This is a genomic window from Rhizobium leguminosarum bv. viciae, from assembly GCF_012276115.1.
Lineage (GTDB): Bacteria > Pseudomonadota > Alphaproteobacteria > Rhizobiales > Rhizobiaceae > Rhizobium > Rhizobium leguminosarum_T.
In genome coordinates this window covers 57,672-114,763 of record NZ_WIEU01000009.1, presented here as the reverse complement: position 1 = coordinate 114,763, position 57,092 = coordinate 57,672, and the positions used below count along the sequence as shown (strand labels likewise).

Sequence of the window (57,092 nt, the reverse complement as noted above, 5' to 3'; positions counted from 1 at the left end):
ATCCTTGCCTGGGCGCTGCTCAACGAGGCGATCGGAACAATGCAGGCGCTCGGCGGCGCCGTCGTTCTTGCCGGCATTATGATTGCCCGGACTTCCCGCGTTCAGGTGTGAAGCCGCGGCTGATCAGCGGTTTTCCTGCAGCAGCCATTTCTGGATGATCGGCACGTCGGCATCGCCGAGATCGTGGCCGCCGGCGATGACGTCGGAATCGACGGTGGCGCCCGAACTTTTCAGCCTTTCTTCCAGTTCGCTCGCATATTTGCCGTAGGCATCCGTCTTGCCGCTGATGACGAGCAGGTCCGTGCCTTTCAGATCGGCATGCGGATAGTCGCTGAGCACGGGCATGGAGCGCAGCAGCACCGCCTTGTGAACCAGGTTCGGGTGCAGGTAGAGCAGCGAGTTCAGGAGGTTGGCGCCATTGGAGTAGCCGACATAGACGACTTTCTGAGGGTCGAGCCCGTAGGATTTGACGGCGCCCTCGATGAAGGCCGCGAAGGCTTCAGCCTCGGTCTTGATGTCGTTCTGGTCGAAGGAAAAGGGGGTAATGCGCTTGTACCAGCGCGGAAAACCTTCCTCCGTCGCCCGGCCGCGCACGCCGAGCAGCGTCGCCCGCGGCGCCACCTTGTTCAGGAGCGGCATCAGCGTTGTCTCATTGCCGCCGGAGCCGTGCAACAGCACGAAGACACTGCCATCGGGATCCGGGGGCGTATAGAAGCGGTGGACGAATGGCAGCTCGCGATAGTTGATGCGGGGCTGGCCAGGCATCGAAAACTGCGGCAGAATCACCTTCAGGTCGTCGAGATTGGTGATCGTTTCCGGCGGCGCGAAGAGCTTGGTGCCGAGGGATGCATGCTCTTCGTCAACAGTCATGCCGGGCTTGTCGGTTGCAAGCTCCACCAACGTGCCGCCAGGCTCGCGGGCGTACAGCGAGCGGAAATACTTGCGGTCATGCATGTTGGTCGGCGACGCATTGGTCTTCTCCAGCGCCGTGGATACCGAACGCAGCGCGTCCTCATCAGGGGCCCGGAAGGCGACGTGATCGACCGTCCCGGTGCCCGGCGCGCCGGACCAGAAGCCGCGCGCATCGCGCACGTCGATGACGTCGCCGGATTGCGACACCAGCCTGTCGATCGTGCCGCGGCTGGCCTGGAAGCGGTAACCGAAATGCGTCTCGAGGAAGCTGCGGCTTTCGGCGGGCTTCTCCGTCAGCATGGTCGCGCCGCGCACGCGCTGAACGGCATGCTCGACCGGGATCGAGGCGCCGTCCCAGGCGGACGGCGATGTCAGGTTCTTTGCGCCCGCGAGCTTGAGGATGATGTTGTCAGGATCCTTCAGCCGCAGGACAGGCTCGCCGAATTCGTCGGCCGGTCCCTCTGACCTCAGACCGAAGCTCATGGCGCGCGTCAGCCAATAGCCGATGCTGGTGGGATCGATCGACAGCGATATTTCGCTGATCTGGCCGTAACCGGCCCGGCCGGGCGCGCCGTCTTCCCAGGCGAGGAAGGTGAGAAGGGAACCCGGGGTTCCTGCGGCATCGCCGTAGAACAGATGAAGTTGCGTCGCGTCCTCGTAACCGGCCGTCTGCTTGACGAGCCGCATGCCGAGAAATCCGGCGTAGAAGTCCACGTTCGCCTGCACCTTTCGGGTGATGGCCGTAACGTGATGTATGCCTGATACCATCGAGAGCAGTCCTGATTGAAGCGGCGTCGTCAGGAGCGCGAGTATGAGAGCTGCGAAGGTCATACCGTTGCCAATGACCATCGCTTAATTTTGTTCCGCACAAAGCGCAAGCGAATCGCCGCGCTGCAATAACTCCAAATGTTCGACATCTTCGAGCGCCTCTTCCAATTGCTGCAGGGTCGGCGGCTTGACCATATAGGCGCGTGCGCCGAGATTTTTGGCCCGGCGCATGTCGGTCTCGTCGCTCGATGTGCTGAGGATGCAGACGGGAATTCGTTTGAGGCGGGCATCGACGGAAAGCGCATGCAGCACCTCGAAGCCGTCCATGATCGGCATGTTGATGTCGAGCAGCATCAGGTCGATCTGCGGCACATCGGCGATGCCGGCGCGTTCGTCGAGCAGCCGCATCGCCTCGCGTCCGTTGGTGGCGACATGCAGGTTGAAATTGACCTTGTCCCGCCGCATCAGCTTGATCTTCAGAAGCTGGATGTCGGCCGGGCTGTCTTCGACCAGCAGCACTTCGGCGAGCCTGCCCGAACCTTCGCCTGGCTGCTCCGCCGGCCTTGTGCTGTGCGGCACGGCCGATGCGGCTGATGGCGCGGGCCTCGCCTCGGCGAGCGGCACTTCGAGAATGAAGGTGGCGCCGGGTCCATTTTCCGCCTCGCACCAGATCGAGCCGCCATGCATCTGCGCGATGCGGCGGCAGATGGCAAGGCCGAGCCCGGTGCCTTCGATGCCACGCCCGACGAGACGCTTGAACGGCTGGAAGATCAGTTCGCGGTGCTCGGGGTCGATGCCGGGCCCGTTGTCACGCACGGTGAGGCGGCAGGTATCGCCCTGCGCTTCGCCTGTGATGCTGATCTCCGGAACCTTCTGCTCGCAATAGCGGATGGCATTCGACACCAGGTTCTGCAGGAGCTGGGTCAGCAGCGTCGCATCGCCCATGACCTCCGGCAGCGCCCCGCGGATGATGACGGCGCCGCGGCTTTCGGTCTGCTGGCGCAGATTGTCCTCCACCTGGTCGAGCACATTAGAGAGCGAGACCGGCTTGAGCTCCAGCCCGCCGGAGGCCTCGAGCTTGGTGAAGCCCGAGACTTTGACGATCAGATCTTCCATATGGTCGGCGGCGCTGAGCACGTAATCGAGCAATTCCCGGTCTTCGGCCGGAAGCGCTGCAGAACCGTGCAGGATGCGGCTGAAGGATTTGATCGTCCGGAGCGGCTCCTTCAAATCATGAGCCATGGCGCGGGTGAAGATCTCAAGCGATTGCCGCTTCTGCTCCAGCTTCGCTTCCAGCATGCCGTGCATGATGGCGTTCTGAATGCAGCGATGCAGTGTCTCGGGCGAAAGCGCATCCTTCGTCAGATAGTCGCGTGCCCCGCTCTTCATCACCTCGACGGCCACGGTTTCGTTGCCCTGGCCGGTCAGCATGATGACGTTGGCGGCGGGATCATCCTCCAGGATATCGGCAAGAACGCCGAGCCCGTCGCGCCCCGGCAGCGAATAGTCGAGCAGGATGCAGTCTGGCCGTTTCCGGCCGTTCAGCGCACGACCCTCTTCGCCCGTTTCCGCCTCCACGACGGTATAGGCAGTGCTGGAAACGCGGCCCAATATGCGGCGATAGACCTCGAGATCGTCGATGTTGTCGTCGATGATGAGAATGGAGCAGTGTTCCGCCAATCTGTCAGTCCTCGAGTGGCAGGATCGCGATTTCGAACCAGTATTCCTTCAGCCGCTGGATCGCCGCGAAGAGCCCGTCGAGATCCACCGGCTTCTGCACATAGGTATTGGCGCCGAGCGCATAGCAGCCTTCGATGTCACGTTCGTCGTCGGAGGTCGTGAGGATCACCACCGGGATCTTGCGCAAGCCGGCGTTCGACTTGATCGCCTCCAGCGTCTTGCGGCCGTCAAGGCCCGGCATGTTGAGGTCGAGCAGGATCAGCCCCGGTTTCGGTGACATTTCGGCGAGCATGTCGAGCGCTTCCTGACCGGAGGCTGCCCAGCGGATCGAGTTGCGCAGGTTGGTGCGCTTGAAGGCGCGCATCGTCGCTTCGAAATCGTCTTCGCTATCCTCGACGATCAGGATCGGTTGCGTATCACGCTGCTGCATTCTGCCCCTCGCGCTTTTTTCCCAGAGTGAAGTAGAATGTCGTGCCGGTGCCGACCTCGGATTCCAGCCAGATATCGCCATTGTGCCGCCCGATGATCTTGCGAACGAAGGTGAGGCCTGCTCCGGTCCCGTCGTCGGAATCCTGGGACTTTTCCAGCCGTTTGAAAATGCGGAAAATATCCTCGTGGAATTCCTGCGGAATGCCCTTGCCGTTATCCTTAACGAAAAACACGTTGCGGGCAACCGTGCCGTCCTTGCCGACGAACCGGTCAAGGTAGCCGATCGAGACGAGTGGCGCCGGTTTGTCGTTGTATTTGATCGCATTGGTGATGAGATTGCGGAACACCTCGGTCAGCCGTGGCGCGTCGCAAACCACCTCAGGCAGCCGGCCGTCGATGATGACCTTGGCGTGCCGTTCCTCCAGCAGCAACTCCATCGTCGCGACGACATCCTTGACGATCAGGCCGATATCGGTGCGTTTGACCGCCAGCTGCTGGCGCCCGAGCCGGGAGAAATAAAGAAGCTCGTTGACGAGCTTCTCCATGCGCTGGCTGAGACGCACGAGCCGGTTCAGCCGCCGTACGCCGTCCGCATCGAGCTTGTCTTCATAATCCTCCAACAGGAAGCGGGAGTGGTTGTGCAGGCCGCGCAGCGGTTCCTTGAGATCATGCGAGGCGATATAGGCGAATTCATCGAGGTCGTGGTTGCTGCGCTCGAGCTCGGCGGTATAGGCCTCCAGCTGGGAAAGCGTCGTTTTCATCCGTTCTTCCTGCCGGACGCGCTCGCTGATGTCGCGCACGATACCGACGAAGGTTTTCGTATGGCCGGTAACGACGGCGCTGATGGAAACATCGATCGGAAAGACGATGCCGTTCTTGCGTCGTCCGGAGACCGTGCGCGTCGTGCCGATGATGCGCTCCTCGCCGGTCTGCCGGTAATGGGCGAGATAGCCGTCGTGCTCGGAATGGTAGGGTTCGGGCATCAGCATCTTGATGTTCCGGCCGATCGTTTCCTGCTGGGCGTAGCCGAACATGCTTTCAGCCGCCGGATTGAAATTCTTGATTGTTCCACGCTCGTCGATGACGACGACGGCATCAGGCGTGCCGCGCACCAGCGCGCCGAAGCGGACGCGCTCGGTCTCGAGGTTATAGTTGTTGCGCATGAAATAGAAGACGAGGAGCGCGATCAGCCAAAGCGTCGCAGCCGTAATGGTGCGGTTGGCGATCTCCTGCCAGAAACCGGCCTCGTCGTGCTTGACGGCGAAGAAGCCGAGCATCAGGAGCACGGTACAGGCAAAGGCGAAGAAAAGCGGCGCATTTCTGTTGCCGAACCAGAGCGCCGTCAGCACCAGCGGTACATAGAGAATGCCGTTGGCGACACCCAGCGGTGTATAGAGATCGACGAGAAGGCCGGTGAAGCAGACCGCAGCCGGGATCCAGAGTGGGATCTGCGCCCGGTTTGCCGGCTGCATCCACCAGGAGCGGGCGAGAAGCCCGGAGCCGAAGATCACCATGCCGACCGCCGTATGCAGCGCCATCGCCGCATAGGGCCCCCAGCGGTAGCCCTGTTCGGCATCGGTGACATAGCCGGCCAGTGCGATCATGCCGAGCGTGATAGCGACATAGCTCGTCAATTCCTGCACCACCTGGCTTCTCGACCTCTCCACCTGGAGCGAGAGCAGCAGCGAGAGATTGGCGATCAGGAAAACCAGCGCCGTGTTCGGCCCCATGCCGCCGCCGATCTCGGCGATGAAATCCGGCGAAACCAGGAAGCGCGAGATCAACACGTCGACATTGTGAAAACTCCGCCCGATCATGACGATTTCCACGAGCCGGGCGGCGGCGATCGCCGCCGCAAGCCCTGCCGTGATCGCCGCCGTTGCTCGAAAACGGCGCGCGGCGAGTGTGGAAGCGGCAAGCCCCACGCCGGAAAGCACGAAGCAGAGCGCGGTATTGAAGGCCATTGACGGAAAGCCGGGAACCAGCGAAATGACAATCTTGACCTGCAGCAGCCAGCCGGTAAGCGCCGTCACGCCGAGAAGAAACATCAGGCAGCCGACGGCAATCGCAAAGGCTCGGTAGTGCCGCCTTGGCTGGTCCTGCAGGTCCACGTTGCCCTGATCCTGCACCCGTGTGTCCTCCTTCGTTTTGCGCGGCCATCTTTTCCGAAATCGAGGAATACTCAATAGGCAAGGCAGGGCGGCGCCGTGCTTTTTGCGAAGTGATCTGCGATGAGGTATATCGAATAGTGGAACCGCGGTATCGTGATGTCGAAGGACAGCGAGGTTCATTCGAACAATATCCAAATCACGGTGCTGGATGACCACCCTATTTTATGTCGACGACAGCAAGGATGACCTCTTCTATGTCGACTATATGAGCAAAAAGCAGCAGATAGACGTCGATCTATTCTGTTTTTCGACCGCCGAAATGGCACTGGCGGCACTGGAGACGCGCGCGGCGGAAGGCAAGACCTCGCCTGATCTGCTGGTCGCCGATCTCTACATGCCGCTCGATAGCGGCATCGGCCTGATCACTCGGTTGCGCCTGGATGATCGTTTCAAGGCGATGCGGCTTGCTATCTGCAGCGGATCGGATGCTGCCGAGGACCGCGCGCGCTCACTCGATGCCGGCGCCGATGTCTATCTGGAAAAGCCACTTGACCTTGCCACGGTCATTCTCAATCTTGAGATGTAGAAAACGGCGAAAGCCGCATGCCCTATTCCTCCTCACTCGTCCCAACCATTTGACAAACCGCAATTGACAAGGGCGAGGACGCATCACAAGATGCAACCGAAGCGAAGAATATAGAACGCAAAATAAGCGCTGAGAGAACCGATCAACCCGCGTTCGCCGCCACGAACATCAGCCAACCCCTTAGCTGAATGGGTCTATCGGCTCTCTCGCGCTTACGTCTGGCACTGCCTTCTCGCATTCATGGATGTTGAATGCAGGAAGAATACGATACCCAGGTAAGAGCTACTGCCCCTCAGTAAAATCTGCCCGTGCATCACCTGTCGTTTGAGATAATTGATGATTTCCGCCTTACATATCGAAAGTCCCCGTTTTCGATATCTCTCATCAACCGTCTCGCAATTTTTGTAGCTCTTCGCGTTTAAGACGTATATCCCAAGATTTCGGGATTGGAGGCATGGGCGGGAGGAGAGGAAGAGTGGGAATGAACAATGCCCCGGCAATTCCCTTTCATGCCGGACCGGAACTAAGCCGGGCGATCAACCGCACCGATTTTTTCCGTCTGCTGAAATCGGCGGCGCAGCATTACAACTTCGACAATTTCGCGCTGGCCCGCATTTCCGAGGCTTCGGCCCCTTTCGGTGAACGTGATATCGTCATCACCAATGTTGCCGAGCGGCGTGTCGGCCTTTTCATCACGACGTTGAAGGAAGCGCTAGGCACCGTCCGGGCGAAGACCGCCCAGTTCCTGGCAACGCCGGTCCATGGCCGGAACGCACAGCCTGAAGATTATCCGTCCGATCTTGTTTTCAACGAGTTCCTGAGCGGCGTCTTTCTCTTCATCCCGCTTTTCACGCCGGAAGGGCGGCGATATTGCCTCGTCCTCAGCGGCGAGCGCCAGGAGCCGGATCAGAGTGAGATCGCCGACATGCTTCTCGACGCCATGCGTATTTTCGACAAGCTCTACGAGGAAATCCTGACGCCGGAAATGTCCGGACGGCTGACCCAGCGCGAATCGGAAATCGTCAAATGGACGAGCGAAGGCAAGACATCGGCGGAAATCGCGATCATTCTCGGTCTTTCCGAACATACGGTCAATTCGCACATCACCGCGGCCGCGCGCAAACTTGACGCTGTGAACCGCGTTCATATGGTGGCGATCGCCTTGAGGAATGGTTTGGTTTCGTGAAGTTGGTTTCGGATTGGGGAAATGAGACGATGATCACCGAAACGAGCCGAAGGAATGCCGTAAAGGTCCTCTTTGTCGACGACGAATTCATTGAATTCCGCGCGCTCAAGAAGAAGATCGCCGATCTCTCCGAGCCGGCCGTCGAGGTTGAATATTCGCAATCGATCGGTGACGCGCTGGAAAAGATCCGCGCGGCGCGCTTCGATCTCATCCTGCTCGACAATCGCCTTTTGCCCAATGCCGATTTCCGCGACACGGTGCCGGAGCTGCGCGGCATCGGTTATACTGGTCCCATCGGCGTCGTCTCGACCGATATATCGGGCGGCTATTTCCAGGAATTCCCGGATTACGGCGTCGATTTCCGCATCGGCAAGGACGAAATCGATGCCCAGACGCTGCAGCACATCATCCGCGAATATGTGACCTATGACGTCCCGGATTTCTGGAAGGACGATTACAGCATCTAAAGCGCGTCGCGATCTTTCGGATTCGCTTGTCGCGCTTTAGTCTCTGTACTTTCGCAATTCCGGACGCAAAACCGCTGCACATTTTTGCTGGAATTGCTCTAATCTCAGGCAATGGGAAGGCGGATGATGAAGCGACTGCCGCTTTCATCCGAATGTTCGAGGCTGATATCGCCGCCGAGCGCCGTCAGAAACTCCCGCGCCGTGGTCAATCCGAGACCGGCGCCCTGGACCGTTCCCGGCTTCGGCAATTTCCAGAAAGGCTCGAATATCCGCTCCCGGTAGGCGGGATCGATGCCCGCCCCATTGTCGGAAATCCGGAAGAACCAGTCCGTTCCCTCGCGCTCCGCGGCAATGGCCACATGCGGCGCCGCTTCGCTGCGATAAATGAGGGCATTCGTCAGCAAGTGCCGCAGCACCAGACCGAAGAGGGCAGGGTCGGTCCGGATGGAGGGCAGGCCGTTGCTTTCGAGCGTCGCCCCGCCGACCGCCGTCTCGTCGGTCAGTTCGCCCCAGACACTTTCGGCGAGCGCCTGCAGGTCGACCTCTTCAGGCGTCACCTGGGGTGTGCCACCGGCAAGGCTCATCAATGCCTTGGTGAGGCGCTGCGCCGTCTGCGCCTTTTCCATGATCATCCGCAGGCTCTGAAGCTGTTCGCCGTCGAGCGTCTCCTCGAGATCGTCGAGCAGTAGCTCGGCATACATGGCGATATGGCGGAGCGGCGATTGCAGGTCGTGCGAAGCGGTCGCGAGAAAACGCTTGATGCGCTCCTCGCTGTCTCCGGCAAAAGTGGGTTTCGTCGGGTAAGATGACATCTGGCGGTTTCCCCGATCTTTTTACAGCGCCGCGCATCTTTTCGGACGCGCGAAGGACGCTGTAACTCCTTGAAATGGCAAATAATGCAGTAGCCGACAATAGAAAGAGGGCGCCGGCTCTGCAACCGGCGCCCTATCAAGGATGCGTTAACGGGATTTTAGCTCGCGGATTTGCGCGGGCGACCCTGTTCCGGCGGAATGATCTCGACTGCCTCATCGGTTGCCGGTGCCGCCTTGGCATGGCGGCGGCGCCAGTCGCCGAGGAAGAGCAGGATGGGTGCCGCGATGAAGATCGACGAGGCGCCGGCCACGAGAATGCCGAAGACCATCGGAATCGCGAAGCTCGAGACCGCGCTGCCGCCCCAGATCGCCATCGGCACCAGCGCGAGGAAGGCCGTCGCATTGGTGTAAAGGCTTCGCGCCAGCGTCTCGTTGATCGACTTGTCGATGATCTCGCGCAGCGGCATCGACTTGTAGAGCCGCATGTTTTCGCGCATGCGGTCATAGACGACGACCTTGTCGTTCACCGAGTAGCCGACAAGCGTCAGGATGGCGGCGATCGCTGTTAGGTTGAAGTCGAGGCCGGTGATCGCGAAGAAGCCGATCGCCTTGGTGACGTCGAGCACCAGCGTGACGATGGCGCCGACGGCGAACGGCCATTCGAACCGCACCCAGATATAGATGAGCATTGCAAAGCTTGCGATCACCACCGACAGGATGCCGGCCCAGGCAAGCTCGCCGCTGACCTTCGGGCCGATGACGTCGGTGCCTTCGACGGTGGCGGTTGGATCGATCTTGGCGACTTCGGCCTTCAGCTTGGTCACCGCCGCGGTCTGCGCTTCTTCGCCGCCTTCCTGCCGCTGGGCGCGAACGAGAATGCTATTGTTGTCGCCGAAGGACTGCAGCGTGATTTCGCCGAGGCCGAGACTATCAAGACCTTCGCGGAACTTCGCAAGATCGGCCGTGCCCTGGGTCTTGACGGCCATCTGGATGCCGCCGCGGAAATCGACGCCGTAGTTGAGACCGGGATGAATGAAGAGCACGACGGAGGCAATCGATAGCAGCGCCGAGACGGTGACGCCGAAGAAGCGGGCCTTCATGAACTCGATGTGCTTGTCATAGGGGCTGAACGGGATTAGCGGCCGGATATTCAGCACTTTGAGTTTCTGGCGGCGGGTGATCTCGATCATCGCGACACGCACGAAGGCGACCGAGGTGAACATCGAGATGATCAGGCCGAGCGCCATGGTCACGGCAAAGCCGCGAACCGGCCCGGAGCCGAACCAGAACAGGATGGCCGCGGCGATCAGCGCCGTCATGTTGCCGTCGATGATGGTCGAATAGGCGCGGCGGAAGCCGGTATCGATGGCGGCGAAGGCGCTCTTGCCCTTGCGCGTTTCCTCGCGGATGCGCTCGTTGATGAGAACGTTGGCGTCGACCGCAAGGCCGATGCCAAGAACGACACCGGCAATGCCCGGCAGCGTCAGTGTCGCACCAACCAGCGTCAGCGCCGAGAAGGTCAGGATCGTGTGGATCAACAGCGCGATATTCGCCAGGAAACCCCAGGTTCCGTAGAGCACGAAGATGAAGAGCGCGACGAGAGCAAAGCCGACGATGCCGGAATAAATGCCCATCTTGATGGCGTCGGCGCCAAGATCGGCTCCGACGGTGCGTTCTTCGATGACTGTCAGCTTGGCGGGCAGGGCGCCGGCGCGCAGCATGGCGGCCAGCGTCGTGGCGCTGTCGGCCGAGAAACTACCGGAGATCTGGCCCGAGCCGCCGGTGATCGGCTCGCGGATGACGGGCGCGCTCAGCACCTTGTTGTCGAGGACGATGGCGAAGGGATTGCCGACGTTCTGGCGGGTGATCTCGGCAAAGCGGGTGGCGCCGGCGCTGTCGAAGCGAAAGCTGACAATCGGCTCACGCGTATTCGGATCGAAGCTGACGCGGGCATCCGAAAGGCGGTCGCCGGAGATTTCGACGCGGTCGAGAACCGGATAGGACCTGCCCTCATCATCGTTCAGCATGGTCACACCGGGTCCGGGCGCATTGTTCGGCGACAGCATGTGGAACGACATCTTGGCGGTGGAGCCGAGAAGTTCGCGCAGGCGCGACGGATCCTGCGCGCCCGGAAGCTGGACGAGCACGCGGTTGGCGCCGATGCGCTGAATGGTCGGCTCGGAAACGCCGACCTGGTCGACACGCTGGCGGATGACTTCAAGGCTCTGCTGGACGGCGTTGTCGACATTGGCGGAGATGCCAGCCCGCGAGAAGCCGACGGTAATGGTCGCTCCGTTCGCCGTGACATCAAGATCCGCCTGGCCGGCGCTGAGGCCGGTGCTGATCGGGTTGGCAAGCGTCTTGAGTTCGGTGACGGCAGCATCGCTCTGCGCGGCATCGGCGAGCGTCACGACGATCTGGTTCTGGCTGCGGATCACGGCTTTCGGCTGGATGCCCTTCTCGCGCAGCACGCGGCGCGCGTCCTGAAGCAGCGATTGCAGCCGCTCCTTGGTGAGGTCGGCTTCGTCGACTTCCAGAACGAGGTGCGAACCGCCGCGAAGGTCGAGGCCGAGCGACACTTGCTCATGCGGCAGCCAGGCCGGCACGCGCTGGAGGACGGATTGCGGCAGGACGTTCGGCAGGGCGATCAATAGGCCGAGTAGGATGATCACCGTATAGGTGAGCACCAGCCATGGTGAAGTACGCATGTTGTATTCCTTGATATCGAGGGCCGGCGCTCGGGCGCTGGCGGCATGTCGTCAATGGTCGGAAGCGCCGATCGGCGCGAGCGTCAGGCAGCGACCGGCGGTGCGCGCGGCTGATGGGTCCTGGAGACTGCGGCATGAAGCGAAGCTTCAAATGCCGGAAAAGGGGCGGCAGTGGTCCAGCCGGAAAAATCGACGGCCGGGGCGGCGGCCAGGGCAAGCGGTCCGGCGTCATGCGCCGCCTGCTTCGGTGCAAGCTTGCGTTCAGTGGCGAGCAACCCGCGCACGGCATCGCGCGCAGTCAGCTGCGGCGGCTGCGGATCCCGATCGGAAGAGGAAAGCGTATTGGCGGCGGCGACCGGCGAGATCACCAGATTGCCGCCGAAAAGCAGGCCGAGATAGGCAAGGACGGCGACGAGGAGGGAAGCGGCGATACGGCCCGTCAGACGGCGCTGGTCCAGCTCCATCTTCTCCGTCCCGGCGATGTCACTCCCGTATCGGCTCAAAAGCGCGCCAATCTCTCATTCTCTTTCCGGCGGAGGGTCATCCGTCGGCATAATTGTATCAGGCCCATGCCCGTCTTCATAGGGCACACTCTCATGATGCACTTGCGCGAGCCGGTCAACCATGCCCAGCGCGATTTCACGCTCGCCCATGATGACCGTGTCGGCGCCATATTGCTTCAGCTCATCGACCTCGGCGTCGGAATGGGCGCGGGCGACGATGAGGATCGAGGGATTGACGCTGCGCGCCTGCTCGATGATGCGGCAGGCTTCGAAGGCGTTCGGGATGGCGATGGCAATGCTGCGGGCGCCAGAGAGATTGGCAAGGTCGAGCGTTTCCCGCATCACCGCATTGCCCGACAGAGTTTCGATACCCTGCGCCTTCAGCTCGCCGATGCGCTTGTCGGAGTCCTCGATGACGAGAAAAGGTGTGGCTGACGACTTGAGATTCTGTCCGACGATGCTGCCAACCCGCCCGTAGCCGACGAGAATGGCGTGGCCGCTGAGAGCGGTCGGGTGCACCTCGTCGTCTTCGGGCAGCATCTCCTCCTGCGCTGCTATCGCATCCGCAACGGGAGCAGGGTCTGCCACGACGTCTTCGCGCTTTGCGCCATCCAGCAGCGGCCGCATGCGGTCGCAGAGGAAGAACAGCAGCGGATTGAGGATGATCGAGATGATGGCGCCGGCAAGGATCAGATCGCGGCCCTCCTCCGGCAGCAGGCCTAGTTCGACGCCGAGGGCGGCGAGGATGAAGGAGAATTCGCCGATCTGGCCGAGGCTTGCCGAAATCGTCAGCGCCGTGCCGAGCGGCTTCTTGAAGGCGAGCACGATCAGGAAGGCGGCGACGGACTTGCCGATGACGATGATGAAGATGGTGGCGAGGATCGGCAGCGGCTTGTCGATCAGGATGTTCGGATCGAACAGCATGCCGACCGAGACGAAGAACAGCACGGCAAAGGCGTCGCGCAACGGCAGGCTTTCCTGCGCGGCGCGATGGCTGAGCTCGCTTTCGGCAAGCACCATGCCGGCAAAGAAGGCGCCGAGCGCCAGCGACACGCCGAAGAGCTTCGCCGCTCCGAAGGCGACGCCGAGCGCGATCGCCAGCACGCCGAGCCGGAAGAGTTCGCGCGAACCGGTATGGGCGATGCGGTGCATCGTCCAGGGAATGAGCTTGCGGCCGAAAACCAGCATCAGCGCCACGAACAATGCCACCTTCACCAGCGTCATGGCGATTATGCCGCCGATGCCGAGATCGAGGCCGAACAGGCTGCTCAGCGCGGCCGAGAGCGGCTCGACGGGAGCGTGACCCTCACCGCCGATGCTGGCTGCGGCCGGGATCAGAACCAGCGCCAGCACCATGGCGAGATCCTCGACGATCAGCCAGCCGACGGCGATCCTGCCGCGCTCGGTTTCGACCAGGCGCCGCTCCTGCAGCGCCTTCAGGAGCACGACGGTGGAGGCGACTGAAAGCGCCAGGCCGAAGACCAGGCTGCCGCCGGTCGACCAGCCCATGAAGGCGCCGAGCCCCCAGCCGAGCAATGTCGCGAAAGCGATCTGCACGATCGCCCCGGGCACGGCGATGCCGCGCACCGACAGCAGGTCTTTCAGGGAGAAATGCAGCCCGACGCCGAACATCAGCAGGATGACGCCGATTTCGGCAAGCTCCGGGGCAAGGCTCTGATCCGCCACATAACCCGGCGTATGTGGCCCCACGAGCACGCCGGCGATCAGATAACCGACGAGCGGCGGCATCCGCAGCCGATGGGCGAAGGCCCCAAAGATGAAAGCCAGCACGATGCCGCCGACGATTGTCGAAATCAAGGGTGTATCGTGTGGCATCCTTGTCTCCCGATCTGGAAATCCCGTCTGTAATATGACATATATGGTCTATATCGACCAATATGGGCAGCTTGAAATCATGGGTCAAGGCGCAAGGGAAACAATTCTCACCCCCGCTCTCTGCCGCGCGGCGCGGGGCCTTCTGGACTGGACCCAGACGGAGCTTGCCGAGAAGGCCGCCGTCTCGCGCAGCACCATCCGCGATTACGAGGGTCGGCACCACGACATCCATCGCGCGACGGAGGCGCAGCTGCGCCTCGCCTTCGAGGAAGGCGGCGTCAAATTCGTGGAGATCGAAGGGAAGGGCACCGGCCTCTGCCTGCCCACTGCATAAAATGATGCAGCAATTCAAAGTGTTACTGGGTCGCACCTCTGAAAAGAGGCTTGGCGCTGTCGTCGGGGCAAGCTGAACATGCTCAGGGCGCCAGGCAGGTGGCAGAGACCTTGTAGATGGAAAGCGTCTTGCCCTTGTAGTTGCCCTCCGTCGGCAGCCAGTTCTTCAGCACTTCGGGCGTCTCGGTGGCGCAGGTGAAGGCCCCGTCCGTCAGGAAAAGCACCTTGCCGGTGATGTCGGCAGGCAAAGCGAATTCCTGCTCGTAGTAGCTTTCCGGAAGGCCGGCGGGCGCCCGTGCATAGATCCTGTAGGGTGCATCGCGGAGCGTATAGAAAAGATCGGCGACCATATCGCGATTGTCGGTGACGATGATGTTCGTGCCGGACTGAGTTGCGAGTGCGGCGGCCTCGCGGCTGACCTCGGCGCGGCCGAGATAGCGCTTCATCAGCGCGTCGCCGTTCGGCAGCAGCAGTTGATGCGGAAAGATTGTCGCCAGAGGAAAGAGCAGGCTGGCGATGCCGTTGATGGTCAGCGACAGCCTGAGCCCCTTCGGCCACTTCAGGTAAAGCAGCCAGACGGCAAGGATGGTGCCGGCAACATAGGCGGTCACCGCCCAGTTGGCGTAAGCCTTGGCGACCGTTGCCTGCAGCGTGATCAGCAGCACTACCGGCATCGACAGCCAGACCAGCATCTTTTCCCGATCGTCGCTCTTGCCCCTGATCATGCGGTACACCGCCCAGAGCATCGCAAAGAAGATGATCGGCCCGACAACGCCGAACTGGGCGGCGAAGAATTCAAGCCCGCGACGGAGATTGATCCCGAGTTCGCTCCAATGGGCGATGTCCTGCGTATGCCGCACCGTCGTGTTGTCGTGCTGCAGGTTCCACCAGAGGTTCGGCAGGGCGACGACCGCCGCGACCGCGACCGCGATGATGAAATCGCGAATGGCGATGCGCGCCGCCGGAATGAGGAGGAGGGCAATCGCGCCGCCCGGAACGACGAATAGCACGGCATATTTCGTCAGGAAGGCGAGGCCGACGCCAAGGCCCATGACCAGCGCCAGCCCGACCGAGCGCCGCTGCGTCAAGCCAAAATAGGCAAGCAGGGCGATCGCGATGAAAAACAGCAGAATCACGTCGGTCGAGAAGAACACCGAAGAAAGCGCCACACCGGGGAGCGTGATGTAGGTGGCGCCCGTCCAGCCTTCGATCTCCGGCCCGACGAAACGTTTTGCCGTCTTCATCAATACCAGTGCCGCGGCCATGTGGATCAGCGGTCCGAGCAGCCTGATCCAATAGATGGCGTTGGAGCCGGAAAGCTCGGTCATCGCCCGGATTACCCACGCAATCATCGGCGGCTTGGAATAATAGCCGAGGTCGAGGTTTTGTGACCAGAACCAGTACTGCGCCTCGTCGACGAAAAGATCCGTCGCATCGAAATTGAGCGTGACGACGCGCCAGAGCGTGAAGCCAAGAACGATGAGGAGACCAGATCTGGGGGACATGAACCGATAGTTCCGCTGACATGAAAGGCGCGAGTGCGATACACCAAAGGCGCCGGACTGCCAACGGGCAAGGGTGGAGATTGCGACGCGCTTTAGAACACCCGAAGGGCGCGGATATCGCGGTTTGCGGCGAGGGAATCGAGGCGGGCGACGGCTGCAAGCAGCGTCATTGCAATCAAGCAGGCACCCAATCCGAGAACAATCATTGCTCTGTCCTTGTCGACGTCATGTCTTGGTTATCGACCGGCATATAACACGGAGCTTGCGTGTGCCTTGTAGCAGCCATGCAACTCCGCAACAGTATTTGCTGCGAACGGCCTTGAATTGCTTCAAAAGCCTGCACGGCGAAAGGCTTATTAACCTTCAGGCAAGGAATTAACCATAAACATTGATGTACACGTCGGAATGGGAAGATGCACTCGTTCCCACCAGGCATGACGCCGTCCCGCCGTACCGGGTTGATCCGGTATCCATCTCTTCAGACAGCTCCGAAACATAGCTGATCAGGGGGTTTCGATCCGCCGGTTGTAACCGGTGGTGAGAACCGTCTCCACGCTTCGCGTTCAACGGATGCTGCGCAAGTTTTTGGCCGGGCCTTCGCCCGGAAAGTGGTTGGGGACAGGCGTTGAGGCAGGACATGCCATCAGATCAGGCTCGTGGAGCGCAGGCAGGCAGCTTGCGCGACCGCCTGCGCTTTGCCGGTCTCGATGCCGACCAGTGCGAGCTGGTGCGCCGCAACCGGACGGCGCTTGAAGCGCATCTGAAGGCAGGCCTCAGGGATCTCTTCCACAGGTTCCAGTCATTCCCCGACGCCTCGCGCAATTTCGAGAGCGAGCGCCAGGTCGAGCGCCTGCACGATCTGCAATCCTCGCATTGGGACGTGCTGACGGATGCGCGGTTCGACAGCCTCTATGCCGAGCGCGTCAAGGTTCTCTCCGATACCGAAAGCAAGATGGGCCTCGACCCGCGCTGGCACGTCGCCGGCCATGGCGTTATGCTGGAACATGTCGTTTCCGGTCTCGCCGAAGAGATCGCCGGCCGTCCGCTGCTGCCGTCGGCCAAGCGTCGCACCCGCGAAATCTCCGATCTGATGACAGCGATCATCCGCATCGTCATGGTCGATGTGGAAATTGCCGTCTCGCTCCGCTTCAATGCGCTGCGCGCCGCCCAGAGCCGCGCGCTCGCCGATCAGCGCGCCGACAACGAGGCCGAGATCATCAGGATCTTCGGCGATGTCATCGAAGGTCTTTCCGCACGCGACCTGACGCGGCGCGCCCCCATCGACGGTGACGGCGCTCATGCCGGGATCGCCGCCGCGCTGAACGGCGCGTTGGATGGCCTCCAGGCCGAGTTTACCACTATTACCGAGCGCACGACCAAGGCCGAAGCGGAGACAGGCTCGCTTGCCGGTCTGTCGCGGCAGTTCGCCGGCACGGCTTCCGGCCAGGCCGACCGGCTGCAGCTTTCCGCCGCTGCCCTTGCCGGCATCGCCGGCAGTGTCCGGAATGGCGCCGCCGACAGCCGCGCTGCCGAACAGGCGGCCGCCTCGACGCGCGCCGCCGTTGAGGAAAGCGGTGAGGTCGTCGGCCGCGCGATCAGCGCCATGGCCGACATCGAGCAGTCGGCCGAAAAGATCGGCCAGATCATCGGTGCGATCGACGAGATTGCCTTCCAGACCAATCTTCTGGCGCTGAATGCCGGCATCGAGGCCGCTCGCGCCGGCGATTCCGGCCGCGGCTTTGCCGTCGTCGCCCAGGAAGTCCGCGCCCTTGCCCAGCGTTCGGCCGAAGCCGCCCGCGAGATCAAGACCCTGGTGACGACGACCAAGGCGCAGGTCGATGCCGGCGTGCAGATGGTCGGGCGCACACAGGATTCGATCGGCAGCATCGTGCGTCAGGTCACCGACATCAACGCCGCCATATCAGGCATCGCCACCCGAACCGGCGAACATGCCGCAAGCCTCGACAGCGTGACAGCCGACGTCAAGGGCCTGGGTAGCGAGGTGGCCGACAGCGCCGACCTTGCGGAGCGCTCGACCGAAGGCGCCGACCACCTCCACACCGTCATTCTCGAGCTCGGCCAGACGATTCGCGAATTCCGCATCGCCCGGGAAAACGCCACCGCCGGGCGCCCGGCGCCGGTGCGCGTGACACCGCCGCGCGCCCTTGAGGGCGCTACCCGCCCGGCACCGGTCGTGGACGAATACGAAAATGACGATTTTGGCCTTCCGCAAGCGTTCGCAAACGTCGGAGGTGGGCGGAATGTTTACTAACCTATCGGATGATTGCCTCAGCTCGTCTTCGGGCCGGGGATAAGGGGATAAGGAAAAGCTGATGGCAGCAAAGAAGAGTGGCAAGACGCTGGACTTGACGGCGGTGCTCGACCTCAACGAGGCTTCCGCCTTGCGCGATAAACTCCTCTCTCTCCGGGGCAGCGGTCTTTCGATAGACGCTTCCGGCGTCGAACGGATCGGTGCTCTTTGCGCCCAGGTTCTGATGTCCGCCGAGAAGACCTGGGAGCAGGACAAGCAGCCGTTCACCTTCTCCAAGGTGTCCGACGCATTTCACAAAACCATGCAGCTGGTTGGCGTCAATATTGACCACCTGCTTGCCAAGGAGATTCGGCAATGAAGAAAAAAGTGCTGACCGTGGATGATTCCCGCACCATCCGAAACATGCTTCTCGTGACGCTGAACAATGCCGGCTTCGAGACGATCCAAGCGGAAGACGGCATCGAGGGCCTCGAGATCCTCGAAGAGTCCAATCCTGACGTCATCGTGACCGACATCAACATGCCGCGCCTCGACGGTTTCGGCTTCATCGAAGGTGTCCGCCGCAACGAGAAATATCGGGCGATCCCGATCCTGGTTCTGACCACCGAAAGCGACGCGGAAAAGAAGAACCGCGCCCGCCAGGCTGGTGCCACGGGCTGGATCGTCAAGCCTTTCGACCCGGCCAAGCTGATCGATGCCATTGAGCGTGTAACCGCTTAAACCCAGGATTTGCTCCTATGGATATGAACGAAATCAAAGAGATCTTTTTCCAGGAGTGCGAGGAACAGCTCGCCGAGTTGGAATCCGGTCTTCTGAAATTGAATGATGGCGATCGCGATCCGGAAACCGTCAATGCGGTGTTCCGTGCCGTGCATTCGATCAAGGGTGGCGCCGGCGCCTTCGGCCTTGACGATCTGGTCGCCTTCGCCCATGTCTTCGAGACCACTCTCGATTGCGTTCGATCCAACAAGCTTGAGCCGAGCCAGGATGTCCTGAAGGTGATGCTGAAGTCGGCCGACGTGCTCGCCGACCTGACGAATGCTGCACGCGACGGCGGAAGCGTCGATGAAAGCCGCAGCCGCGGCCTCGTCAAGGAGCTCGAGGCGCTGGCCAACGGCGAATTGCCGTCTCCCTCTGCGTCAGCCGAGGCGCCTGCGCCGAAGACCGCCGCAAGAGTTGCTCCGGCCGCTCCGGCGCCGACCTCCAAGCCGACTGACGACAGCGGCTTCCAGCCGGTCCCCTTTTCCTTCGACGATTTTGGCGGCGAAGACGATGCGGGCGGCATGCCGACCTATGAAGTCATCTTCAAGCCGCGCTACGAACTCTATTCAAAGGGCAATGACGCCACCCTGCTGCTGCGTGATCTCTCGCGCCTGGGTGAAATGACGATCTATTGCAATACGGATGACTTGCCGGGCCTCGAGGAACTCGACCCGGAAGGCGCTTATTTCTTCTGGAACGTCACGATCAAGACGGACAAGGGCGAGGACGCCATCCGCACCGTCTTCGAATTCGCCGAGTGGGATTGCGAGCTGACGGTCAAGCCGGTCGAAGAAGCAAGGGCCGGCGCCACCAGCAACGACGAACTGCCGATGGTGCCGGTTCCCTTCGATCTGTCGATCCTGGACGAAACGGGCGCAATGGAAGAAGTTTCCGCCTCGGACGCGCGGGAGACGGCCGCAGCCGTTGCTGCCGCCGAGACTGCCTCCAACGTCACGCAGATGGTCGCCGCCCGCGTCGAGAAGAAGGAATCGGCAGCCGCCGCAGCGGCCGCAGCAAGTGCCGCCGCCCAGAACAATGCCGCCGGCGCCGGCCAGACGATCCGCGTCGATCTCGACCGTGTCGACCGCCTCATCAACCTCGTCGGCGAATTGGTCATCAACCAGGCGATGCTGTCGCAGAGCGTCATCGAGAACGACACGACCGGCACCTCTTCGATCAATATGGGCCTCGAGGAGTTGCAGCAGCTCACCCGCGAGATCCAGGACTCGGTCATGGCCATCCGCGCGCAGCCGGTGAAGCCGGTCTTCCAGCGCATGTCGCGTATCGTTCGCGAAATCGCCGACATGACCGGCAAGTCGATCCGCCTGATCACCGAGGGTGAAAACACCGAAGTCGACAAGACGGTGATCGACAAGCTCGCCGAACCGCTGACCCACATGATCCGCAATGCCGTCGACCACGGCATCGAAACGCCCGAAAAGCGCGCAGCCGCCGGCAAGAACACCGAAGGCACCGTCCGCCTGACCGCCAAGCATCGTTCGGGACGCATCCTGATCGAGCTTGCCGACGACGGCGCCGGCATCAACCGCGAGAAGGTCCGCCAGAAGGCGATCGACAACGACCTCATCCCGGCCGATTCCAACCTGTCGGACGAAGAAATCGACAACCTGATCTTCCTGCCGGGCTTCTCGACGGCCGACAAGATCTCCGACATCTCCGGCCGCGGCGTCGGCATGGACGTCGTCAAGCGCTCGATCCAGGCGCTCGGCGGCCGCATCAACATCACCTCGAAGCCGGGTCACGGCTCGGTCTTCACCATGAGCCTGCCGCTGACGCTCGCCGTCCTCGACGGCATGGTGGTCACCGTCGCCGGCCAGACGCTGGTCGTGCCGTTGACGGCGATCGTCGAAACCCTGCAGCCGGAAGCGGCCGCGATCCACTCCTTCGGTGCGAACCACCGGTTGATCTCGATCCGCAACAGCTTCTGCCCGCTGGTCGATGTCGGCCGCATCCTGAACTTCCGCGCTACCCAGGCCAATCCGGTCGAGGGCGTGGCGCTTCTGGTGGAATCCGAAGGCGGCGGCCAGCGCGCCCTGATGGTCGACGCCATCCAGGGTCAGCGCCAGGTGGTCATCAAGAGCCTGGAAGCGAACTACACCCATGTGCCGGGCATTGCCGCCGCCACCATCCTCGGTGACGGGCGCGTCGCTCTCATCCTCGATGTCGACGCGGTCGTCGGTGCCTCGCGCGGCCAGTCGCTCAAAGCGGAAATGTCGTTAGCAGCGGTGGGATAAGGGAATGTCGTACACTGTAAAAAATCTGAACGAGGGGGATCGCGAGCTGATCGCGTTCCGCATCGGGGATCAGGAATTTTGCGTGAACATCATGTCGGTTCGCGAAATCCGCGGCTGGACCCCGGCAACCGCGATGCCGCATTCGCCTGGCTATATGCTGGGTGTCATCAACCTGCGCGGCGCGGTGCTGCCGATCATCGATCTTGCGGCCCGGCTCGGCATGAAGCCGGCCGATCCGACTGCCCGTCATGTCATCATCGTCGCCCAGGTCCGGCGCAAGGTCGTCGGCCTGCTGGTCGATGCCGTTTCCGACATCCTGACGGTGACCGAAGAAACCATTCAGCCGACGCCCGAGATCACCTCCGAGCTCGAGCGTCAATTTGCTCGCGGCGTTCTCGCCATCGAGAAGCGCCTGATCTGCCTGATCGAACTCGAATCCCTCTTTCCAGAGACCGAAAGCGAAGCCGCATGAGTGTAATGGGCGCAAAAGATCAGAGGCAGGGATCCGACGAGGTCCTGGCGAGCGGAGAATATCCGCTGACGCGCCGCGACCTCACCGAGATCGCTGCGATGATCTATTCGGATGCCGGCATCTTCCTCAACGAGACCAAGGCGTCGCTCGTCTATTCGCGCCTGTCGAAGCATATTCGCAATCTCGGCCTGTCCGGCTTCCGGGAGTATTGCGACCTCGTCGCTTCGCCGGCGGGTGCTGCGCCGCGTCGCGAGATGCTTTCGCATCTGACGACCAATTTTACCCGTTTCTTCCGCGAAAACCACCATTTCGACCATCTGCGCGACCATGTCCTGCCGGAGCTTCTGCAGCGGGCGAGATCGGGCGGCAGGGTGCGCATCTGGTCGGCCGCCTCCTCCGACGGGCAGGAACCCTATTCGATCGCGCTGACGGTGCTGTCGCTGATGCCGAATGTCGCGGATTACGACTTCAAGATCCTGGCAACAGACATCGATCCGAAGATCCTCGCGATCGCCCGGGCCGGCGCCTATGACGAGAGCGCGCTTGAAACCGTGTCGCCTGCCATGCGCAAGCAATGGTTCAGCGAAGTCGAGGTGCAGGGCCGCCGGAAGTTCCAGGTCGACGACCGCGTGAAGCGGCTGATCACCTACAACGAACTGAACCTGATGGCGCAATGGCCGTTCAAGGGCAAGTTCGACGTCATCTTCTGCCGCAACGTCGTCATCTATTTCGACGAGCCGACGCAGATGAAGATCTGGCAGCGTTTCGCCGGCCTGCTGCCGGAGGGCGGGCATCTCTATATCGGCCATTCCGAGCGTGTCTCCGGCGAGGCAAAACACGTCTTCGACAATATCGGCATCACGACCTATCGCTACACGGCCAAAGGTCTCGGGAGGAAGGCATGAGCGCTCCGGCAAGAGTTCTCGTTGTTGACGACTCGCCGACGATGCGGGGGCTGATCACCGCCGTCTTGAGTTCCGACCCCGAGGTCAACGTCATCGGCCAGGCCGGCGACGCTCTGGAAGCGCGCGAGGCGATCAAGCGGCTGAACCCCGACGTCCTGACGCTCGACATCGAGATGCCGAACATGAACGGCCTCGATTTCCTCGAAAAGATCATGACGCTGCGTCCTATGCCGGTGATCATGGTATCCACGATGACCCATCGCGGCGCCGAGGCGACGCTTGCGGCGCTGGAGATCGGCGCCTTCGACTGCGTCGGCAAGCCGGCGCCGGGCGAACTCAGGCCTTTCGGCGACCTCGCCGAGAAGGTCAAGGCCGCCGCGCGCACGCAACGCCAGTATTCCCAGCCCGTCGCCGCCGTCGCGCCACCACCCTCGGTCGCCGACTTCCGCGTTGGCCGTAAGATCGTCGCGATCGGCTCGTCGACCGGCGGCGTCGAGGCACTCATTGCCGTGCTGCAGAAATTTCCGGCGAATTGCCCGCCGACCGTCATCACCCAGCATATGCCGCCGACCTTCACCAAGAGCTTCGCCGAGCGGCTGAACCGCCTCTGTGCACCGGTGGTGCAGGAAGCGACCGACGGCGCCCGGCTCGAAATCGGCAAGATCTATCTGGCGCCCGGCGGCGAGCGGCACCTGCAGGTCAGCGGCGCCTCGGCGCCCTGCTGCCGTCTCATTGACCGCGCGCCGGTCAACGGTCACCGCCCCTCGGTGGATGTGCTGTTCGATTCGGTCGCGGAACTGGCGGGCCGCAATGCCGTCGGCGTGATTTTGACCGGAATGGGCCGCGATGGCGCCGCCGGATTGTTGAAAATGCGCCACGCCGGCGCCAGAACGCTCGGCCAGAACGAAAAAACCTGTGTCGTTTACGGAATGCCAAGGGTTGCTCACGAACTTGGCGCCGTTGAGCAGCAGCTGCCGCTGTCTGCCATCGGTGAAGAAATATTGAAAATGACAGCCGCCCGAAAGGAAGGGACCGAATAAATGTCGCTCGCAGAGAAAATCAAAGTTCTGATCGTCGACGATCAGGTGACGAGCCGGTTGCTGCTCAGCGATGCGCTGACCCAGCTCGGTTTCAAGCAAATCACGTCGGCTGGTGACGGTGAGCAGGGCATGAAGATCATGGCCGAGCAGCCGCACCACCTGGTGATCTCGGACTTCAACATGCCGAAGATGGATGGCATCGGCTTCCTTCAGGCAGTGCGCACCAACCCCAACACCAAGAAGGCGGCCTTCATCATCCTGACCGCCCAGGGTGACCGCGCACTGGTGCAGAAGGCGGCCCAGCTCGGCGCCAACAACGTGCTCGCCAAGCCGTTCACGATCGAGAAGATGAAAGCGGCCATCGAAGCCGTGTTTGGAGCCCTGAAATGATCACTGAGGGGGCAGCCCGCCGCGTGCACATCATTCAGGGCGAGTACAAGGTTCTGAACGATCCGAATGCGGTCCTCTCGACCATTCTCGGTTCGTGCGTGGCTGCGTGCCTCAGAGATCCTGTCGCCGGTGTCGGCGGCATGAACCACTTTCTGCTGCCCGGTTCGGCGACGTCGCCGACATCAGGCGGCGATGCCACGCGCTATGGCGTGCATCTGATGGAACTGCTGATCAACGGTCTCCTGAAGCAGGGCGCCCGGCGCGACCGGCTGGAGGCAAAGATCTTCGGCGGCGCGAAGACGATCTCGACATTCTCCAATGTCGGTGAGCAGAACGCGGCCTTCGCCGTGCAGTTCCTCAGGGATGAAGGCATTCCGGTGGTCGGTTCCTCGACCGGCGGAGAGCATGGACGCAAGCTTGAATATTGGCCGGTCTCCGGTCGTGCCCGGCAATACCCCCTGACCGGCGCCGAAACGCAGAGAACCGTCGCTCTCGAGCAGCGCCCCGCAGCTCCGCAGAAGCCCGTCGAAACCAGTATCGAATTTTTTTGATGGCGAGGATTTTCATATGACATTTACCCAGATGATTGAGCCGCCTGCGCCTGTCGAAGCGCTGAGCGACATCCTGATGCGCATCGTGTCCGAACTGCACGATGTCGCCTATCTCATCGAGCGCATCGAGCCGCAGCTTCTCGACCTCGGCGGCGCCGAAATCCTGAACTCGCCGGATGCCATGAAGGTCATGCAGGGCATCGATCTGGCCGTGCAGAAATCACGCGGCCTTGCAGAGTTTATCGACACCATCACCGGCGAAATCCCGCACGGCTGGGCAGTCGACGTCGCAACGGCGCTCAGCCTCGTCAAGCTGGCAGAGATGCAGAAGGCGTTGGGCGGCGCCACACGCCACGGCCATTCTCAGCCGTTGAGCAAGGCAGCCGGCGACTTCGATTTCTTCTAGAACGCTCCGTTTTTCTCCGAGACACGAAAGCGCTTTCTCCTTGTTCTTGCGCAATTCGGGACGCAAAACCGCCGCGCATTTTTGCTGGAATTACTTTAGGTCTTTCGCTCCCGCACACTCTCACGAAACGCTCGCACAAGTTTCGGCGACTATTCGTCTGATGAGGCAATAAGCCTGCTTTGTCTTTGACGGATCGTGCGAGAACAGAATGAATCTGTTAAATCAATTAGTTCAGATCTTTAAGAACTTCGGTTCCCTGGGCCGAACACGCCTGATGATTCTCGGAGGCGTCGGTGCCGTTTCCATTGCAATCGTCCTTGCGGCCGCCCTTTACGTCAACAAACCGGCACAGGAAACCCTCTATGTCGGCCTGGACTCGCCGGATCTCAACCAGATCAGCATGGCGCTTGCCGAAGCCAACATCAATTTTCAGGTCGGTACGGATGGCTCCAGCATCAGCGTTCCCGCGGGGATGACGGGCAAGGCCCGTCTGATGCTTGCCGAGCGCGGCCTGCCGAACAGCGCCAATGCTGGTTATGAACTCTTCGACAATGTCGGCTCCCTCGGCCTGACCTCCTTCATGCAGGAGGTAACGCGGGTTCGAGCGCTGGAAGGCGAAATCGCCCGCACCATCCAGTCGATCTCGGGTATCACAGCCGCGCGCGTCCATATCGTCATGCCGGAGGTCGGAAACTTTCGGAAGGCGGAGCAGAAGCCGACCGCATCCGTCATGATTCGCGCAAGCGCCACCACCGGGCGCAGCGCGGCGACTTCGATCCGCCATCTCGTCGCCTCGGCCGTGCCGGGGCTTGACGTCGATGACGTGACCATCCTCGATTCCGCCGGCCAACTGCTCGCTTCCGGCGACGAGGCGAGCAACAGCTCGCTGAACCGCTCGCTCAACATCGTCCAGAACGTTCAGCAGGAAGTCGAATCCAACATCGACAAGGCGCTGGCACCCTTCCTCGGCATGGACAACTTCCGCTCCAGCGTCACCGCCGATCTCAACACCGACGCCCAGCAGATCCAGGAAACGGTTTTCGATCCCGAATCCAAGGTCGAACGCTCGGTCCGCTCGACGAAGGAAGCCCAGCAGTCGCAGCAGAAGCAGTCCGATAGCGCGACGACGGTCGAGCAGAACATTCCGCAGGCGGCTCCCGAGGCTGGCGGCTCCGCCGGGCCCGAATCGCAAGACAAGTCCGACAAGCGCGAAGAGCAGACCAACTACGAAATCAACAGCAAGACGACGGCGACGACCCGCAGCAGCTATAAGGTCGAAAAGCTTTCGATCGCCGTGGTGGTCAACAAGGGCCGCATCGCCAAGATGGTCGGTGAGCCAGCCGATCAGACCAAGGTCGACGCCTATCTTGCCGAAATGCAGAAGATCGTCTCTTCGGCGGCCGGCATCGACGCCAAGCGCGGCGACGTCGTCACCGTGACGGCCATGGACTTCCTCGAGAACCAGTTGCTCGAAGACGCCACCGGCGGTGTCCGCGTCATGGACATGCTGAGCCGCAACCTTGCCGGCATCATCAACTCGCTCGCCTTTGTCGCGGTCGCCTTCGTGGTGGTCTGGATGGGCCTGCGGCCTCTGGTGCGCAGCATCAACGGCAACGGCAGCTCCGCGGCTTTCGGCGACGCGACGCCGGGAGCGGCTGGCCTCGAGCTTCCGGACTTCGCGCCTGCATCGGGAGCACCCGGCGGCGCTCTCATGGACGGCTTCGGGTCCGACTTCGGCTTCGACAGCACCGAGGACCTGCTCAGCCTCGGCGACGACGATGGAAACTTCAATCGCCGCGTCAAGGAAGGCCCGGAACGCAAGCTTTCCCGTATGGTCGAGATCAACGAGGAACGCGCCGCGAAAATCCTCAGGAAATGGGCGATCGACGAAGCAGCGTAAAGGAAAGGCCGGGCAACCGGCCTTTTTTCATGTCGGTACCAAAGCTGGATTTCCTGACCGCTGTTGCTGAAAACCATGACCGGCTCTGTGAGAGACTTGGGGCATGACAATCAGGGTTGGGAAATCAAACAACAATATAGACCCGACCACTGAAATACGGCTGTAACGCGACATGACGAGAGGCATTCGCGTTAAACGCGAAGCTGGTTGCGATACCGCCAGAATCACCTTAGCCTCCTTAGATCTTGAAGGCTGGAACGACTGGTCGAATCAGTGCATTGGCGACAGCGAAAGTAAATCCCTAGAAGTCGGAGATGGTGATTTGCATCGGCTGGCTTACCCTTAGGTGATTCGAAGTGGGATTCGAGCGGGACTTGACCTGAATCCTTTACAGAAAAATTGCTGTTGCACCGAGTTCGATCGTTTCTCAGCCGCAGGACATTGCCAATGGATATGAATGTAATTCAGGCGAGCAAAGGCGAGAGGCATATGGCGAATTTCGCGAGTGCGGTGGTGCCGGATCTGTTGCCGCGCGATGAACTGCTCCAGCGCCTCCACGGCGTCGCCAGCACCGGCAGATTGCAGTCTGGTCTGCGCGCTCTGACGGATTACGTGGGTGCTTCGCAATACCTTCTGGCGCGCTGTGATCTCATCCAGGAAAGTGGCCTCGATTTCATCGTTTCGTCGGACTGGCCTTTCGATCTGGTCAGGGACATCGCCAATGATCTGGTCCGCGGCTATGCCCGCTCGACGGAGCTGGAAAAATGCATGCAGGTCTTCCAGCCGAATTTTGCTCTTCTGCCTGACAGTGCCGAAGTTCCGGATGGCGCCAGCCGCCAATATTGCTCGGTGACCTTCAACGTCGGCCGGTCGCGGCTGGCCCTGATGTTCCTGTTCGGCGAGGGGTTCATCCTTTCGCCGGAGCGCCTGCGGGACGTAGGACTGCTTGCAGGTTATGTCGCGAGCTTCCTGCGCTGCGGTGGTACGAAGGTCGATCGCGATTTCGAATTGACCGACCGCGAGCTGGAATGCCTGTTCTGGATCGCCGAGGGCAAGACCAGCGACGAGATCGCCATGATCCTCGGAATCTCCCGCAATACCATCAACAACTACATCACCAGCGTGATGCGCAAGACGGCGACCAAGACCCGGTCCGAGGCCATTGCCTTCGCCGTCCGCAATAATCTCGTATAGGGGGATCTATGGGCTATCCAGCAGGCAGGACGATGAGCAGCGCCGAGCAGCTGCGCACGGTGCGTGTGAACAGGATTTCCAGCCGGTCCGATCTTTTTCCGCGGCTGATCGCGATGCAGAAGCTCGCCGATGCGCAAGGCTTCGCGATCTTCCGCGTCAGCGGCTCGGGCCTTCCGGCAAAGCAGAGGCTTGTCTGCGAGCTTGAGAACTGGGGTTCTTCCAATGCCGGTTTCGGCAAGGCCTTCACGGATGCCTACGGCGATATTCTTCTCGATCATATCGACAAGTCGCTGCTGCCGCTCTCTTGGGCCGGCGGTTACGACCGTGCGGCACCCGGTCCGGCAGACTTCTCGCCGTTCATGACGCGACTGCAGGACGGTATTCTGCCATTCTCCGGACTTGCCTTGCCGGTGCGGCTCGGCGCCGTCGGCAATGGTTTCATCCTTTTCACCGGCGATGAGATCGATCCATCGAGCGATACCATCGTCGAGCTGCACGGTCGCTGCTGCCATATCATGATGGATCTGCTCTCGCTCGACGAACGCCGCACGGCTGCCGCCGAGGCGCTCAGCGAACGCGAGATCGCCTGTCTGCAGCTTGCCGGCGACGGCCGCATCAGCGAAGAGATTGCCGACAAGCTCGGCCTGTCCGTGCACACCGTGAACGCCTATCTCGGCTCGGCGACCATCAAGCTCGATTCCGTCAATCGCATCCAGGCGATCGCCAAGGCGATCCGGCTCGGTTATATCAGCTGAACCCACGCGTTGTCCCTTTCAGCGCCGCGTCTTTTCAGACGCGCGAGAGCATGTCGCGCAAAAGTGTGCATGAAAGAAATCAGCCGGCCAGCGCCTGCGGCGGCTGGTTGACGCTGTAACGCGCTTCCCGAAGGCTCTTTTTGAGGAAGATGGTGTTCTCGTCGGGATCGGCCGAGGGATCCTGGAAAGCGATATGATTGATCTCGATGCCGGCGTGATCTTCGGCAAGGGTGAGCTGCGCGTAGACGGTGACACCGCGCGGCTTGATTTCCAGATCGAGAACGACTTCGGGCTTGCCGCCCCACTCCAGAGTATAGTTGCCGCCCAAGCCGAAATTCACCGTGCCCGGATGAAAGAAAAGCTCCGCCGCCGAAGCGACGAGATCGGAAAGGTTGCCGTAATACTCGAAGCGCAGCAGTGAAATAAGGTCAGAAGCATCCAGAAGGCGCAGTTCAGTAGCGACCGGGCTGATCGCGTCTGCGAGGATCTTTTCACGCTGGGTAGAGTGGGGGCATTTTTTCATTCGGCTTATCTTACCCGTTTGTTCTTGGCGTCCGCAGCGTAGACCCGGTGGATGAGCTCCGCTACCGCCTTATAGAAGACTGACGGGATGACACTATCGATCGAGACTTGCGCAAACATGGAGCGCGCAAGTGGCGGATCTTCGAACACCGGTATACCGTTCTTCTCGGCGATCTCCCTGATTTTGAGCGCAATCAGGTCCTGGCCCTTGGCCAGCACCACCGGCGCGTCGTTCTCTTCACGCGCATAACGCAGCGCCACCGCATAGTGCGTCGGGTTTGCAATCACCAGCGTCGCGCGGTCCACGTTGGCGATCATGCGCCGGCGCGCCCGGTCGCGCATCAGCGAGCGCTGCCGGCTCTTGACGAAGGGATCGCCCTGCGCCTGCTTGTTTTCTTCCTTCACCTCGTGCCGCGTCATCTTCAGTTCGGTGAACCAGTGATGGCGCGTCCAGAAAAGATCGGCGATAGCCACGATAGCCGTGGCGATCAGCATGACGATGATGATCTTGCGCATCGCCGCCGTCACGCGCACGAGGATCGTTTGCGGATCGGAGAACATCGCGTCGATTGAGCCGAAATATTCGCTCCTGAGCACGAAGAACAGGATCACTCCGACGACGACCACCTTGAACAGCGACTTTCCGAATTCGACCAGGCCGGGCACGCTGAAGAGCCGTGACCAGCCTTTGATCGGCGAGATACGCGAGGCCTGCGGGCGGATGCGTTCGAGCACCAGTGTCGGCAGATTCTGGAAGACGGAGGAGGCGACGCCGAACACCATGAACAGGATGAAGGCGGGCGCCAGCAGCGCGGCACTTGCCCAGCCGATCCTGACGAACAGCGCCAGGACATCCGGTCCCGTCTCGATCTTCCACTGGTCGGGCTGTTCGAAGATGTCGCGCAGCATTTCACTCATGCGCCCGACGCTGTCGGGAAGGAAAAATACGAGGTAAATGAAGGTCGCAAGGATGGTCGCAAAGATCGAAAGTTCGCGCGAAGACGGCACGTTGCCCTTTTCCGCGGCATCGCTTTGCTTTTTCGCGGTTGGGGCTTCTGTTTTGCTGTCCTTGTCATCGTCTGCCAAGTCGCGGCCCTCCGTCAAAGAAATAGGCCGCGCCTAACGATGTCGCCCAAAAACGTGCAGCGCTTTTGGGATGACGACATGCATCAGAACAAAGACCTAGAGCGCGTCGCAAGAACCGAGTTCTATGCGACGCGCTCTAGAGCACGGTCTATTGTTGGAAGGGTAGTCGTCTGTGGCAAGGCGATCAACAGCCGCCTTTCGGCATGCCGGATTTGTCAACAGTCTCGACGTTTTAGGCGGCCGCCGAAGCATCGCCTTCCTTTTCCTTGAGCTCGATCTGGCCGGAATTGGCCAGCCGAATCGCTTCCTGCGCCACGGCGCGGCGGGCAATCGCGATCTCGCGCGGATTGACGCCGCCCATGCCGCTCTGCAGATCCGATTCGATCATGCGGCGCTGGCGTGGGCTGATGGCGGAGAGAACCGATTCGCGGATCTCGGGCGGCGACCCGCGCAGCGCGACAGTGAGCACGTCCGCCGAGATGTCGTTGAGCAGCATGACGCGGCTGCGCTGCGGCATGTACATGAGGTCCTCGAACAGGAAGATCTTCGGGCGAACCTTGTTGACCGACTCGCGGCTGATCGATTCGAGCGAGCTGAGCAGCGTGTCGACCTGCGGCTTGTCGAGTTCGTTCATGAGATCGGCGACCTTGGTCGAGCCGGCTGCATTGCGCTCTGCCTCGACCTCGGCAAGCAGCGTCATGACCTGGTTTTCGATGATCTGCGCAGCCTTCGGGCTGACCGCCTTCATGTTGACTGTTCTGTTCATGATGTCGGCGCGGCGGTTGTCGGGAAGCTGCAGCAGCACCTTGGCGCCGAAGGCGGAGGGCATCATCGAAAGAATATAGGCGACGGTCTGCGGATGCTCGCGCAGCAGGAACTGTGCGACGAACGTCGGCTCCGCCTCACTGAGGCGATCCCAGATCGAGGTTTCGTAGGCCTGGAATGCGGTGCGGCGGCCGAGCAGGCTGTCGACCTCGTCGGGCGTCAGGCCTTCTTCAAGAATGGCCTCGATCGCCTTGGCGTTGTCCATCAGTCCGGCGCCCTCGGTGAAGAGGTCTTCGAACTCGGAGACGAGCAACAGGAGCTCGTCCGGCGGGATAGCGCGCAGCGACTGGGCGGATGAGATAATGGTCTGCAGTTCGGCCTGGGTGAAATATTTCAACAGCCGGCCGGCGACGCCCTTTCCCATAGCGAGAAGAACAGCCGCCGCCTTTTCAGCCTGGGTCAACGGTTTCCCGGCTAGTGCGCCGCCGAAATCGTCAAAGTCCATCATGGTCTAACCTCTCCGTCCCAAACAGGGATCAGGCTTTTTTCGTACTCAAAACTTCAATCAGTTTCACACCGAATCGCGTGTCGTCGTTATCAAGCACCGTAATTTCGCCGCGGGCAATCCTGCGGCCATTCACCATGATCTCGACCGGTTCACCGATCTTCTTGTCGAGGGCGATCGTCGCCCCTTCATTGAGGTTCATCAGGCCGGAGACCTGCATGCGGCTGGTGCCGAGCATTATCTGGACGTCGATCGGGATGTCCATGATCAGGTCGAAGTTGGAATTCAAGGCGCTGCCGAGCGGGGCCGGCGACGCCTCGAAGGAGGGGCCTTCGCCGAAATCCATGCCGGCCGCCGGGCTGGCATTGCCAGCGCCAAAATCACCGCCGAAATCGTCGCTGCCAAACGGGGTTTCCGAAGCCTCGCCGCCAAAGGCGGCTAGGTCCGTTCCTGCTGCGAAGGGGTCGCTCTGCAGGTCGTCGCCAAACTGCGACAGGTCGCCATCGGCATCCTGCTTCAGCACGCCGCGCAGATCGTCGATCGCCTGGTCGAGATCGGCTTCGCTGCCCGGAAGATCCAGGGAGAGGTCGCTGTTCTGCTGTGTTTTCTTCGTAGCCATGAAATCACTATTCCAGTTGAAACTTGCCTCAAACTGCCTTTGCAGCCCAAAAGCCAGAGAACCGATTAATTCATTAAATGACGGATGAGTTCGTCATCCGAGTTCATCGTATCCTTGACGCGGACCATGTAGTTTTCACCTGAACGCCCGAACTCGCACACATACAATTCCTTGCTGTTGGCGCTGACCTCGACGCGCACGTCGCCGTGGTCGCGGAACGGAATGACGTCGCCGACCATCAGCTTCGATATCGTGCGCAGCGTCAGGTCCTGCAGCCTGATCTTGGCCTCGAGCGTGACGTGTGAGCGGCGGACCTGGTCGCCAAGCTGTTCGGTCCATTCCGCTGAGTTGCTGCTGGCCTGGCGTTTCGGCTTCGGCGGCGTCACCTTGGTCTTGAGCAGTGCCGTCTGCGGAACGATCAACGAAAATTCCGAAACGATGCCGGCAAGGGTGATCGACATGTTGATGGCGGCCGCGAATTCATCCGGACGATCCTCCTGCGGCCGGGTGCGCATGTCATGGGCGTACGGGGCCAAAAGGCTCGGTTCGAAACCGCCCGGCGCGTTGACCGCCGAGCGCAGCACCTTGGCGATCTTGTCGAAGACCATGACCGCCAGATCGAGCTCGATGATCGACAGCAGCCGGTCGGCCGGTTCCTCGATCGTATCGGCTGTGGCGCCAAGCAGATGCTCCATCAGCGTGATGACGAAGCCGTTGCCGCAGACAAGCGTAATGTTCTGCGACCAGTTGCGCAGCGTCGCGTCGACGAGTGTGACGTTCGCGCTCAGGTCTTCGATGAGGTGGTTCTTGTAGCCGATCTCGCAGCCGAGATAGTTGACCGTCACGTCGAGGCCGGTCTCGCTTTTGATGACGTCGGGAAAGAATTCGCTGTAGATTTCCCCGAAGGAGCTGCAGATCTTAGCGACCCTGCCTCTGTCGCCAAGCCCGCCTGTCAGCTTGGCGAGGAGGGCAGGATCCATTGCCGGTTTGTCGTGCGAAGCATTGCTCATAGTCATTTAAGCCGCCTTGTTTTCGCCGCCTGGGTTCATCATTTCCTGCTCGACCGCATCGATGGACGGACGCTCGTAAGCCGAGATCGTCTTGCGACCGTATTCGAGAGCGACCTGCGGTACCGAGCCGTTCATATAGGCAAGCAGCGTCTGCTTGACGATGACGTAGAGGCGGTGCTGCTTGTTGCGCACGACCTTGATCTGGGAGACCAGCGGCGAGCAGACGCAGTAGGACAAGAGAATGCCGAGGAAGGTGCCGACGAGCGCCGAGCCGATCAGGTGACCGAGCACTTCGGGCGAATCGTTGATGTGGGCCATCGCCTTGATGACGCCGAGAACGGCCGCGACGATACCGATCGCCGGGAAGGAATCGCCCATGATCTGGATCGCGTGGTAGGGCTTCATCTTGTCGTGCATGATGGTGTTGAGCTCTTCATCCATCAGCGCCTCGATCTCGTGGCTGCGGGCGTTGCCGATGATGATCAGGCGCACGTAGTCGCAGATGAACGCCGTCAGTTCCTTGTTCTTCAGAACGGTCGGAGCCGATTGAAAGATCGTCGATTCGGCCGGATTGTCGATATGGGCTTCGATTTCGTTTCGCGACTTGGTGCGCAGGTCGCGCATCAGCGAATAGAGCACGCCGAGCGTATCGAGATAGTTGCGTTCCTTCGGCACGGCGTGCTTGAAGGCTTCGCCGAGCGCTTTGCCGGAATCCTTCACCACCTTCATCGGGTTCGCCATGATGAAGCTGCCGAGACCGGCGCCACCGATGATGACGAATTCGAAGGGCTGGAACAGAGCGTTCACGTCGCCGCCCATCGCCATGAAGCTGCCGATGATACAGCCGCAAGTCACTATAAATCCAATAATGATGTTCATCGTCAGCCCAATCTGAACGTTGCTTTTCATTGAGACCGATAGGGTTTCTGCCTTGCGTGAGGCTGATGAAAGGCCCGCTCGCGAGGCATTTCCGCGTGCCAGCTTCGCGCAAGCATCTGCCGTCAGTCTAAAGGGGACGAATGGGTGCCTGCGCCCGTTTCTGAGATGCCGCCTCAGCGAAATCCCGGCCGAACCACATAAGACGACGCCCGGCCTTTCGTTCCGTTCATCGCCAATGCTTGGAGCTTACCGACATGCAATCCGGTCTTTATGTTTCTCTGTCGTCGCAGATGGCCCTCGAAAAGCGCCTGACCACCATCGCAGACAACATGGCGAACGTGAACACGACCGGTTTTCGCGCCACCGAGGTGAAGTTCGACGAGATGGTGGCAGCCACCAAGAACAAGCTGAACACCAAGGTCGCCTTCGTTTCTCAGGGCAACGACTACCTGAACGAGGGAAATGGCGAGTTGCAGCACACCGGCAACATGCTCGATTTCGCCATCAAGGGTGATGCCTGGTTTGCGCTCGACACGCCGGCCGGCCAGGTTCTGACGAGGGATGGCCGCTTTACGATCAAGGATACCGGCGAACTCGTCTCGATCCGCGGATACCCGGTTCTTGACGCCGGCGGCGCACCGATCCAGCTCAACACGACAGGCGGCGAGCCGGCCGTCGGCACCGACGGCATCATCTATCAGGGCGGCCGCCAGATCGGCTCGCTCGGCCTGTTCGAGGCCGATGTCAGCAAGGGTTACCTGCGCTACGAAAACAGCGGCATCATGACCACCGACCAGCCGCGCGCTGTCGTCGACCGCTTCAATGTCGGTGTCGAGCAGGGTTATCTCGAAAACTCCAACGTCAATGCCATGCGCGAGATCACCCAGCTGATCGAAGTCAACCGCGCCTTCGAAAGCGTCTCGTCGCTGATGCGCGACAGCGAGGATTCTTTCAAGGAAGCCGTTCAGACGCTTGGGGGCAGCCGCTAATGCATGTCGCCCAAAAGTGTCCGGCGGTTTTGGGAGAACGACATGCACAAGAACAAAGATCCAAAATACGTCGCATGCAGCAAGCTGCACGCGACGTATTTTAGGGTGGGATTTGAAGCATGAGCACCACGCTACTATCAGTGGACGGCCTTTCTCCGAAGCTGGCGCATCTGGCGGACCTCGTCGACCGATACGCATCGCCGGAGTTCGCGGTTGCCCATGGCGGCCGCGTGCAGACCATCGCTGCTGGCCACTACACGGTTCACGGTCTCTCCCGCCATGTTCGTCTGGGCGAGTTCGTGGCTCATAAATCGGCCACCGGCATCCATCTCGGCGAGGTCGTGCGCGTCGAGCCGGAATTGATCTATGTCTGCCCGATCGAACCCGGCGAACCGATCGGCATCCACGATACCGTCATCCGCAAGGGCGCCTTCCGCATTTCACCGACGGACAGCTGGTGCGGGCGCACCGTCAACTCGCTCTGCGAGCCGATCGACGGGCTGGGCCCGATCACCGAGGGCCTCGATCGCCACTCGATCTCCAATACCGCGCCGCCCTCGATGACCCGCAAGCGTGTCGAGACCGGCTTCAAGACCGGCGTGCGCGCGATCGACATCTTCTCGCCGCTCTGCCTCGGCCAGCGCCTCGGCATCTTCGCCGGTTCCGGCGTCGGCAAGTCGACGCTTTTGTCCATGCTCGCCCGCGCCGATGCCTTCGACAAGGTTGTCATTGCGCTCGTCGGCGAACGCGGCCGCGAAGTGCGCGAATTCATCGAGGATACGCTCGGCAGCAATATGAAGAAGGCGATCGCCGTCGTCGCCACCAGCGACGAGAGCCCGATGCTGCGCAAGATGGCGCCGCTGACGGCGGTCACCATCGCCGAGCATTTCCGCGACAAGGGCGAGAACGTCCTCTTCATCGTCGATAGCGTCACGCGTTTCGCCCATGCGATCCGCGAGGTGGCGACCGCCTCCGGCGAACCGCCGATCGCGCGCGGTTATCCCGCCTCCGTTTTCACCGAGCTGCCGCGCCTCCTGGAACGCGCCGGTCCCGGTCCCGAGGGCGCCGGCACCATCACGGCGATCATCTCGATCCTCGTCGACGGCGACAATCACAATGACCCGATCGCCGATTCGACCCGCGGCATCCTCGACGGACATATCGTCCTGCAGCGCAGTCTCGCCGAAGAAGGGCGGTATCCCCCGATCGATCCGCTCGCCTCGATCTCGCGTCTTGCCCGCAAGGCCTGGACGCCGGATCAGGAAAAGCTGGTATCGCGGCTGAAGGTGCTGATCCATCGTTTCGAAGAGACGCGCGACCTGCGCATGATCGGCGGTTACCGTCAGGGCGCCGATCCCGATCTCGACATGGCGATCAAGCAGGTGCCGATTATTTACGACGTCCTGAAGCAGTCTCCGGGCGATCGCGACTCGCTCGACGCTTTCGCCGATCTCGCCGGCGCGCTCAAGGCTGCAGCCGGCATGGGCAATCAGGGCGCCCCTATTCAGAGGAGAGGCTAGACGTGGCTGATTTCGACGACGAACGTATCGCTTCCCTGAAGCGGCGCAGGAAAGCCGCCATTCTGGATCGGTTTCTGACCTTCTCCGGCCTGGCGCTTGCCGGCGCATCCGCCTTCTTTCCCTGGTACGTCTTCTTCAATGCGGACAAATTCGGCATCAATGTCGCCACCAGCGAGAATTCGCGTGAACTACCGGATTGGCCGGCCCGCAACGTCTTCAGCGTCTCGCCGCTTGCCATGGTCAACAAGAACGAGGCGGACAAGAAGGCCCCGCCGATCGATCCGCTGACGACGGCGACGGTCTCCGATCTCGGCAAGGAGCGCGATGGCCGCGCCATACAGGAAGATCAGCCTTTCCCCGGCAAATCTTCCTTCCGCCTGCTGCATGTTTCCAACGGCCGGGCGCTGATCGAGGATCCCTCGGGCATGTATGTGGTGCGCATCGGCTCGATCCTGCCCGACGAAAGCCGCCTTGCGACACTCGAGCAGCGCGACGGCAAATGGGTGATCGTCACCTCCAAAGGCGAGATCTACCAGAACAATTGAACCTGTCCGTAAACGCCGAAGGCAACAGGGGCTCCGCCGCGAACCGGCCGGAGCCCTTTTTTCTCCGTGATTCCTTAAATCGATTCCGATTTATGGAATGACGCAGCTATTCAAAGAGTTACAGCGTCCTTGCGCATCCGAAAGACGTGCGGCGCTGGCATCGCGGCGGCGTTCGCCGAAAACCGCCTCGACGCCTGAATTCCCCGTAAGTCCCACGCAAGATTACCGCACTAGGTTCGGGACAGTAAAAACGGAGAGTTCTCATGCAACCGATCCAACTTTTCGACTTGGCTTCGCGGCAGGCGGAATGGCTGACGATCCGTCAGCAGGTTGTTGCCGGCAACATCGCGAATGCCAATACCCCGAAGTTCCGCGCCAAGGACGTTACGCCCTTTGATGCGGTGCTCGACAATTCCAATATCAACATGGCGCGCACCAATCCGGCGCATCTCAGCGGCAACGATTTCAGCGACAGCGGCGATATCGACGTCAAGGACGCCGCGCTCGACCAGGAAATCGGTGTCCAGGAATCCGGCAATACGGTCGGTTTGGCCGAGGAGCTCTCCAAGTCGGGCGATATCAAGCGTCAGTACGATCTGAACACCTCGCTGGTCAGTTCCTTCAACCGCATGATGTTGATGACGGTCAGGAGGTAAAGTCATGGATCCGCTTTCAGCAGCAATGAAAATCGCCGGTTCCGGGCTCGAGGCGCAGTCGACGCGCCTACGCATCGTTTCGGAAAACATCGCCAATGCCCGCTCAACCGGCGACACGCCCGGCGCCGACCCCTATCGCCGCAAGACGATTACCTTCGGCCAGCAGATGGATCGCAGCAACGGCGTCGAGACTGTCGGCGTCAAGAAGGTCGGCGTCGACGAAGGCGACTTCAGCACTGAATTCGACCCCAGCAATCCGGCTGCGGACCAGAAGGGCGTCGTCAAACTGCCGAACGTCAATATCCTGGTCGAGATGGCCGACATGCGCGAAGCCAACCGCTCGTATGACGCCAATCTGCAGACCATCAAACAGACCCGCGATCTCATCTCCTCCACGATCGACCTCCTGAAGAGCCAATAATAATGATCAGCAGCGTCCAGAATGTCAGCAACCTTTCGATGACCCGTGCGCTCGGCGCCGTCGACACCGAAAATTCCGCCTCCTCGTCTGCCGCCACCATGTCGGGCGCCGCAGGAGCGGCCAACGGCATGAGCTTCGCCTCCGTCATGGGCAACATGGCGAGTGAGGCGGTCAACAGCCTGAAGGGTGCGGAAAGCATGTCCTTTGCCGGTATCAAGGGCACGGCGACGACGCGTGAAGTCGTCGATTCCATGCTCCAGGCCGAGCAGACGCTGCAGACCGCGATTGCCATCCGCGACAAGGTCGTCTCGGCCTTTCTCGAAGTCACCAAGATGCAGATGTAACTGATTTGAGGACGAACACATGAGAGCGCTCGCCATCGCAGCAACGGGCATGGATGCCCAGCAGACCAATCTGGAAGTCATCGCGAACAACATCGCGAACATCAATACGACCGGTTTCAAGCGCGCCCGCGCCGAATTCTCGGATCTTCTCTACCAGACCGAACGTGCCAAGGGTGTCGCCAACCGCGCCAACCAGGCCGTCGTTCCGGAAGGTGCCAATATCGGCCTCGGCGTCCAGACCTCGGCGGTCCGCAACCTGCATCTCCAGGGCGAACTGACCCAGACCGGCAACGATCTCGACGTGGCGCTGATCGGCAAGGGCTTCTTCCAGATCCAGTCGACCGACGGTACGACGCTTTACAGCCGCGCCGGCGCCTTCAACAAGAACGACCAGGGACAACTCGTCACCATCGACGGCTACGAGGTCCTTCCCGGCATCACCATTCCGACGGGCTCGACCGAACTGACGATCAGCCGCTCCGGCCAGGTCTCGGCCAAGCTGCCGGGAGCGACGGAGGCGACCGAACTCGGCCAGTTGACTCTTGCCGACTTCGTCAACGAGGCAGGTCTCCAGCCGCTCGGCGACAATCTCTTCCAGGAAACGCCGGCCTCCGGCGAAGCCGTCATCGGCAATCCTGACGAGGAAGGTTTCGCCTACATGAAGCAGGGTTACCTGGAATCTTCCAACGTCGACCCGGTGAAGGAAATCACCGAGCTGATCTCGGCCCAGCGCGCTTACGAAATGAATTCCAAGGTGATCACCACCGCTGATGAAATGGCCTCCATCGTCAGCAAGAACCTGAAGTAAAGGGAAGGGCCGAAACATGATGTTTTGCCGGGCAGGACACATCTCAGGATGGGTGGCGGCAGCCACGATCGCAGTCGCGGGCATTTTCCTGCCCGCGGACGTGGATGCCGGCATGGGTTATGCCGTCGTCCCGACGACGATCATCTACCCCGGCGACACATTGTCGTCGAGCCAGCTTCAGGAGGTCGAGGTCACCAACCCCAACCTCGCCGGCGATTATGCCAAATCCATTTCCGAGGTCGAAGGCATGGTTTCCAAGCGCACGCTGTTGCCGGGCCGCACGATTTCGGTTTCGGGCCTGCGCGAAGCCTATACGGTGACGCGCGGCTCTTCGATCCGCCTGGTCTTATCGCTCGGCGCGATGACGATCTCCGCCGCCGGCACGCCGCTCGAAGACGGCACGATCGGGCAGGTCGTTCGCGCGCGCAATATGGACTCCGGCGTCATCGTCAGCGGCACGGTGCTTGCTGACGGCACGGTCCATGTGAGGGCAAAATGAAATTGTTCTTCCGTTTCGTCACCCTTGTCGCGGTTCTCGCCATGAGTTTGGCTGATGTCGCGCCCGCCTGGGCGCTAACCTCCCGCATCAAGGACATTGCCTCCCTTCAGGCCGGGCGCGACAACCAGCTGATCGGTTATGGCCTGATCGTCGGTCTGCAGGGAACCGGCGACGGCTTCCGTGCCTCGCCCTTCACCGAGCAGTCGATGCGGGCGATGCTGCAGAATCTCGGCATCTCGACGCAGGGCGGCCAGTCCAACGCCAAGAATACCGCAGCCGTGATGGTCACCGCCAACCTGCCGCCCTTCGCAAGTCCCGGCAGTCGTATCGACGTGACGGTGAGCTCGCTCGGCGACGCGACGTCGCTGCGCGGCGGCACGCTCGTCATGACCTCGCTTTCCGGCGCCGACGGCCAGATCTATGCCGTCGCGCAGGGCGCTGTCATCGTCTCCGGTTTCCAGGCGCAGGGCCAGGCGGCGACCGTGACCGAAGGCGTCACCACCGCAGGCCGCGTGCCCGGCGGCGCGATCATCGAACGTGAACTGCCGTCCCGCTTCAAGGACTCGGTCAATCTCGTCCTACAGCTGCGCAACCCAGACTTCTCGACGGCGATCCGTATCGCCGACATCGTCAACGGTTATGCCTCGGCGCGCTTCGGCGGCCCGGTCGCCGAAGCCAAGGATTCGCAGGAAGTCGTGATCCAGAAGCCGCGCGCGGCCGATCTCACCCGGCTGATGGCCGACGTCGAAAACCTCATCGTCGAAACCGATACGCCGGCCAAGGTGGTCATCAACGAGCGCACTGGAACGATCGTTATTGGCTCCGACGTCCGCGTCTCGCCGGTCGCCGTCAGCTACGGCACCTTGACTGTCCAGGTCACCGAGACGCCACAGATCATCCAGCCCGAACCCTTCTCGCGCGGCCGGACCGCCGTCCAGCCGCAGACCGATATCGCGGCCGAGCAGACTGGCGGGCGCGTCGCCATCATCGACGGTCCAGATCTCAGGACCCTTGTCGCCGGCCTCAATAATATCGGTGTGAAACCGGATGGCATCATCGCCATTCTCCAGGGCATCAAGTCGGCAGGCGCCCTGCAGGCGGAGCTTGTGCTGCAATGATTGATATCATCAACCCTGACATGACGGTTCTGCAATTGCTGCGCCGGCTGGCGCTGCCGGCCGCAGGCCTCGTCCTTCTGTCGATCCCCAGCGCCTTCGCGCAGGAACATGCGCCGGCAGGCGACATCACCTCCCAGGACGAGATCAAGCAGTTCTGCACCAACATTGCCGAGCCCGCCCGCGACCAGCGCTACCTCCTGCAGAAGCAGGAACTTGAAAAGCTTCGTGCCGACATCGACGCCCGCATGGCGGAAATGGACAAGCGCAAGGCCGAATACCAGGACTGGCTGAAACGGCGGGACGATTTCCTGAAGCAGGCGGAAGCCGGCCTCACTGAAATCTACAGGAAGATGAAGCCGGATGCGGCCGCACTTCAGTTGCAGGACATGAAGATCGAGGTGGCCTCCGCCGTGATCATGCGGCTCGGCCCGCGTCAGTCGAGCCTCATCCTCAACGAGATGGACCCTGAGAAAGCCGCGGTCATCGCCAGCGTCATCGCCAGTGCGTCCGATCCCAATACGTCGAAGGATCCTTCATGAATATGCGTTTCCCGGCCGCGATCGCCGCCCTCGCACTCCTTGCAGGTTGCCAGTCTCCGACGGCGGTCAGCGAGATCGGCCGCGCGCCTGCCATGAGCCCGATCGGCAGCGGCCTCGCCTACGGCCAGACACCACAGATGGCGCTTTATCCGAAGCAGCCGCGTGCTGTGGCGCAGGGCTATTCGCTGTGGAGCGATTCTCAGGCCGCCCTCTTCAAGGATGCGCGCGCGCTCAACGTCGGCGACATCCTGACCGTCGACATCCAGATCAACGACAAGGCCTCCTTCGACAATGAGACCAACCGCAGCCGTACGAATTCGAGCGGCATGAACTGGGACGTCAACGCCCAGATCTTCGGCTGGACGCCCGAGTCGAAGACCGACCTGACTTATGGCTCCGACACCAGCACCGACGGCAAGGGCAAGATCGAGCGCACCGACAAGCTCACCCTTCTGGTCGCCGCCGTCGTCACCGGCATTCTCGAAAACGGCAACCTCGTCATCTCGGGCTCGCAGGAAGTCCGCCTGAACCAGGAGCTGCGCATCCTGAATGTCGCCGGTATCGTTCGCCCGCAAGACGTCAATGCCGACAACCAGATCTCCTACGACAAGATCGCCGAAGCCCGCATCTCCTACGGCGGCCGCGGCCGCCTGATGGAAGTGCAGCAGCCTCCGCGCGGCCAGCAGGCCGTCGATCTTTTCTCGCCGCTTTGAGGCCGAACGACGATGGCAGAGCCAGACGCAAGCGCAGGTCAATCGCAGAAGAAATCCGGCTCGCTGATGACGATCATCGGCATCGCCGTCCTGACCCTGCTCGGCGCCGGCGGCGGCTGGGCGGTCGGTACGATCGTCGCGCCCAACATCAAGGGGGCCAAGGAGGTCGAGCAGGCCAAGGATGCGGAGGCGAAGAAGAAGGCCGAGGAAGGCCTGGCACGCATCTCGAGCGAGGCCAACAACGTCGTCCAGCTAGAGCCGATCACGTCGAACCTCGCCTACCCTTCAGAAAACTGGGTGCGACTCGAAGTCGCGCTGCTCTTCAACGGGCCTCCGGATGTCAAGGTTTCCGAGGATATTCACCAGGATATCCTCGCCTATATCAGGACCGTTTCCCTCCAGCAGATCGAGGGGCCGCGGGGCTTTCAATATCTCAAGGATGACATACAGGAACGTGTTGACCTTCGCTCGCAAGGGCGGGTATCGAAGGTCATGTTCAGGACATTTGTCATCGAATGATTCGTCTCATAGTTTTCCTTGCCGCCATGATGGCGGTACCGGAACTGGCGGTGGCACAGCAGCTGCCGACTGACTTGTTGAATATACCGGTCGATGGCTCCGTCGCCGCCTGGATCATCCGCACATTCGGCCTGCTGACCATTCTTTCGGTCGCGCCGGGCATCCTGATCATGGTGACGAGCTTTCCGCGCTTCATCATCGCTTTTTCGATCCTGCGTTCAGGGATGGGCCTCTCCTCGACGCCCTCCAACATGATCCTCCTGTCGCTGTCGCTGTTCATGACCTTCTACGTCATGTCGCCGACCTTCGACCAGGCCTGGCAGAACGGCGTGCAGCCGCTGCTTGCCAATCAGATCAACGAGACCGAGGCGGTCCAGCGTATCGGCGAACCCTTCCGCACCTTCATGGCGGCCAATACCCGCGACAAGGATCTGGCGCTCTTCGTCGATCTGGCGCGCGAACGCGGACAGAATATCCAGACGACCGATCCGATCGACTACCGCGTGCTGATCCCGGCCTTCATGATTTCCGAGATTCGCCGCGGCTTCGAGATCGGCTTCCTCGTCGTGCTGCCGTTCCTCGTCATCGACCTCATCGTCGCGACCATCACCATGGCGATGGGTATGATGATGCTGCCGCCGACCTCGATCTCGCTGCCTTTCAAGATTCTCTTCTTCGTGCTGATCGACGGCTGGAACCTGCTCGTCGGCAGCTTGGTGCGCTCGTTCAGCTGAACGGCTGCCGCCGTTTGGATATTCGCCAATGAGAAAACCCGTCGGATTGCTCCGGCGGGTTCTTTCATTGTGCAGCAATTCAAGGTGCCAAGCGTCGTTTACGCCTCTGAAAGACGCGCGGCGCTGCAGTGGTCGAAAAGCCTCACTCGGCCGCGAACGGCGCCGTGCGCGGTGGCAGCGCCGGAATGTCCATATGATCGGGTGCAAGACCCTGCTTGGCGCGCTTGGCCATGATTTCATAGGCCTGCTCCAGATGGTCGCAGAACCGTTCGGCATCGAAGAGCGGCGCGATATAACGCTTCTCCTTGAGATGCGCTTTGTATTCGGCGATCCGCCCGGGGTTCTCAGCCAATTCGACAGCCATATCCTCATAGGCCTGCAGGTTGGGCGCAACGAGATCGGGCAGGTCGATGGCCCTGAGCAGGCTCTCGCTGACGCGTGACGCGAAGTTGGTGCCCTTGACGGTCAGGACCGGCAGGCCGCCCCAGAGCTGCTCCGAGGTGGTCGTGTGGCCATTGACCGGGAAGGTGTCGATGCCGAGGTCGGCTGCCTGCTGACGGTCTATATGTTCTTCATAAGGGGCGCGCGGGCAGAAGATGATCCGCTTGGGCGAAATGCCCGCCGTCTGGAACTGCTTCAAGAGGTTTGCCTGGTTGCGCGGCGTATTCGCCATCAGCCAGAGCACGCTGTTCGGCGCGCGCTTGAGAATACGGCACCAGCTGTCGATCGTCTCCGGCGTGATCTTGCGGTTGCCGTTGAAGGACGCGAAGATGAAGGCGTCATCAGGCAGGCCGAGCTGCTCGCGTGTAACAGCACGTGGCTTCGGGCGATGCATCGGGTCGTTCGGCTGGTAGCTCTCCGGCAGGCGGCAGAACTTCTCGTGGTAGAAGGGTTTGGCCACCTCGGGCAGCACCGAATGGTCGCCGATGACATAGTCGAGATCGATATTGACCGTGCTGCCGGGAAAACCGAGCCAACCGACATGCACCGGCGCCAGCGGCAAGTTGAAGGCCGTGGCGCGGCTGCCTGACGTATGGCCCTTCAGATCGACCATGATGTCGATATTATGCTTGCGCACTGCTTCCAGCATCGCCTGGTCGGAGAAGCCGTGAATTGTGACGATCCTGCCCCAACGGCTGCGGTCGGTGTCGTTGTGCTTCAGGAATTCTGGTTCGGTATGGCAGAAAAGGGTTACCTCGAACCGGTCCTTGTCGTGCAATTCGAGGATACGCTGCAACAGCTTCATCGTCGCGTGGCGATCCCAGAAGTCGGATGACATGTAGCCGATCCGGATCTTGTCCGACCATGTGTGCGGCTGGCTGCGGCGGAAGGCCACCCGTTCCGGGTTGAGGGGCGTGGTGCCGATCGTCGCATACCGGTTGAAATCCTCGTTGCCGCACCAGTGCAGATGATAGAACGGGTTGTCCTTGCGTAGGATCTCGACATCGCCCTTTGCAAGAGTGGCGTCGATCACTGCCTGATGCTTGCTTGCCTCTTCGAACTCGTTGAATTCGCGGGCGAAAACAAGATGAAGGAAGCGGAATGCGAGATTGCCGGGAAAACGCTTGAAGAGGTTGCGCGCAAGGGCCTGGTTGGTTGCGTCGTGCAGATCGTCGCTCAGCAGCAGGGCTGCCAGGCGCATATGATCGGGATTTTGGCTCTCCGACAGCACCGTCTTGAACGGCCGGATGATATCCCGCTGCTGGCGCTTCAGATAGATCGCGGTGATGATGAAGGCGAGTTCCGGGTCTTCCTGGGCCTTGCTGAGGTTCCGCATGGCGATCAGCAGGGCGTCGTCCTCGCTGCCGGTCTCGTAGTGCAGCTTGGCAGCCTGTTTCTGGTATTCGTAGGCGTTCGGTCCTTCGCAGTTGCCGGCCAGGCCATAGGCTTTCGCGGCATCGGCCTTGAAGCCGAGTTGCACGAGGTTTTTGGCCAGCAACGCATAGGTCTTGGCGTCCTGCTGGATATCCATCAACTGGTTGAGCGTCGCCAAGGACTGTGTGTAGCGGCCCATCTGGTAATCCTTGGATGCCGCAGAGAACGAAACTTTGCTGTTCAAAACTCAACTCCGTGAAGGAAATGTTCTGGCATGGCTGTCGATCGCCGAAGCGCGCATGGCTCGTCCTCCCAAAAACGGGGTCGGTCCGATGATGCTATCCCGGCATCCGCCACACTGGCATTCGAAGCTTGCTTGAAACCGGTGGCGCGATGAGCGCCTGCTTTGTCCGGAAAGCCTTCGACTGTCCCAGGAAAGCGCACCTTTCGGATGCCAAAATTATCTTCAGCAGGCATTAACTAAGCCTTGTGAGAAGGCATTAACTATGCCTTGCAAGGAGCCGGCCCAGGGTCTGTATTTTTAAGAAGTTGGCAAGCATTGGCTGCGAAATTGCCCTGGACATGACGGGTTTGGGCCAAACAAAAAGGCGCCGAGTAGCATGAAGCTGGTCCGTCATCGCCGGTACTATAGTCCGGTATGTCCTCCTTTTTGTATCTTGTTTTCCAGGGGACAGACTTATGACAAGCATTAACACCAATTCTTCCGCAATGGCCGCTCTCCAGACGCTGCGGGCCGTCAACCAGGGCCTCAACCAGACGCAGAACCACGTTTCGTCGGGTTATCGCGTCGAAAAGGCTTCTGACAACGCCGCTTACTGGTCGATCGCAACGACCATGCGTTCGGACAACAAGGCTCTCTCGGCTGTTTCCGACGCTCTCGGCGTAGGCGCTGCCAAGGTCGATACCGCCTACACCGCAATGGACAGCGCCATCGACGTCGTCGGCGACATCAAGGCCAAGCTCGTTGCCGCAACTGAAAACGGCGTCGACAAGGCCAAGGTCCAGGAAGAAATCGGTCAGCTGCAGCAGCAGCTCCTGAGTATCGCTCAGTCGGCTTCCTTCAACGGTGAAAACTGGGTTGCTGGCGCAACCGGCACCAAGAGCGTTGTTTCCTCCTTCGTCCGCGACGGCTCCAACGCCGTTTCGATCAAGACGACCGACTATGCTCTATCGAGCGGTTCGCTCGGCAACGTCCTGTTCGGCATGACCACTGCCGGCGCGGTTGAAACCTCCACGGGTATCCTCGGCACCTCGTCGGGCGCGACCGGTTCGATCTACTCGATGAGCATCACCAACTTCACCGCCGGCCAGATCCAGACGGCTTTGACCAACGTTGAATCGGCTCTGAAGGCCATGACCAGCGCCGGCGCTGCTCTCGGCTCGCTCTCCAAGCGTATCGACAGCCAGGACGACTTCGTCAACGCGCTCAGCGACTCGATCGACTCCGGTGTCGGCCGTCTCGTTGACGCCAACATGGAAGAAGAATCCTCCAAGCTCAGCGCCCTGCAGACCCAGCAGCAGCTGGCGATCCAGTCGCTGTCGATTGCGAACTCCTCTTCGCAGAACATCCTGTCGCTGTTCCGCTAGGACCAGCCCACAAGACTTCCAAGTTTCGCGGCCGGGTCATGCCCGGCCGCGAAATGTTTTAATATAAGGTTAATGAAAATCCTCCTAAGTATCAGATATTTTTACGATATTTCCAATTTGAATTTAGCTTTCCTTAACCATCTTGCTGTCATCTAGGCCCATCGAAACGGCGAGTTAATCCTAACAGGAATGGTTAACAGGCATGATGCTGATCGCTGTGGGCCGGCCGAAAATCCGGAATGTCCCTTCTTAAAATCTGCCAACAAGGGGCAAGCAAACTATGACGAGCATCAATACCAATAACGCTGCAATGGCAGCTCTCCAGACTCTCCGCGGCATCAACCAGGGTCTCCAGGAAACCCAGTCTCACGTTTCGTCCGGCTATCGCGTCGGCAAGGCTTCCGACAACGCGGCTTACTGGTCGATCGCAACGACCATGCGCTCGGACAACAAGGCGCTCTCGGCTGTTTCCGACGCTCTCGGTCTTGGTGCCGCCAAGGTCGACACCGCTTACTCCGCAATGGACAGCGCCATCGACGTCGTCGGTGACATCAAGGCCAAGCTCGTTGCCGCAACTGAAAACGGCGTCGACAAGGCCAAGGTTCAGGAAGAAATCAGCCAGTTGCAGCAGCAGCTCCTGAGCATCGCTCAGTCGGCCTCGTTCTCGGGTGAAAACTGGGTTGCTGGCGCAACCGGTACCAAGAGCGTTGTTTCCACCTTCGTCCGCGACGCCTCCAACGCCGTTTCGGTCAAGACGACCGACTATGCTCTTTCGAACGGCTCCATGGGCAACGTCCTGTTCGGCATGACCACTACCGGCGCGGTTGAAACCTCCACGGGTATCCTCGGAACTTCGAATGGTGCGGTCGGCTCGGTCTTCGCGATGAGCATCACCACCTTCACGCTCGGCCAGATTCAGTCGGCTTTGACCAACGTTGAATCGGCTCTGAAGGCCATGACCAGCGCCGGCGCTGCTCTCGGCTCGATCTCCAAGCGTATCGAGCTGCAGGAAAACTTTGTCAACGCGCTCAGCGACTCGATCGACTCCGGTGTCGGCCGCCTTGTTGATGCCAACATGGAAGAAGAGTCCTCCAAGCTCAGCGCCCTGCAGACCCAGCAGCAGCTGGCGATCCAGTCGCTGTCGATTGCGAACTCTTCTTCGCAGAACATCCTCACGCTGTTCCGCGGCTAATAACCCGCAGAAACATCGGCCCGCCGGTCTCCGGCGGGCATCCAGGAATAGAGCCGCGCTTCGATGGAGCGCGGCTTTTTAATTTCTATTAACCAATGATTAACCATAATGCTGTCTTCTGCGGTCAACGAGACGGAGAGTTAACCAAATTTAAGAACCGGTTAACAGGCATGAAGCTGCTTCCCGTTCCCGGTAGCTTTCCGGAATGTCCCTTTTTTCCATCTGCCGACAAGGGGCAATCATTTCATGACCAGCATTTTGACGAACGTCGCGGCGATGGCCGCTCTTCAGACACTTCGCGGAATCAACGACAGCCTTGAGACGACGCAGAACCACGTATCGTCGGGTTACCGCGTCGAAAAGGCAGCCGATAACGCCGCCTACTGGTCGATCGCAACGACCATGCGTTCGGACAACAAGGCTCTCGGGGCTGTTTCCGACGCTCTCGGCCTCGGCGCCGCCAAGGTCGACACCGCTTACTCTGCCATGGACAGCGCCATCGATGTCATCAGCGAAATCAAGGCGAAGATCGTCGCCGCGACTGAAAACGGCGTCGACAAGACCAAGGTCCAGGAGGAGATCAGCCAGCTGCAGCAGCAGCTCCTGAGCATCGCGCAGTCGGCTTCCTTCTCCGGTGAAAACTGGGTTGCCGGCGTCGACGGCACCAAGAGCGTCGTTTCCACCTTCGTCCGCGACGGCAACGGCAATGTCTCGGTCAAGACGACGGATTATGTCCTGGACACGAGCTCCACGGGCAACGTCCTCTTCGGCATGACCTCGGCCGGCGTGATCGACACGAGCACCGGCATCATCGGCACATCATACGGTACGATCGGCTCGATCTACTCGATGGACATCAGCACTTTCGGCTCGGCTGAGATCTCCATGGCCCTGACGTCGATCGAGGCCGGCCTGGAGGCGATGACCAAGGCTGCATCGCAGCTCGGCTCGATTTCCACACGCATCGAGCTGCAGGAAAACTTCGTCGGCGCACTCAGCGACTCGATCGAATCGGGCGTCGGCCGCCTCGTCGATGCCGACATGGAAGAGGAATCGAGCAAGCTGACGGCGCTGCAAACCCAGCAGCAGCTAGCCATCCAGTCGCTGTCGATTGCCAACTCCAGCGCGCAGAACATCCTCACGCTGTTCCGCAGCTAAATCGGGCGCTGAAGCTGGACCCAATCTTGCGCCGTCGTCTGGCAAGAAGCGCAAAGCATCCCGGACCGTGCCCGAAATGGCGCGGTTCTTTCTTTTATATCAATGCTTTGGTCGGAATTGCGATGGCTGCGTCAGGCTCAGTGCTGCGCACTTGCCTAACAGGTTGGTAACGAGCTAACTTTGCCTCGAGTTGATTTGCTTTTGCGACACACCGGCGGAAACCCTGCCGGAGGCATGATGCCACCTCAGTCGCCGCCGGCAATCCGGCCTGCCCTTTCACCCCGATTCCGAGACCTGTCGATGACCGTTAAGATTACCAACGCGGCCGCGGTGAATGCGCTTGCGGTGCTGCGCAGCATCAACAAAGAAGCCAACCAGACCCAGCAGCAGGTGTCCTCGGGATATCGTATCGAGACGGCTGCCGACGATGCGTCCTATTGGTCGGTCGCGACCGTCATGCGCTCGGACAGCACCAATCTCGGAACGATCGGAGATGCGCTCGGTCTCGGCGCTGCCAAGGTCGATGCGACTTACACGGCAATGACCTCCTCGATCGATCTCTTAAGCCAGATTCGCGCCAAGCTGGTTTCTGCAAGAGAGCCAGGCGCCGACAAGGAAAAGATCAACGCCGAGATCAGCGAATACAAGGAGCAACTGCAGACGATCGTCGAATCGACATCGTTTGCAGGTGAAAACTGGCTGTTGAACGGCGACACCGCTGCGCCGCCGACATGGCAGGTTATCTCTGGTTTCGTGCGCGCTCCGACCGGCGAATATCAGGCCCAGACCATCGATTTCCCATCGTCGCAGACTATCCTCATCGACAAAAACAATGCGGGCGGCGGCCTGCTGACCAAGTCGGTCGACGCCAATGCCATCAATAACAGTGGCGCAACGGCCCGCAATTATTATCTGCTGGACGCCGACTCGACCACGCCGGCGACGGGCACGGAAATCGCGATCGACGGCAACACGACCGATGCGCAACTGACCGACATGCTTGACGTGACCGACGCGCTGCTCGCCTCGCTGACGACGACGGCTGCTTCCATCGGCGTGATGAAGACGCGCATCGACGATCAGATCGACTATACCGCCGATCTGGCCGATTCGATCGACAAGAGCGTCGGCGCGCTCGTCGACACCGACATGGACGAGGCTTCGATCCGGCAGAAGGCGATCGAGACCCAGAAGCAGATGGCCGTCGAAGCAATCTCGATCCTCAATACGGCCGCAAGCAAGATCCTGATCCTGCTGGAATAGGAGTGGGCGCGATCACGGGTGGCGGCGGCGCCATTCATCCTCGCGCAAGTTTGACTGCCTAGTTTCCGGCATGAAGGCATCGTCCGAATCCGTGCCGGCGCAGGGTCAGCCCCTTGCCCGTTCCGAAGGGGATGCCGGGGTCACTTTGAGCGGGGGCGGGCATGCCGCATGCCTCCCGAATGCTGGATGGTTTTTTATGAGCATTACGCTTTCCCGGTACTTGAAGGATTTCGGTGAACCGGAATCGTCAGCGCCGATCCTCGACATGAACGATTTCGGCGGCGACGATTTCCCCGAAATGCCGAGCGAACCGGCGATCGACGTCGAGGCGGAGCGCCGCGAAGCCTATGCGGAAGGTCATGCCGCAGCGACCGTGGAATTGACCGAGAAATACGAACGCGAGGCGCGGACGCTGGCGGAGGTCCATGCGCGTGAACTCGAGGAACTGAAGCTGCGTTACGAAGTCGAGGCTGCGGCGGTCATTGCATCCCGCATCCGCGATATTGCCGAAGAGGTCGCTCAGCTGGTCAGCGCCGGCGCTGCCCTAGTCATCGCGCCTGTGATGACGCAAGCGCTCGCCGCCAAGGCTGCCGAAAGCCTCGCCGCCCTGCTGCGTGATGCGATCCTCGAAGGCGCGGCCGGAGCGATCGTCGTCAGGGGCCCGACCCGGCTTTTCGACATATTGAAGGCCGAGCTCGGCGAACATGCAGGCGCGGTTCGCCACTTTGAGACCGACGATATCGATCTTGCCATAGAAATCGGTGATTCCGTCATCGTCACCCGTATGTCCGCCTGGGCGGCCAGCTTGAAGAAAGTTCTGGAATGAGCGAAGGCGAAAACCACCACCACGGCAAGAACGAGATCATCATCGTCAAGAGACATGGCGGCGGTGATCACGATGGCGCCCATGGCGGTGCGTGGAAAATTGCCTATGCCGACTTCATGACGGCGATGATGGCATTCTTCCTGGTCATGTGGCTGGTCAATGCCGCCAACGAGGAGACCAAGGCCTCGGTCGCGACCTATTTCAATCCGATCAAACTTTCCGACGAAAAGCCGACCGAGAAGGGCCTGAAGAAGCCCGTCGACAATGCCGAGGGTGAGGAGAAGCAGGAGAAGTCGAAACAGAAGGAAGAAGATCCGAACGACGGCAAGGCCGCGGCGGATGGTGACGACCAGACATCGACCTCCGGCGACCAAACCAATTATTCCGAGGCCGATTTCTTCGAAAACCCTTATTCGGTTCTTGCCGAGATCGCGCAGGAAGTCGGCCAGCAGGCCAATGTCAGCGCAAAGGGCGATGGCGGTGCCGCCGATTCCGGTCCGGCCACCGGCGCCGATGGCGGCGAGGCCTATCGAGATCCCTTCGATCCGGATTTCTGGACGAAGCAGGTCGAGGTCACGACGGCCGGCAAGCCGTTGCCGCCCGGCAAGAGCGACGAGCAGGCGGTCGAGAGCGAGACGACCGAGATCGCCAAGCTTGAGGACGCCAAGCCGATACCGCTGACCACCGATCAGAAGCCCGCCCAGGAAACCAAGGAAACGAAGGAAACCAAGGGCGCGGCCGAGGCCAAGGACGGCAAAACGCCAGGTGGGAAGTCGACCGAGGACAAGAAGGCCGAAGCTCAGAAAGACGCGGATCATCAGAAGGATGCGGACAAGAGTGCCGCCGAGACCGAGCAGAAGCAGCAGAAGGAAGCCGAGCAGTTGCAGGCGCAGATCGCCCAGCAGATCGGCGGCGTTGCCGGCAAGCTCGCCGAAGGCCTGACCGTGACGGCGTCCGAAGGCGGATTGCTGGTCAGCATCTCCGACCAGGCCGACGATTCAATGTTCAATATTGGTTCTGCGGTTCCGCGCCAGGAAATGGTGCTCGCCATGGAAAAGATCGGCGCGATCCTGAAGGAGAGGGGTGGTGCGGTTGCCATCCGTGGCCACACGGACGGTCGCCAGTATAAGGGCACCCAGAACGAGAACTGGCGGCTTTCGATGGACCGCGCTCAGAGCGCCTACTACATGCTTGTGCGCGGCGGGCTCGACGAGAAACGCATCTCCCAGGTCTCCGGCTTTGCCGACCGTCGGCTGAAGCTGCCGTCTGACCCGTTCAACGCGACCAACCGCCGGATCGAGATTCTGGTGCAGGCGGATCAAGGATAGTCGAATGGCGCGTCGGCAGCATCGCTACGTCGGATTTGTGGCTCTCGGCCTGGCGATGCTTTCGCCGGCCGCAGCCAATGCGCAGGATCCGGACGATCTCGCGCCCTACAAAATGCTGCGGTCGCTGCAATTCGTGCAGGATTCCGTCGTTACCGGTGATCATTCGGCCGGTGAGATGCAGCGCTTCATGCTGGGCACGATCGACACGCGGCTGCGCACCGTCGAACCGTCGATCTTCGACGACGACCGCAATGTCGACGCAGCGCTGATCTACACGATGAGCGGCGGCAATCCCCAGACGCTCGAATATCTGATCGCCCACGACGTCAACGGCTATTTCGACAACCGTGTCACCGACGTGCTGCGCAAATATTTGAGCGGCAAGGGCCTCCTCGTCGCCAAGACGTTGCAGGAGACGGCCAGGGAATATCGCGACAAGAAGATCGGCCCCTACCTTGCGCTGATCGGCGGCAACGTGCTGATCGCGACGAAACCGACAGACGCGCTGGATCTTTACGACCAGGCGCGTCTTGCCGCCCCGGGCACGATCGTCGAGGAGGCGGCGTTGCGCCGCTCACTCGCCATTTGCGTCGACAAGGGGATGCTCGACAGGGGAATGGCCTATTCGCAGCGTTATGTCAGACGATTCCTGCATTCGCCCTATGCCAGCCAGTTCGCCGATCTTTTTGTCACCCTCGTCGTCGGCCACGATCACGACGTGAAACCGCAGGATGTCATCGACATCCTGTCCTTCATGGACGCACCGCGCCAACGCGAGGTTTATCTGCGCATTGCCCGCGCCGCCGCGATATCAGGCAAGCCAGAGCTGGCGCGCATGGCGGTCGGACGCGTGCAGTCGCTTGGCGGCGACACCGACAATGCTTTCGGTCCGCTCGCGGATTTCTATGGCGGCATGGCCGGCCTTCCCACGAAGGATATCGATCAGGCAGCAAAGAATGTCAGCGGCATCGACGGCAACGCGCTGTCGCGGCGGGATCAGGCGCTGCAGGAGGCGGCGCGATCCGTTGCCGAGCAGATCCTGCGCGCTCCCGACCCGGCAAGCTTGACGCAAGCCTCCAATCCTAACACTGATCATCAAGAAATCACTTCTGAAAAGGCTGCGGCGATAGCCACGCAATCGGGAGCGCCAGGCGCGCTTCCCGAGCCTGTTCCGGGAGGTGTGGCATCGACTGGCCAAAGCCAGGATACCGACCCCTCATTCAACGCATTTGTGACGACCAATCGATCCAAGCTCGACGAGATCGATGGTCTTCTGGCGCAAGAAGGCAACGAACAATGATGGATATAAGCGTCTCGGGCGGAGCCTCCGGTACGGAGACGGCCGCGGTTGCGAAATCCGCGCGACTGGCCGGAAAAGGTGATGCAGACGGCCAAAAGAGCGGCTTCTTCGACGCGCTTGCCAAGGCAGGCAGCGATGCCGTCAATGACGAGCCCGACGATGCGCAGCCGGATCAGGGCGTGGCTGCCGATGGCGGCGCCGAGAAAGTGGCGCGGACGATCCGCGGCCGCAGCAGTGCAAAGCCGTTGATTGACCTCGGCGACGCCGCGCTGAAAGCACAGGCCGAGGTGCAGCCGGAAACGACTGCCAGTGTTGAAAAGGCCACGACAAAGGCGGTAAAGGCTGAGGTCAAAATGCCGGCCGATCTCGCCTTCGGCAAGCTCGATCCGAAGGACAGTCCCGCAGACGAGGTCGCTCCGGCAGCCAAGGGCGGCAAACACACCAAGGCCGCCGCGCTGGAAACCGATACGGACAAGGTCAGCGACGATGATGATGGCGGCATTTCCGATGTTCTGGGTCTGCTGAAGCAGGAGCCTGCCGACGGGACCGTGACTTTGCCGGCGACCACCGCGCATCATGTCTCCGTCAAGGTCGACGAGGCTGGAGCGGGCGACAAGAAACTCGATGGTATCGAAGCCAAGGCGGGCGGCCATGCGTCCGACGCTCTTGCCGCGGTCAGCGGCAACGTTGAGAGCGGCAAGGCGGATGACATCAAGGTCCCCGGATCGGAGACTGCCGAAGCCGCCGATGGCAAGACATTCAGGTTGAGCCGCGCCGATGGCCGCGGCGTGTCGATGGATGTCCACATCGGCACGGATCAGGCCGGGCCGAAAGATGGCTCGAAGAAGGCCGATGTCGAAAACGTTTCGGTGCTCGAATCGCGCCGCTATATCGGCCTGATGCAGAATACGAATTCCGCCGCCGTCACCGCCGCTCTCTCCGGCGATTCCGAATGGGCGCGCGCCATGGAGCCGAGCTCGGCGCTCTCCAACGCGGCGGAATGGACGAGCACCGGCAAGGTGGTCAATACGTTGAAGATCCAGATGAACCCGCTCGATCTCGGCCTGGTGACGGCGACCATGCGCCTGTCCGGCGACGCGCTGAACATCGACCTCAAGGTCGATACCGGAGCGGCCTATCGTCAAATGAAGGAAGATCACGGCAAGATTCTCGAAGCTCTGCGCAGCCAGGGTTACGCCGTCGAAAACGTCACCATCAGCATGGCGCCGGTCGAGCGTCCCGACGCCGGCAATCAGGGCCAGGCCTCCCAGCAGCAGTCGCTCCCCCAGCAGGGGCAGGGCGGTGAGGCGCGCGAGCGCCAAAATCAGACGGCACAGCGGACGGACGGAGGCTTTAATGGCGCAGGCGATACCAGTGTTGAAGATGCTCGTTCTGGCGGCAGCAGCGGCACTGGCGGCGTTTACCTCTGAGGCGATCGCCTCCACCGGCGCCTGCGAACGCGAGATCCAGTCGGCAGCTGCCAAATACGGCATCCCGGAAGGCATCCTCTATTCGGTTGGGCTGACGGAGACCGGCCGCAAGGGCTCGCTCTATCCCTACGCCATGAACGTCGAAGGCAAGGCGATCTTTCCGCCCTCGGAGCAGGACGCGATGCGGCAGTTCGATGTCGCCCGCAGCAGCGGCGCCAAGCTCATCGACATCGGCTGCATGCAGATCAACCATTACTTTCACGGCGAGAATTTCCGCTCCGCCGAGGAGATGTTCGACCCGCATCGCAACGTCGAGTATGCGGCAAAATTCCTCCGCAATCTGCATGACCGTCACGAGACATGGACGATGGCGGTAGCCAGATACCATGCCGGACCCAACAACAATCCGGCGCAGAAGCAATATGTCTGCCGCGTCATCTCCAATCTCGTCGCCACCGGCTATGGCAAGTGGACTCTCAATGCGAGTAACTTTTGCCGAAATTGATTCAACCAAAGATGGAAGCGGCGTATTGTGACGAAACTGTGTCACAATGTGGCAGGAATCCGGCATGAATCTCGTGCGCAAGTCATATTTAACCGACCGTTAACTTTTCCACGAAATTTTGGTGTGCATAATCAGGCGTACCCACTAGATATAGATCAAATCGCTACCAAAATCTTAATCAATTATTAGTTTCTGCCATTAACTTTAACGAGTTGTCGCGGATTCGCGCGATTCGTACCCATAGATCATCGAAGTGCCACACTGATTCGGAGGCGGACGAATGATCGTAGTGGTTGATGAGCGTGAGCTCGTGAAAGATGGATACACATCTCTGTTCGGTCGTGAGGGCATTCCCTCCACCGGCTTTGATCCAGCGGAATTTGGCGAGTGGGTGCAGACCGCCGCCGATTCCGATATAGCTGCAGTCGAGGCCTTTCTGATCGGTCAGGGCCAGCGCAACTTCGAACTGCCCCGGGCGATCCGGGATCGGTCGATGGCGCCGGTGATTGCGGTCAGCGACCAGCACTCGCTCGAAAACACTCTTGCGCTTTTCGATTGCGGCGTCGACGACGTGGTGCGCAAACCGGTGCATCCCCGCGAAATCCTCGCAAGGGCGGCTGCGATCCGGCGCCGGCTGAAGGCGATCACCAACTACACCGAGATCGGCGGGATCCGCGTCTTCTCGGATGGTCGTGACCCCGAGATCAACGGCGAAGTCTTCGCACTTCCCCGGCGCGAGCGCCGCATTCTCGAATATTTGATCGCCAATCGCGGTCGCCGGGTCACCAAGACCCAGATCTTCAACGCCATCTACGGCATCTTCGATGAAGAGGTCGAGGAGAACGTCGTCGAAAGCCACATCTCGAAGCTGCGCAAGAAGCTGCGCAAAAAGCTCGGCGTCGACCCGGTCGATTCCAAGCGCTTCCTTGGTTACTGCATCGATTGGGCATGATTTTCTCGGCCGGGCGGCGGCGCCCGGCTGAACGTCAATATTGGCCTCGCAGCTCACATGACAGACAGCTTCACGCAAGGCCCGACAAATACTCTCCTGCATAACAGGTAAAACGAGGTTTTCAGATGAGCATTTTCGGCAGCATGAAGACGGCAGTATCGGGGATGAACGCTCAGGCCAACCGCC

The 57,092-nt window shown here is 60.9% G+C and carries 58 protein-coding genes (2 of these 58 cut by a window edge); 42 read left to right on the top strand and 16 right to left on the bottom strand.

Translation table 11 applies throughout. The annotated features are described in order from the left end of the window. Positions 1-111: the 3' portion of a DMT family transporter gene (locus GFM02_RS17625; RefSeq protein ID WP_168322295.1), read on the top strand. 795 nt of this gene lie to the left of the window's left edge; only the last 111 of its 906 coding nucleotides appear in the window; the start codon falls outside the window, past its left edge; its stop codon occupies positions 109-111. Positions 112-123: 12 nt separating this feature from the next. Here GFM02_RS17625 and GFM02_RS17620 read toward each other — a convergent pair whose 3' ends face one another. Genes GFM02_RS17620 through GFM02_RS17605 form a run of 4 tightly spaced genes read right to left on the bottom strand, consistent with a single transcriptional unit; the run spans position 124 to position 6,080 of the window. After that, positions 124-1,743, bottom strand: a complete 1,620-nt coding sequence (locus GFM02_RS17620; protein ID WP_026264910.1) for a VOC family protein — start codon at positions 1,741-1,743, stop codon at positions 124-126. A gap of 21 nt (positions 1,744-1,764) precedes the next feature. After that, on the bottom strand, positions 1,765-3,360 hold the full coding sequence (locus tag GFM02_RS17615; RefSeq protein ID WP_168269044.1) for a response regulator: 1,596 nt from the start codon (positions 3,358-3,360) through the stop codon (positions 1,765-1,767). 4 nt (positions 3,361-3,364) lie between these two features. Beyond that, entirely contained in the window at positions 3,365-3,790 is a 426-nt protein-coding gene (locus GFM02_RS17610) for a response regulator (protein WP_020048458.1), read from the bottom strand. Continuing rightward, a complete protein-coding gene (locus GFM02_RS17605) occupies positions 3,777-6,080 on the bottom strand; it encodes a sensor histidine kinase (RefSeq protein WP_205930361.1) in 2,304 nt (767 codons plus the stop codon). The genes GFM02_RS17610 and GFM02_RS17605 overlap by 14 nt, the downstream gene beginning before the upstream one ends. Positions 6,081-6,108: 28 nt before the next feature. Between GFM02_RS17605 and GFM02_RS17600 the strand changes: the two genes are divergently transcribed. The 3 genes from GFM02_RS17600 (at position 6,109) to GFM02_RS17590 (ending at position 8,139) form a co-directional block, all read left to right on the top strand. Next, positions 6,109-6,486 (top strand): response regulator, encoded by a 378-nt coding sequence (locus GFM02_RS17600; protein WP_168269040.1) that lies wholly within the window; start codon positions 6,109-6,111, stop codon positions 6,484-6,486. Between the two features lie 481 nt (positions 6,487-6,967). Beyond that, positions 6,968-7,672: a response regulator transcription factor gene (locus GFM02_RS17595; protein ID WP_168269038.1), complete on the top strand. Its 705-nt coding sequence runs from the start codon at positions 6,968-6,970 to the stop codon at positions 7,670-7,672. Between the two features lie 29 nt (positions 7,673-7,701). Continuing rightward, positions 7,702-8,139 carry a response regulator gene (locus GFM02_RS17590; protein WP_003545475.1) on the top strand — a complete coding sequence of 146 codons (438 nt, stop codon included), beginning with the start codon at positions 7,702-7,704 and terminating at the stop codon, positions 8,137-8,139. A gap of 104 nt (positions 8,140-8,243) precedes the next feature. Here the strand turns inward: GFM02_RS17590 and GFM02_RS17585 are convergent, their stop codons facing one another. From GFM02_RS17585 to ybaL, 4 genes are all read right to left on the bottom strand, one after another. Then, on the bottom strand, positions 8,244-8,951 hold the full coding sequence (locus GFM02_RS17585; protein WP_168322293.1) for a sensor histidine kinase: 708 nt from the start codon (positions 8,949-8,951) through the stop codon (positions 8,244-8,246). A 158-nt stretch (positions 8,952-9,109) separates the two neighbouring features. Next, positions 9,110-11,659 (bottom strand): protein translocase subunit SecD, encoded by a 2,550-nt coding sequence (secD, locus tag GFM02_RS17580; RefSeq protein WP_168322292.1) that lies wholly within the window; start codon positions 11,657-11,659, stop codon positions 9,110-9,112. An 83-nt stretch (positions 11,660-11,742) separates the two neighbouring features. After that, the gene (locus tag GFM02_RS17575) at positions 11,743-12,123 is read right to left on the bottom strand and encodes a hypothetical protein (protein ID WP_168322291.1); all 381 of its coding nucleotides are present in this window, start codon (positions 12,121-12,123) and stop codon (positions 11,743-11,745) included. Positions 12,124-12,177: 54 nt separating this feature from the next. Continuing rightward, complete coding sequence (ybaL, locus tag GFM02_RS17570) at positions 12,178-13,998, bottom strand: YbaL family putative K(+) efflux transporter (RefSeq protein WP_168322290.1); 1,821 nt, start codon at positions 13,996-13,998, stop codon at positions 12,178-12,180. Positions 13,999-14,032: 34 nt separating this feature from the next. Here ybaL and GFM02_RS17565 point away from each other — a divergent pair, with 34 nt between their 5' ends. After that, positions 14,033-14,332 (top strand): helix-turn-helix transcriptional regulator, encoded by a 300-nt coding sequence (locus tag GFM02_RS17565; RefSeq protein ID WP_168256637.1) that lies wholly within the window; start codon positions 14,033-14,035, stop codon positions 14,330-14,332. A gap of 82 nt (positions 14,333-14,414) precedes the next feature. Here GFM02_RS17565 and GFM02_RS17560 read toward each other — a convergent pair whose 3' ends face one another. Beyond that, positions 14,415-15,836: an ArnT family glycosyltransferase gene (locus tag GFM02_RS17560; protein WP_168259412.1), complete on the bottom strand. Its 1,422-nt coding sequence runs from the start codon at positions 15,834-15,836 to the stop codon at positions 14,415-14,417. A gap of 637 nt (positions 15,837-16,473) precedes the next feature. Between GFM02_RS17560 and GFM02_RS17555 the strand changes: the two genes are divergently transcribed. The 13 genes from GFM02_RS17555 (at position 16,474) to visR (ending at position 28,738) form a co-directional block, all read left to right on the top strand. Then, complete coding sequence (locus GFM02_RS17555) at positions 16,474-18,108, top strand: globin-coupled sensor protein (protein ID WP_168322289.1); 1,635 nt, start codon at positions 16,474-16,476, stop codon at positions 18,106-18,108. Positions 18,109-18,169: 61 nt separating this feature from the next. Next, entirely contained in the window at positions 18,170-18,466 is a 297-nt protein-coding gene (locus GFM02_RS17550) for an STAS domain-containing protein (protein WP_168322288.1), read from the top strand. Next, positions 18,463-18,828, top strand: a complete 366-nt coding sequence (cheY1, locus tag GFM02_RS17545; RefSeq protein WP_017958972.1) for a chemotaxis response regulator CheY1 — start codon at positions 18,463-18,465, stop codon at positions 18,826-18,828. Before GFM02_RS17550 ends, cheY1 begins: the two co-directional genes overlap by 4 nt. A gap of 17 nt (positions 18,829-18,845) precedes the next feature. Then, positions 18,846-21,125: a chemotaxis protein CheA gene (locus tag GFM02_RS17540; RefSeq protein WP_168322287.1), complete on the top strand. Its 2,280-nt coding sequence runs from the start codon at positions 18,846-18,848 to the stop codon at positions 21,123-21,125. Between the two features lie 4 nt (positions 21,126-21,129). After that, entirely contained in the window at positions 21,130-21,597 is a 468-nt protein-coding gene (locus GFM02_RS17535; RefSeq protein ID WP_020048469.1) for a chemotaxis protein CheW, read from the top strand. Continuing rightward, entirely contained in the window at positions 21,594-22,502 is a 909-nt protein-coding gene (gene cheR / locus GFM02_RS17530) for a protein-glutamate O-methyltransferase CheR (protein ID WP_018072553.1), read from the top strand. Before GFM02_RS17535 ends, cheR begins: the two co-directional genes overlap by 4 nt. Continuing rightward, positions 22,499-23,542 carry a protein-glutamate O-methylesterase CheB gene (cheB, locus tag GFM02_RS17525; RefSeq protein ID WP_017958976.1) on the top strand — a complete coding sequence of 348 codons (1,044 nt, stop codon included), beginning with the start codon at positions 22,499-22,501 and terminating at the stop codon, positions 23,540-23,542. Before cheR ends, cheB begins: the two co-directional genes overlap by 4 nt. Then, positions 23,543-23,932, top strand: coding sequence for a response regulator (locus tag GFM02_RS17520; RefSeq protein ID WP_003545503.1), 390 nt, complete (start codon positions 23,543-23,545; stop codon positions 23,930-23,932). Next, a complete protein-coding gene (gene cheD, locus GFM02_RS17515; RefSeq protein WP_003545509.1) occupies positions 23,929-24,483 on the top strand; it encodes a chemoreceptor glutamine deamidase CheD in 555 nt (184 codons plus the stop codon). Before GFM02_RS17520 ends, cheD begins: the two co-directional genes overlap by 4 nt. Positions 24,484-24,499: 16 nt before the next feature. Continuing rightward, complete coding sequence (cheT, locus tag GFM02_RS17510) at positions 24,500-24,889, top strand: chemotaxis protein CheT (protein WP_168322286.1); 390 nt, start codon at positions 24,500-24,502, stop codon at positions 24,887-24,889. A gap of 208 nt (positions 24,890-25,097) precedes the next feature. Further along, positions 25,098-26,789 carry a flagellar basal-body MS-ring/collar protein FliF gene (fliF, locus tag GFM02_RS17505; protein ID WP_168322285.1) on the top strand — a complete coding sequence of 564 codons (1,692 nt, stop codon included), beginning with the start codon at positions 25,098-25,100 and terminating at the stop codon, positions 26,787-26,789. Positions 26,790-27,236: 447 nt separating this feature from the next. Continuing rightward, entirely contained in the window at positions 27,237-27,983 is a 747-nt protein-coding gene (visN, locus tag GFM02_RS17500; RefSeq protein ID WP_168322284.1) for a transcriptional regulator VisN, read from the top strand. 8 nt (positions 27,984-27,991) lie between these two features. Next, on the top strand, positions 27,992-28,738 hold the full coding sequence (gene visR, locus GFM02_RS17495; protein ID WP_131664711.1) for a transcriptional regulator VisR: 747 nt from the start codon (positions 27,992-27,994) through the stop codon (positions 28,736-28,738). Positions 28,739-28,817: 79 nt separating this feature from the next. Here the strand turns inward: visR and GFM02_RS17490 are convergent, their stop codons facing one another. The 6 genes from GFM02_RS17490 to motA all read right to left on the bottom strand — a co-directional run bounded on the left by GFM02_RS17490 (position 28,818) and on the right by motA (position 34,124). Continuing rightward, positions 28,818-29,261 (bottom strand): hypothetical protein, encoded by a 444-nt coding sequence (locus GFM02_RS17490; RefSeq protein WP_018072559.1) that lies wholly within the window; start codon positions 29,259-29,261, stop codon positions 28,818-28,820. 5 nt (positions 29,262-29,266) lie between these two features. Beyond that, positions 29,267-30,346 carry a flagellar biosynthesis protein FlhB gene (flhB, locus tag GFM02_RS17485; protein ID WP_131664712.1) on the bottom strand — a complete coding sequence of 360 codons (1,080 nt, stop codon included), beginning with the start codon at positions 30,344-30,346 and terminating at the stop codon, positions 29,267-29,269. 232 nt (positions 30,347-30,578) lie between these two features. Then, positions 30,579-31,619 carry a flagellar motor switch protein FliG gene (gene fliG / locus GFM02_RS17480; protein WP_168263269.1) on the bottom strand — a complete coding sequence of 347 codons (1,041 nt, stop codon included), beginning with the start codon at positions 31,617-31,619 and terminating at the stop codon, positions 30,579-30,581. A 28-nt stretch (positions 31,620-31,647) separates the two neighbouring features. Next, positions 31,648-32,235 carry a flagellar motor switch protein FliN gene (fliN, locus tag GFM02_RS17475; RefSeq protein WP_020048476.1) on the bottom strand — a complete coding sequence of 196 codons (588 nt, stop codon included), beginning with the start codon at positions 32,233-32,235 and terminating at the stop codon, positions 31,648-31,650. 65 nt (positions 32,236-32,300) lie between these two features. After that, on the bottom strand, positions 32,301-33,251 hold the full coding sequence (locus GFM02_RS17470) for a FliM/FliN family flagellar motor switch protein (protein ID WP_168269016.1): 951 nt from the start codon (positions 33,249-33,251) through the stop codon (positions 32,301-32,303). Next, positions 33,252-34,124: a flagellar motor stator protein MotA gene (motA, locus tag GFM02_RS17465; RefSeq protein WP_168304745.1), complete on the bottom strand. Its 873-nt coding sequence runs from the start codon at positions 34,122-34,124 to the stop codon at positions 33,252-33,254. A gap of 254 nt (positions 34,125-34,378) precedes the next feature. On the opposite strand from motA, the gene flgF reads away from it, so the two are divergent. The 13 genes from flgF (at position 34,379) to fliP (ending at position 43,529) form a co-directional block, all read left to right on the top strand. Then, positions 34,379-35,113: a flagellar basal-body rod protein FlgF gene (gene flgF, locus GFM02_RS17460; protein WP_029874043.1), complete on the top strand. Its 735-nt coding sequence runs from the start codon at positions 34,379-34,381 to the stop codon at positions 35,111-35,113. A 119-nt stretch (positions 35,114-35,232) separates the two neighbouring features. After that, a complete protein-coding gene (gene fliI / locus GFM02_RS17455; protein ID WP_168322283.1) occupies positions 35,233-36,633 on the top strand; it encodes a flagellar protein export ATPase FliI in 1,401 nt (466 codons plus the stop codon). Between the two features lie 2 nt (positions 36,634-36,635). Further along, complete coding sequence (locus GFM02_RS17450) at positions 36,636-37,178, top strand: flagellar protein (protein WP_168322282.1); 543 nt, start codon at positions 36,636-36,638, stop codon at positions 37,176-37,178. A gap of 263 nt (positions 37,179-37,441) precedes the next feature. Continuing rightward, positions 37,442-37,834: a flagellar basal body rod protein FlgB gene (flgB, locus tag GFM02_RS17445; protein WP_003545529.1), complete on the top strand. Its 393-nt coding sequence runs from the start codon at positions 37,442-37,444 to the stop codon at positions 37,832-37,834. Between the two features lie 4 nt (positions 37,835-37,838). Further along, positions 37,839-38,255 (top strand): flagellar basal body rod protein FlgC, encoded by a 417-nt coding sequence (gene flgC, locus GFM02_RS17440; RefSeq protein WP_003545531.1) that lies wholly within the window; start codon positions 37,839-37,841, stop codon positions 38,253-38,255. A 2-nt stretch (positions 38,256-38,257) separates the two neighbouring features. Next, positions 38,258-38,599 (top strand): flagellar hook-basal body complex protein FliE, encoded by a 342-nt coding sequence (locus GFM02_RS17435; protein ID WP_020048480.1) that lies wholly within the window; start codon positions 38,258-38,260, stop codon positions 38,597-38,599. 19 nt (positions 38,600-38,618) lie between these two features. Continuing rightward, entirely contained in the window at positions 38,619-39,407 is a 789-nt protein-coding gene (gene flgG, locus GFM02_RS17430) for a flagellar basal-body rod protein FlgG (protein WP_003545534.1), read from the top strand. Between the two features lie 16 nt (positions 39,408-39,423). Then, a complete protein-coding gene (gene flgA / locus GFM02_RS17425; RefSeq protein ID WP_168322281.1) occupies positions 39,424-39,906 on the top strand; it encodes a flagellar basal body P-ring formation chaperone FlgA in 483 nt (160 codons plus the stop codon). Continuing rightward, positions 39,903-41,024, top strand: a complete 1,122-nt coding sequence (locus GFM02_RS17420) for a flagellar basal body P-ring protein FlgI (RefSeq protein ID WP_003545536.1) — start codon at positions 39,903-39,905, stop codon at positions 41,022-41,024. Before flgA ends, GFM02_RS17420 begins: the two co-directional genes overlap by 4 nt. Next, positions 41,021-41,563, top strand: coding sequence for a MotE family protein (locus tag GFM02_RS17415; protein ID WP_012756064.1), 543 nt, complete (start codon positions 41,021-41,023; stop codon positions 41,561-41,563). Before GFM02_RS17420 ends, GFM02_RS17415 begins: the two co-directional genes overlap by 4 nt. Then, positions 41,560-42,276: a flagellar basal body L-ring protein FlgH gene (flgH, locus tag GFM02_RS17410; protein ID WP_011650477.1), complete on the top strand. Its 717-nt coding sequence runs from the start codon at positions 41,560-41,562 to the stop codon at positions 42,274-42,276. The genes GFM02_RS17415 and flgH overlap by 4 nt, the downstream gene beginning before the upstream one ends. A 12-nt stretch (positions 42,277-42,288) precedes the next feature. Further along, positions 42,289-42,795 carry a flagellar basal body-associated FliL family protein gene (locus GFM02_RS17405; protein ID WP_168322280.1) on the top strand — a complete coding sequence of 169 codons (507 nt, stop codon included), beginning with the start codon at positions 42,289-42,291 and terminating at the stop codon, positions 42,793-42,795. Next, a complete protein-coding gene (gene fliP / locus GFM02_RS17400) occupies positions 42,792-43,529 on the top strand; it encodes a flagellar type III secretion system pore protein FliP (RefSeq protein WP_020048481.1) in 738 nt (245 codons plus the stop codon). The genes GFM02_RS17405 and fliP overlap by 4 nt, the downstream gene beginning before the upstream one ends. Positions 43,530-43,671: 142 nt before the next feature. Here fliP and GFM02_RS17395 read toward each other — a convergent pair whose 3' ends face one another. After that, positions 43,672-45,588, bottom strand: coding sequence for a glycosyl transferase (locus tag GFM02_RS17395; protein WP_168322279.1), 1,917 nt, complete (start codon positions 45,586-45,588; stop codon positions 43,672-43,674). Between the two features lie 455 nt (positions 45,589-46,043). Here GFM02_RS17395 and GFM02_RS17390 point away from each other — a divergent pair, with 455 nt between their 5' ends. From GFM02_RS17390 to GFM02_RS17340, 11 genes are all read left to right on the top strand, one after another. Further along, positions 46,044-46,952: a flagellin gene (locus GFM02_RS17390; protein WP_168269008.1), complete on the top strand. Its 909-nt coding sequence runs from the start codon at positions 46,044-46,046 to the stop codon at positions 46,950-46,952. A 280-nt stretch (positions 46,953-47,232) separates the two neighbouring features. Next, positions 47,233-48,144: a flagellin gene (locus GFM02_RS17385; protein WP_168269007.1), complete on the top strand. Its 912-nt coding sequence runs from the start codon at positions 47,233-47,235 to the stop codon at positions 48,142-48,144. A 246-nt stretch (positions 48,145-48,390) separates the two neighbouring features. Continuing rightward, positions 48,391-49,302, top strand: a complete 912-nt coding sequence (locus GFM02_RS17380) for a flagellin (protein ID WP_168322278.1) — start codon at positions 48,391-48,393, stop codon at positions 49,300-49,302. Positions 49,303-49,602: 300 nt separating this feature from the next. Then, positions 49,603-50,565, top strand: a complete 963-nt coding sequence (locus GFM02_RS17375; protein ID WP_168322277.1) for a flagellin — start codon at positions 49,603-49,605, stop codon at positions 50,563-50,565. Positions 50,566-50,761: 196 nt separating this feature from the next. Then, positions 50,762-51,391, top strand: a complete 630-nt coding sequence (locus tag GFM02_RS17370; protein ID WP_168322276.1) for a hypothetical protein — start codon at positions 50,762-50,764, stop codon at positions 51,389-51,391. After that, complete coding sequence (locus GFM02_RS17365; RefSeq protein ID WP_168322275.1) at positions 51,388-52,719, top strand: MotB family protein; 1,332 nt, start codon at positions 51,388-51,390, stop codon at positions 52,717-52,719. The genes GFM02_RS17370 and GFM02_RS17365 overlap by 4 nt, the downstream gene beginning before the upstream one ends. Positions 52,720-52,723: 4 nt before the next feature. Continuing rightward, positions 52,724-54,019, top strand: coding sequence for a chemotaxis protein MotC (gene motC, locus GFM02_RS17360; RefSeq protein ID WP_168322274.1), 1,296 nt, complete (start codon positions 52,724-52,726; stop codon positions 54,017-54,019). Then, complete coding sequence (locus GFM02_RS17355; protein WP_168322273.1) at positions 54,016-55,449, top strand: flagellar hook-length control protein FliK; 1,434 nt, start codon at positions 54,016-54,018, stop codon at positions 55,447-55,449. The genes motC and GFM02_RS17355 overlap by 4 nt, the downstream gene beginning before the upstream one ends. Beyond that, entirely contained in the window at positions 55,397-55,954 is a 558-nt protein-coding gene (locus GFM02_RS17350; protein ID WP_025393170.1) for a transglycosylase SLT domain-containing protein, read from the top strand. Before GFM02_RS17355 ends, GFM02_RS17350 begins: the two co-directional genes overlap by 53 nt. Before the next feature lie 280 nt (positions 55,955-56,234). Continuing rightward, complete coding sequence (gene rem / locus GFM02_RS17345) at positions 56,235-56,906, top strand: transcriptional activator Rem (RefSeq protein ID WP_003545558.1); 672 nt, start codon at positions 56,235-56,237, stop codon at positions 56,904-56,906. A gap of 125 nt (positions 56,907-57,031) precedes the next feature. Beyond that, a protein-coding gene (locus GFM02_RS17340; RefSeq protein ID WP_027666401.1) for a flagellar hook protein FlgE crosses the window boundary here: on the top strand, positions 57,032-57,092 show its beginning. Its footprint extends 1,241 nt past the window's final position; 61 of the gene's 1,302 nt are visible here — the first part of the coding sequence; its start codon is at positions 57,032-57,034; its stop codon lies off the right edge, out of view.

Coding starts and splice junctions, on each gene's coding strand:
- GFM02_RS17375 (WP_168322277.1), top strand. CDS start 49,603: ATGACCGTTAAGATTACCAACGCGGCCGCGGTGAATGCGCTTGCGGTG.
- GFM02_RS17385 (WP_168269007.1), top strand. CDS start 47,233: ATGACGAGCATCAATACCAATAACGCTGCAATGGCAGCTCTCCAGACT.
- GFM02_RS17560 (WP_168259412.1), bottom strand. CDS start 15,836: ATGTCCCCCAGATCTGGTCTCCTCATCGTTCTTGGCTTCACGCTCTGG.
- GFM02_RS17585 (WP_168322293.1), bottom strand. CDS start 8,951: ATGTCATCTTACCCGACGAAACCCACTTTTGCCGGAGACAGCGAGGAG.
- fliN (WP_020048476.1), bottom strand. CDS start 32,235: ATGGCTACGAAGAAAACACAGCAGAACAGCGACCTCTCCCTGGATCTT.
- GFM02_RS17380 (WP_168322278.1), top strand. CDS start 48,391: ATGACCAGCATTTTGACGAACGTCGCGGCGATGGCCGCTCTTCAGACA.
- flgF (WP_029874043.1), top strand. CDS start 34,379: ATGCAATCCGGTCTTTATGTTTCTCTGTCGTCGCAGATGGCCCTCGAA.
- cheY1 (WP_017958972.1), top strand. CDS start 18,463: ATGAAGAAAAAAGTGCTGACCGTGGATGATTCCCGCACCATCCGAAAC.
- GFM02_RS17490 (WP_018072559.1), bottom strand. CDS start 29,261: ATGAAAAAATGCCCCCACTCTACCCAGCGTGAAAAGATCCTCGCAGAC.
- flgH (WP_011650477.1), top strand. CDS start 41,560: ATGAATATGCGTTTCCCGGCCGCGATCGCCGCCCTCGCACTCCTTGCA.
- secD (WP_168322292.1), bottom strand. CDS start 11,659: ATGCGTACTTCACCATGGCTGGTGCTCACCTATACGGTGATCATCCTA.
- GFM02_RS17565 (WP_168256637.1), top strand. CDS start 14,033: ATGACATATATGGTCTATATCGACCAATATGGGCAGCTTGAAATCATG.
- GFM02_RS17600 (WP_168269040.1), top strand. CDS start 6,109: ATGACCACCCTATTTTATGTCGACGACAGCAAGGATGACCTCTTCTAT.
- motA (WP_168304745.1), bottom strand. CDS start 34,124: ATGAACATCATTATTGGATTTATAGTGACTTGCGGCTGTATCATCGGC.
- cheR (WP_018072553.1), top strand. CDS start 21,594: ATGAGTGTAATGGGCGCAAAAGATCAGAGGCAGGGATCCGACGAGGTC.
- GFM02_RS17420 (WP_003545536.1), top strand. CDS start 39,903: ATGAAATTGTTCTTCCGTTTCGTCACCCTTGTCGCGGTTCTCGCCATG.
- fliI (WP_168322283.1), top strand. CDS start 35,233: ATGAGCACCACGCTACTATCAGTGGACGGCCTTTCTCCGAAGCTGGCG.
- GFM02_RS17415 (WP_012756064.1), top strand. CDS start 41,021: ATGATTGATATCATCAACCCTGACATGACGGTTCTGCAATTGCTGCGC.
- flgB (WP_003545529.1), top strand. CDS start 37,442: ATGCAACCGATCCAACTTTTCGACTTGGCTTCGCGGCAGGCGGAATGG.
- fliP (WP_020048481.1), top strand. CDS start 42,792: ATGATTCGTCTCATAGTTTTCCTTGCCGCCATGATGGCGGTACCGGAA.
- GFM02_RS17405 (WP_168322280.1), top strand. CDS start 42,289: ATGGCAGAGCCAGACGCAAGCGCAGGTCAATCGCAGAAGAAATCCGGC.
- GFM02_RS17365 (WP_168322275.1), top strand. CDS start 51,388: ATGAGCGAAGGCGAAAACCACCACCACGGCAAGAACGAGATCATCATC.
- GFM02_RS17390 (WP_168269008.1), top strand. CDS start 46,044: ATGACAAGCATTAACACCAATTCTTCCGCAATGGCCGCTCTCCAGACG.
- GFM02_RS17520 (WP_003545503.1), top strand. CDS start 23,543: ATGTCGCTCGCAGAGAAAATCAAAGTTCTGATCGTCGACGATCAGGTG.
- flgG (WP_003545534.1), top strand. CDS start 38,619: ATGAGAGCGCTCGCCATCGCAGCAACGGGCATGGATGCCCAGCAGACC.
- cheB (WP_017958976.1), top strand. CDS start 22,499: ATGAGCGCTCCGGCAAGAGTTCTCGTTGTTGACGACTCGCCGACGATG.
- GFM02_RS17590 (WP_003545475.1), top strand. CDS start 7,702: ATGATCACCGAAACGAGCCGAAGGAATGCCGTAAAGGTCCTCTTTGTC.
- GFM02_RS17610 (WP_020048458.1), bottom strand. CDS start 3,790: ATGCAGCAGCGTGATACGCAACCGATCCTGATCGTCGAGGATAGCGAA.
- ybaL (WP_168322290.1), bottom strand. CDS start 13,998: ATGCCACACGATACACCCTTGATTTCGACAATCGTCGGCGGCATCGTG.
- flgC (WP_003545531.1), top strand. CDS start 37,839: ATGGATCCGCTTTCAGCAGCAATGAAAATCGCCGGTTCCGGGCTCGAG.
- motC (WP_168322274.1), top strand. CDS start 52,724: ATGGCGCGTCGGCAGCATCGCTACGTCGGATTTGTGGCTCTCGGCCTG.
- GFM02_RS17470 (WP_168269016.1), bottom strand. CDS start 33,251: ATGACTATGAGCAATGCTTCGCACGACAAACCGGCAATGGATCCTGCC.
- GFM02_RS17575 (WP_168322291.1), bottom strand. CDS start 12,123: ATGGAGCTGGACCAGCGCCGTCTGACGGGCCGTATCGCCGCTTCCCTC.
- fliF (WP_168322285.1), top strand. CDS start 25,098: ATGAATCTGTTAAATCAATTAGTTCAGATCTTTAAGAACTTCGGTTCC.
- rem (WP_003545558.1), top strand. CDS start 56,235: ATGATCGTAGTGGTTGATGAGCGTGAGCTCGTGAAAGATGGATACACA.
- GFM02_RS17620 (WP_026264910.1), bottom strand. CDS start 1,743: ATGACCTTCGCAGCTCTCATACTCGCGCTCCTGACGACGCCGCTTCAA.
- cheT (WP_168322286.1), top strand. CDS start 24,500: ATGACATTTACCCAGATGATTGAGCCGCCTGCGCCTGTCGAAGCGCTG.
- GFM02_RS17540 (WP_168322287.1), top strand. CDS start 18,846: ATGGATATGAACGAAATCAAAGAGATCTTTTTCCAGGAGTGCGAGGAA.
- GFM02_RS17555 (WP_168322289.1), top strand. CDS start 16,474: ATGCCATCAGATCAGGCTCGTGGAGCGCAGGCAGGCAGCTTGCGCGAC.
- visN (WP_168322284.1), top strand. CDS start 27,237: ATGGATATGAATGTAATTCAGGCGAGCAAAGGCGAGAGGCATATGGCG.
- GFM02_RS17355 (WP_168322273.1), top strand. CDS start 54,016: ATGATGGATATAAGCGTCTCGGGCGGAGCCTCCGGTACGGAGACGGCC.
- GFM02_RS17435 (WP_020048480.1), top strand. CDS start 38,258: ATGATCAGCAGCGTCCAGAATGTCAGCAACCTTTCGATGACCCGTGCG.
- visR (WP_131664711.1), top strand. CDS start 27,992: ATGGGCTATCCAGCAGGCAGGACGATGAGCAGCGCCGAGCAGCTGCGC.
- GFM02_RS17605 (WP_205930361.1), bottom strand. CDS start 6,080: ATGAACCTCGCTGTCCTTCGACATCACGATACCGCGGTTCCACTATTC.
- GFM02_RS17535 (WP_020048469.1), top strand. CDS start 21,130: ATGTCGTACACTGTAAAAAATCTGAACGAGGGGGATCGCGAGCTGATC.
- flgA (WP_168322281.1), top strand. CDS start 39,424: ATGATGTTTTGCCGGGCAGGACACATCTCAGGATGGGTGGCGGCAGCC.
- fliG (WP_168263269.1), bottom strand. CDS start 31,619: ATGATGGACTTTGACGATTTCGGCGGCGCACTAGCCGGGAAACCGTTG.
- GFM02_RS17550 (WP_168322288.1), top strand. CDS start 18,170: ATGGCAGCAAAGAAGAGTGGCAAGACGCTGGACTTGACGGCGGTGCTC.
- GFM02_RS17595 (WP_168269038.1), top strand. CDS start 6,968: ATGAACAATGCCCCGGCAATTCCCTTTCATGCCGGACCGGAACTAAGC.
- GFM02_RS17370 (WP_168322276.1), top strand. CDS start 50,762: ATGAGCATTACGCTTTCCCGGTACTTGAAGGATTTCGGTGAACCGGAA.
- cheD (WP_003545509.1), top strand. CDS start 23,929: ATGATCACTGAGGGGGCAGCCCGCCGCGTGCACATCATTCAGGGCGAG.